Annotated in this window: 59 protein-coding genes (1 of these 59 running past the window's edge); 30 read left to right on the top strand and 29 right to left on the bottom strand. The window is 68.2% G+C overall.

Features of this window, described 5'->3' with window-relative positions; translation table 11 throughout:
* Positions 1–637, bottom strand: the 5' portion of a protein-coding gene (locus tag ACIBCN_RS43110) for an AraC family transcriptional regulator (RefSeq protein WP_396998496.1). 131 nt of this gene lie to the left of the window's left edge; 637 of the gene's 768 nt are visible here — the first part of the coding sequence; it begins with the start codon at positions 635–637; its stop codon lies beyond the left edge, outside the window.
* 55 nt (positions 638–692) lie between these two features.
* On the opposite strand from ACIBCN_RS43110, the gene ACIBCN_RS43105 reads away from it, so the two are divergent.
* Positions 693–1,262, top strand: a complete 570-nt coding sequence (locus ACIBCN_RS43105; RefSeq protein ID WP_396998494.1) for a class I SAM-dependent methyltransferase — start codon at positions 693–695, stop codon at positions 1,260–1,262.
* An 89-nt stretch (positions 1,263–1,351) separates the two neighbouring features.
* Here ACIBCN_RS43105 and ACIBCN_RS43100 read toward each other — a convergent pair whose 3' ends face one another.
* Positions 1,352–1,909 (bottom strand): hypothetical protein, encoded by a 558-nt coding sequence (locus ACIBCN_RS43100; RefSeq protein ID WP_396998493.1) that lies wholly within the window; start codon positions 1,907–1,909, stop codon positions 1,352–1,354.
* Positions 1,909–3,717 (bottom strand): DEAD/DEAH box helicase, encoded by a 1,809-nt coding sequence (locus ACIBCN_RS43095; protein WP_396998528.1) that lies wholly within the window; start codon positions 3,715–3,717, stop codon positions 1,909–1,911. The genes ACIBCN_RS43100 and ACIBCN_RS43095 overlap by 1 nt, the downstream gene beginning before the upstream one ends.
* 118 nt (positions 3,718–3,835) lie before the next feature.
* Between ACIBCN_RS43095 and ACIBCN_RS43090 the strand changes: the two genes are divergently transcribed.
* A complete protein-coding gene (locus ACIBCN_RS43090) occupies positions 3,836–4,630 on the top strand; it encodes a TetR/AcrR family transcriptional regulator (protein ID WP_396998492.1) in 795 nt (264 codons plus the stop codon).
* A 48-nt stretch (positions 4,631–4,678) separates the two neighbouring features.
* Here the strand turns inward: ACIBCN_RS43090 and ACIBCN_RS43085 are convergent, their stop codons facing one another.
* Entirely contained in the window at positions 4,679–4,873 is a 195-nt protein-coding gene (locus tag ACIBCN_RS43085) for a hypothetical protein (RefSeq protein WP_150405918.1), read from the bottom strand.
* Between the two features lie 312 nt (positions 4,874–5,185).
* Here ACIBCN_RS43085 and ACIBCN_RS43080 point away from each other — a divergent pair, with 312 nt between their 5' ends.
* Entirely contained in the window at positions 5,186–5,506 is a 321-nt protein-coding gene (locus tag ACIBCN_RS43080) for a DUF952 domain-containing protein (RefSeq protein ID WP_396998490.1), read from the top strand.
* A 1-nt stretch (position 5,507) separates the two neighbouring features.
* Here the strand turns inward: ACIBCN_RS43080 and ACIBCN_RS43075 are convergent, their stop codons facing one another.
* Positions 5,508–6,155, bottom strand: coding sequence for a response regulator (locus ACIBCN_RS43075; RefSeq protein WP_396998489.1), 648 nt, complete (start codon positions 6,153–6,155; stop codon positions 5,508–5,510).
* The gene (locus ACIBCN_RS43070) at positions 6,152–7,345 is read right to left on the bottom strand and encodes a sensor histidine kinase (protein ID WP_396998488.1); all 1,194 of its coding nucleotides are present in this window, start codon (positions 7,343–7,345) and stop codon (positions 6,152–6,154) included. Before ACIBCN_RS43070 ends, ACIBCN_RS43075 begins: the two co-directional genes overlap by 4 nt.
* 92 nt (positions 7,346–7,437) lie before the next feature.
* Between ACIBCN_RS43070 and ACIBCN_RS43065 the strand changes: the two genes are divergently transcribed.
* Positions 7,438–7,920: a cation:proton antiporter regulatory subunit gene (locus ACIBCN_RS43065; protein WP_396998486.1), complete on the top strand. Its 483-nt coding sequence runs from the start codon at positions 7,438–7,440 to the stop codon at positions 7,918–7,920.
* Between the two features lie 5 nt (positions 7,921–7,925).
* Positions 7,926–9,110 carry a cation:proton antiporter gene (locus ACIBCN_RS43060; RefSeq protein ID WP_396998484.1) on the top strand — a complete coding sequence of 395 codons (1,185 nt, stop codon included), beginning with the start codon at positions 7,926–7,928 and terminating at the stop codon, positions 9,108–9,110.
* Between the two features lie 13 nt (positions 9,111–9,123).
* On the opposite strand, the gene ACIBCN_RS43055 is transcribed toward ACIBCN_RS43060, so the two are convergent.
* Positions 9,124–9,960, bottom strand: a complete 837-nt coding sequence (locus ACIBCN_RS43055) for a rhomboid-like protein (RefSeq protein ID WP_396998483.1) — start codon at positions 9,958–9,960, stop codon at positions 9,124–9,126.
* Positions 9,961–10,245: 285 nt separating this feature from the next.
* Between ACIBCN_RS43055 and eat the strand changes: the two genes are divergently transcribed.
* The 3 genes from eat to eutC all read left to right on the top strand — a co-directional run bounded on the left by eat (position 10,246) and on the right by eutC (position 14,043).
* On the top strand, positions 10,246–11,667 hold the full coding sequence (gene eat / locus ACIBCN_RS43050) for an ethanolamine permease (protein ID WP_396998481.1): 1,422 nt from the start codon (positions 10,246–10,248) through the stop codon (positions 11,665–11,667).
* Between the two features lie 73 nt (positions 11,668–11,740).
* Entirely contained in the window at positions 11,741–13,150 is a 1,410-nt protein-coding gene (locus ACIBCN_RS43045) for an ethanolamine ammonia-lyase subunit EutB (RefSeq protein ID WP_396998480.1), read from the top strand.
* Positions 13,150–14,043 carry an ethanolamine ammonia-lyase subunit EutC gene (gene eutC / locus ACIBCN_RS43040; RefSeq protein ID WP_396998479.1) on the top strand — a complete coding sequence of 298 codons (894 nt, stop codon included), beginning with the start codon at positions 13,150–13,152 and terminating at the stop codon, positions 14,041–14,043. The genes ACIBCN_RS43045 and eutC overlap by 1 nt, the downstream gene beginning before the upstream one ends.
* 15 nt (positions 14,044–14,058) lie before the next feature.
* On the opposite strand, the gene ACIBCN_RS43035 is transcribed toward eutC, so the two are convergent.
* From ACIBCN_RS43035 to ppgK, 3 genes are all read right to left on the bottom strand, one after another.
* Positions 14,059–14,286, bottom strand: a complete 228-nt coding sequence (locus ACIBCN_RS43035; protein ID WP_396998478.1) for a hypothetical protein — start codon at positions 14,284–14,286, stop codon at positions 14,059–14,061.
* Between the two features lie 192 nt (positions 14,287–14,478).
* The gene (locus ACIBCN_RS43030; RefSeq protein ID WP_396998476.1) at positions 14,479–15,843 is read right to left on the bottom strand and encodes an RNA polymerase sigma factor; all 1,365 of its coding nucleotides are present in this window, start codon (positions 15,841–15,843) and stop codon (positions 14,479–14,481) included.
* A 286-nt stretch (positions 15,844–16,129) separates the two neighbouring features.
* Positions 16,130–16,888, bottom strand: coding sequence for a polyphosphate--glucose phosphotransferase (ppgK, locus tag ACIBCN_RS43025; RefSeq protein WP_396998474.1), 759 nt, complete (start codon positions 16,886–16,888; stop codon positions 16,130–16,132).
* Between the two features lie 170 nt (positions 16,889–17,058).
* On the opposite strand from ppgK, the gene ACIBCN_RS43020 reads away from it, so the two are divergent.
* On the top strand, positions 17,059–17,982 hold the full coding sequence (locus ACIBCN_RS43020) for an inositol monophosphatase family protein (RefSeq protein WP_396998473.1): 924 nt from the start codon (positions 17,059–17,061) through the stop codon (positions 17,980–17,982).
* A 49-nt stretch (positions 17,983–18,031) separates the two neighbouring features.
* Here ACIBCN_RS43020 and cei read toward each other — a convergent pair whose 3' ends face one another.
* Positions 18,032–18,709, bottom strand: coding sequence for an envelope integrity protein Cei (gene cei, locus ACIBCN_RS43015; protein ID WP_150405932.1), 678 nt, complete (start codon positions 18,707–18,709; stop codon positions 18,032–18,034).
* A 417-nt stretch (positions 18,710–19,126) separates the two neighbouring features.
* Here cei and ACIBCN_RS43010 point away from each other — a divergent pair, with 417 nt between their 5' ends.
* Positions 19,127–19,429 carry a DUF4193 domain-containing protein gene (locus ACIBCN_RS43010; protein ID WP_396998471.1) on the top strand — a complete coding sequence of 101 codons (303 nt, stop codon included), beginning with the start codon at positions 19,127–19,129 and terminating at the stop codon, positions 19,427–19,429.
* A 14-nt stretch (positions 19,430–19,443) separates the two neighbouring features.
* Here the strand turns inward: ACIBCN_RS43010 and ACIBCN_RS43005 are convergent, their stop codons facing one another.
* On the bottom strand, positions 19,444–19,929 hold the full coding sequence (locus ACIBCN_RS43005; RefSeq protein ID WP_396998526.1) for a DUF3093 domain-containing protein: 486 nt from the start codon (positions 19,927–19,929) through the stop codon (positions 19,444–19,446).
* 79 nt (positions 19,930–20,008) lie between these two features.
* Between ACIBCN_RS43005 and dut the strand changes: the two genes are divergently transcribed.
* The gene (dut, locus tag ACIBCN_RS43000) at positions 20,009–20,497 is read left to right on the top strand and encodes a dUTP diphosphatase (RefSeq protein ID WP_396998469.1); all 489 of its coding nucleotides are present in this window, start codon (positions 20,009–20,011) and stop codon (positions 20,495–20,497) included.
* Positions 20,498–20,502: 5 nt separating this feature from the next.
* Positions 20,503–21,345: a DUF3710 domain-containing protein gene (locus ACIBCN_RS42995; RefSeq protein ID WP_396998525.1), complete on the top strand. Its 843-nt coding sequence runs from the start codon at positions 20,503–20,505 to the stop codon at positions 21,343–21,345.
* 23 nt (positions 21,346–21,368) lie between these two features.
* On the opposite strand, the gene ACIBCN_RS42990 is transcribed toward ACIBCN_RS42995, so the two are convergent.
* Positions 21,369–22,082 carry an alpha/beta fold hydrolase gene (locus ACIBCN_RS42990; protein ID WP_396998468.1) on the bottom strand — a complete coding sequence of 238 codons (714 nt, stop codon included), beginning with the start codon at positions 22,080–22,082 and terminating at the stop codon, positions 21,369–21,371.
* Positions 22,083–22,210: 128 nt separating this feature from the next.
* Here ACIBCN_RS42990 and ACIBCN_RS42985 point away from each other — a divergent pair, with 128 nt between their 5' ends.
* The 3 genes from ACIBCN_RS42985 (at position 22,211) to ACIBCN_RS42975 (ending at position 24,097) form a co-directional block, all read left to right on the top strand.
* Complete coding sequence (locus ACIBCN_RS42985; protein WP_040736821.1) at positions 22,211–22,588, top strand: OB-fold nucleic acid binding domain-containing protein; 378 nt, start codon at positions 22,211–22,213, stop codon at positions 22,586–22,588.
* Positions 22,589–22,591: 3 nt separating this feature from the next.
* The gene (locus ACIBCN_RS42980) at positions 22,592–23,308 is read left to right on the top strand and encodes a DUF3159 domain-containing protein (RefSeq protein WP_396998465.1); all 717 of its coding nucleotides are present in this window, start codon (positions 22,592–22,594) and stop codon (positions 23,306–23,308) included.
* Between the two features lie 165 nt (positions 23,309–23,473).
* A complete protein-coding gene (locus ACIBCN_RS42975; protein WP_396998463.1) occupies positions 23,474–24,097 on the top strand; it encodes a sigma-70 family RNA polymerase sigma factor in 624 nt (207 codons plus the stop codon).
* 40 nt (positions 24,098–24,137) lie between these two features.
* Here ACIBCN_RS42975 and ACIBCN_RS42970 read toward each other — a convergent pair whose 3' ends face one another.
* Both ACIBCN_RS42970 and ACIBCN_RS42965 read right to left on the bottom strand, forming a co-directional pair.
* Positions 24,138–24,809 carry a potassium channel family protein gene (locus tag ACIBCN_RS42970; protein ID WP_396998462.1) on the bottom strand — a complete coding sequence of 224 codons (672 nt, stop codon included), beginning with the start codon at positions 24,807–24,809 and terminating at the stop codon, positions 24,138–24,140.
* A 2-nt stretch (positions 24,810–24,811) separates the two neighbouring features.
* Complete coding sequence (locus ACIBCN_RS42965) at positions 24,812–25,477, bottom strand: potassium channel family protein (protein ID WP_396998461.1); 666 nt, start codon at positions 25,475–25,477, stop codon at positions 24,812–24,814.
* 236 nt (positions 25,478–25,713) lie between these two features.
* On the opposite strand from ACIBCN_RS42965, the gene ACIBCN_RS42960 reads away from it, so the two are divergent.
* Together ACIBCN_RS42960 and ACIBCN_RS42955 are read left to right on the top strand one after the other, a co-directional pair.
* Positions 25,714–27,702, top strand: coding sequence for an APC family permease (locus tag ACIBCN_RS42960; protein ID WP_396998460.1), 1,989 nt, complete (start codon positions 25,714–25,716; stop codon positions 27,700–27,702).
* Complete coding sequence (locus ACIBCN_RS42955; protein WP_396998458.1) at positions 27,699–29,579, top strand: TRAM domain-containing protein; 1,881 nt, start codon at positions 27,699–27,701, stop codon at positions 29,577–29,579. The genes ACIBCN_RS42960 and ACIBCN_RS42955 overlap by 4 nt, the downstream gene beginning before the upstream one ends.
* A gap of 238 nt (positions 29,580–29,817) precedes the next feature.
* Here ACIBCN_RS42955 and ACIBCN_RS42950 read toward each other — a convergent pair whose 3' ends face one another.
* Both ACIBCN_RS42950 and ACIBCN_RS42945 read right to left on the bottom strand, forming a co-directional pair.
* Positions 29,818–30,621 (bottom strand): enoyl-CoA hydratase, encoded by an 804-nt coding sequence (locus ACIBCN_RS42950; protein ID WP_396998457.1) that lies wholly within the window; start codon positions 30,619–30,621, stop codon positions 29,818–29,820.
* Positions 30,622–30,720: 99 nt separating this feature from the next.
* Positions 30,721–31,605, bottom strand: coding sequence for a lysostaphin resistance A-like protein (locus ACIBCN_RS42945; protein WP_396998456.1), 885 nt, complete (start codon positions 31,603–31,605; stop codon positions 30,721–30,723).
* A gap of 237 nt (positions 31,606–31,842) precedes the next feature.
* Between ACIBCN_RS42945 and ACIBCN_RS42940 the strand changes: the two genes are divergently transcribed.
* Together ACIBCN_RS42940 and ACIBCN_RS42935 are read left to right on the top strand one after the other, a co-directional pair.
* Positions 31,843–32,415, top strand: coding sequence for a TetR/AcrR family transcriptional regulator (locus tag ACIBCN_RS42940; RefSeq protein WP_396998455.1), 573 nt, complete (start codon positions 31,843–31,845; stop codon positions 32,413–32,415).
* The gene (locus ACIBCN_RS42935) at positions 32,412–33,806 is read left to right on the top strand and encodes an MFS transporter (protein ID WP_396998453.1); all 1,395 of its coding nucleotides are present in this window, start codon (positions 32,412–32,414) and stop codon (positions 33,804–33,806) included. The genes ACIBCN_RS42940 and ACIBCN_RS42935 overlap by 4 nt, the downstream gene beginning before the upstream one ends.
* On the opposite strand, the gene ACIBCN_RS42930 is transcribed toward ACIBCN_RS42935, so the two are convergent.
* Positions 33,787–34,467: an SIMPL domain-containing protein gene (locus tag ACIBCN_RS42930; protein ID WP_396998452.1), complete on the bottom strand. Its 681-nt coding sequence runs from the start codon at positions 34,465–34,467 to the stop codon at positions 33,787–33,789. The genes ACIBCN_RS42935 and ACIBCN_RS42930 overlap by 20 nt on opposite strands.
* 100 nt (positions 34,468–34,567) lie before the next feature.
* The gene (glsA, locus tag ACIBCN_RS42925; RefSeq protein WP_396998451.1) at positions 34,568–36,433 is read right to left on the bottom strand and encodes a glutaminase A; all 1,866 of its coding nucleotides are present in this window, start codon (positions 36,431–36,433) and stop codon (positions 34,568–34,570) included.
* Positions 36,434–36,601: 168 nt separating this feature from the next.
* Here glsA and dxs point away from each other — a divergent pair, with 168 nt between their 5' ends.
* Positions 36,602–38,518 (top strand): 1-deoxy-D-xylulose-5-phosphate synthase, encoded by a 1,917-nt coding sequence (gene dxs, locus ACIBCN_RS42920; RefSeq protein WP_396998449.1) that lies wholly within the window; start codon positions 36,602–36,604, stop codon positions 38,516–38,518.
* Between the two features lie 156 nt (positions 38,519–38,674).
* Here dxs and ACIBCN_RS42915 read toward each other — a convergent pair whose 3' ends face one another.
* Both ACIBCN_RS42915 and ACIBCN_RS42910 read right to left on the bottom strand, forming a co-directional pair.
* Positions 38,675–39,331, bottom strand: coding sequence for a PhzF family phenazine biosynthesis protein (locus ACIBCN_RS42915; RefSeq protein WP_396998448.1), 657 nt, complete (start codon positions 39,329–39,331; stop codon positions 38,675–38,677).
* A gap of 102 nt (positions 39,332–39,433) precedes the next feature.
* Positions 39,434–40,486, bottom strand: coding sequence for a methyltransferase domain-containing protein (locus ACIBCN_RS42910; protein ID WP_396998446.1), 1,053 nt, complete (start codon positions 40,484–40,486; stop codon positions 39,434–39,436).
* 28 nt (positions 40,487–40,514) lie between these two features.
* Between ACIBCN_RS42910 and ACIBCN_RS42905 the strand changes: the two genes are divergently transcribed.
* On the top strand, positions 40,515–40,910 hold the full coding sequence (locus tag ACIBCN_RS42905; protein ID WP_396998444.1) for a MerR family transcriptional regulator: 396 nt from the start codon (positions 40,515–40,517) through the stop codon (positions 40,908–40,910).
* An 8-nt stretch (positions 40,911–40,918) separates the two neighbouring features.
* Complete coding sequence (locus ACIBCN_RS42900; protein WP_396998442.1) at positions 40,919–41,299, top strand: DUF5655 domain-containing protein; 381 nt, start codon at positions 40,919–40,921, stop codon at positions 41,297–41,299.
* 193 nt (positions 41,300–41,492) lie between these two features.
* Here ACIBCN_RS42900 and ACIBCN_RS42895 read toward each other — a convergent pair whose 3' ends face one another.
* Positions 41,493–42,065 carry a CGNR zinc finger domain-containing protein gene (locus ACIBCN_RS42895; protein WP_396998440.1) on the bottom strand — a complete coding sequence of 191 codons (573 nt, stop codon included), beginning with the start codon at positions 42,063–42,065 and terminating at the stop codon, positions 41,493–41,495.
* Between the two features lie 95 nt (positions 42,066–42,160).
* On the opposite strand from ACIBCN_RS42895, the gene ACIBCN_RS42890 reads away from it, so the two are divergent.
* Positions 42,161–42,580, top strand: coding sequence for an SRPBCC family protein (locus ACIBCN_RS42890; RefSeq protein WP_396998439.1), 420 nt, complete (start codon positions 42,161–42,163; stop codon positions 42,578–42,580).
* 1 nt (position 42,581) lies between these two features.
* On the opposite strand, the gene ACIBCN_RS42885 is transcribed toward ACIBCN_RS42890, so the two are convergent.
* Together ACIBCN_RS42885 and ACIBCN_RS42880 are read right to left on the bottom strand one after the other, a co-directional pair.
* Complete coding sequence (locus tag ACIBCN_RS42885) at positions 42,582–43,844, bottom strand: HRDC domain-containing protein (protein ID WP_396998437.1); 1,263 nt, start codon at positions 43,842–43,844, stop codon at positions 42,582–42,584.
* Positions 43,845–43,979: 135 nt separating this feature from the next.
* On the bottom strand, positions 43,980–44,618 hold the full coding sequence (locus ACIBCN_RS42880) for a DUF3000 domain-containing protein (protein WP_396998435.1): 639 nt from the start codon (positions 44,616–44,618) through the stop codon (positions 43,980–43,982).
* 288 nt (positions 44,619–44,906) lie between these two features.
* On the opposite strand from ACIBCN_RS42880, the gene hemE reads away from it, so the two are divergent.
* The 5 genes from hemE to ACIBCN_RS42855 all read left to right on the top strand — a co-directional run bounded on the left by hemE (position 44,907) and on the right by ACIBCN_RS42855 (position 50,105).
* Entirely contained in the window at positions 44,907–45,962 is a 1,056-nt protein-coding gene (hemE, locus tag ACIBCN_RS42875; RefSeq protein ID WP_396998433.1) for a uroporphyrinogen decarboxylase, read from the top strand.
* The gene (locus tag ACIBCN_RS42870; RefSeq protein WP_396998431.1) at positions 45,962–46,510 is read left to right on the top strand and encodes a uridine kinase; all 549 of its coding nucleotides are present in this window, start codon (positions 45,962–45,964) and stop codon (positions 46,508–46,510) included. Before hemE ends, ACIBCN_RS42870 begins: the two co-directional genes overlap by 1 nt.
* 271 nt (positions 46,511–46,781) lie before the next feature.
* The gene (locus tag ACIBCN_RS42865; protein ID WP_396998430.1) at positions 46,782–48,128 is read left to right on the top strand and encodes a protoporphyrinogen oxidase; all 1,347 of its coding nucleotides are present in this window, start codon (positions 46,782–46,784) and stop codon (positions 48,126–48,128) included.
* 978 nt (positions 48,129–49,106) lie between these two features.
* Positions 49,107–49,802: a hydrogen peroxide-dependent heme synthase gene (hemQ, locus tag ACIBCN_RS42860; protein WP_396998428.1), complete on the top strand. Its 696-nt coding sequence runs from the start codon at positions 49,107–49,109 to the stop codon at positions 49,800–49,802.
* A gap of 9 nt (positions 49,803–49,811) precedes the next feature.
* A complete protein-coding gene (locus ACIBCN_RS42855; RefSeq protein ID WP_396998426.1) occupies positions 49,812–50,105 on the top strand; it encodes a putative quinol monooxygenase in 294 nt (97 codons plus the stop codon).
* Positions 50,106–50,303: 198 nt separating this feature from the next.
* Here the strand turns inward: ACIBCN_RS42855 and ACIBCN_RS42850 are convergent, their stop codons facing one another.
* The 4 genes from ACIBCN_RS42850 to ACIBCN_RS42835 all read right to left on the bottom strand — a co-directional run bounded on the left by ACIBCN_RS42850 (position 50,304) and on the right by ACIBCN_RS42835 (position 53,393).
* A complete protein-coding gene (locus tag ACIBCN_RS42850) occupies positions 50,304–51,539 on the bottom strand; it encodes an RNA polymerase sigma factor (protein WP_396998424.1) in 1,236 nt (411 codons plus the stop codon).
* A complete protein-coding gene (locus ACIBCN_RS42845) occupies positions 51,536–51,859 on the bottom strand; it encodes a YciI family protein (RefSeq protein ID WP_396998423.1) in 324 nt (107 codons plus the stop codon). The genes ACIBCN_RS42850 and ACIBCN_RS42845 overlap by 4 nt, the downstream gene beginning before the upstream one ends.
* 56 nt (positions 51,860–51,915) lie before the next feature.
* A complete protein-coding gene (locus ACIBCN_RS42840; protein ID WP_396998421.1) occupies positions 51,916–52,515 on the bottom strand; it encodes a dihydrofolate reductase family protein in 600 nt (199 codons plus the stop codon).
* Between the two features lie 137 nt (positions 52,516–52,652).
* Positions 52,653–53,393 (bottom strand): SDR family oxidoreductase, encoded by a 741-nt coding sequence (locus ACIBCN_RS42835; protein WP_396998419.1) that lies wholly within the window; start codon positions 53,391–53,393, stop codon positions 52,653–52,655.
* A 59-nt stretch (positions 53,394–53,452) separates the two neighbouring features.
* Between ACIBCN_RS42835 and ACIBCN_RS42830 the strand changes: the two genes are divergently transcribed.
* Positions 53,453–54,022 (top strand): TetR/AcrR family transcriptional regulator, encoded by a 570-nt coding sequence (locus ACIBCN_RS42830; RefSeq protein ID WP_396998418.1) that lies wholly within the window; start codon positions 53,453–53,455, stop codon positions 54,020–54,022.
* A gap of 34 nt (positions 54,023–54,056) precedes the next feature.
* On the opposite strand, the gene ACIBCN_RS42825 is transcribed toward ACIBCN_RS42830, so the two are convergent.
* Positions 54,057–54,977: a helix-turn-helix domain-containing protein gene (locus ACIBCN_RS42825; protein ID WP_396998416.1), complete on the bottom strand. Its 921-nt coding sequence runs from the start codon at positions 54,975–54,977 to the stop codon at positions 54,057–54,059.
* 77 nt (positions 54,978–55,054) lie between these two features.
* Here ACIBCN_RS42825 and ACIBCN_RS42820 point away from each other — a divergent pair.
* Positions 55,055–55,427 (top strand): alpha/beta fold hydrolase (locus ACIBCN_RS42820; protein ID WP_396998414.1); only part of this gene is annotated, 373 nt, incomplete at its 3' end.

Here is a 55,427-nt window from a genome sequence, read left to right as displayed (position 1 = left end):
GGGAGGCGGTGAGGCGGATCTGGGTTCGCCACTGGCCGAAGCTGATTCCGGTTTCCGCCAGGAAGAGGCGGGCCAGCGTGCGGGGGCTGGTGGCTACGGCGGTGGCGAACTCGGAGAGGGTGCGGGGGTCGGCGGGGTCGGCGGTGAGGTCGTCGGCGACCTGCTTGGCGCGGGGGTCGGTGGGGGAGTGGGCGCCGATGGGTATCACGTCGACCGGTTCGACCAGGTCGAAGACGACGGACTCGGCGCGTTCCCGGCGCTCGACGGTGGTGCCGGGGGCGCCGAGGTGGTGGAAGAGTTCGTGCAGCAATCGGGTGACGCGCATCATCGTCGGCGCGGTGAACGTGACCGGGCACCGCTCGGGTTCGACGTAGATGCCGCGCATGTCGGCGCCGTCGGCGGTACCGGTCCGGTGCGGGGTGCCGCCGGGAATCCACAGGGCACGGGTCGGCGGCAGCACCCAGCGGTTGTCGCCGACCTCGACGGCGATGACTCCCCGTGCGGCCCAAGCGATCTGGTGGTGCGGGTGCTCGTGGGTGTCGAACCAGTATCCAGCGGGCAGCACCCCGGCACCGAGCACCATCGCGGTGGAACCGGGCGGGTCGGGCTGGATGGACGGATGGCCGTTTCGCGACACAATGTGTCACCGTAGCTCGTCGCGGTCACCGCTGTCCGCTCCTAGCGTTGTCGGCATGGCGATGAACCTCTTCCACCGATTCTGCTGCCGCTCCGCGATGTGGGAACGGACCAGCGCGACGAAGATCGTGCCGTGGGCGCTGTCCGGCCTCGACCTCGGCGGCTCCGCCCTCGAGATCGGCCCCGGCTACGGCGCGAATGTCCGCGCGTTGCTCGACCGCACCGGCACCCTCACCGGCGTCGAGATCGATCCCGACCTGACCGCGCGATTGCGCGCCCGGCACGGATCGGTGATGACGGTGATACAGGGCGACGGCACCGACATGCCTTTCCCGGTAAAGGAATTCGACTCGGTCGTGTGCTTCACGATGCTGCACCACGTACCGACCCCCGCCCAGCAGGACGCACTGTTCGCCGAAGCGCTGCGCGTCCTGCGCCCCCGCGGCGTCTTCGCGGGCAGCGACGGCCTCGACACCCGCCTCTTCCGCCTCATGCACATCGGCGACACCTGCGTCCCCGTCCCACCACAAACCGCCGCCGCCCGCCTGTCCCGCCTCGGCTTCACCGACATCGAAATCGAAACCGCCGCAACCAGCTTCCGCTTCCGCGCCCGCCGCCCCGACTGACGCCAGATCCACAGAGTGTCCGCACGTCCCATAGGGCGTGTTCGCTCCTGTGGAAGGTGTACGGGCTCTGTGGATCTGGGTAGGTGAGATCAGGCGGGCGCCAGGTCTCCGAAGTAGGTGGCGGGGGCGAAGGTGTTGATGGGTACCCACCGTGGCGCTTCGACGGGGGTGGGTGAATCATCTTCTGCCGCTTGGAAGTACCCCTGCACCTCTAGGGCGAGGCGCGGGTTTTCGTCCACTCGCCGGGCCATGTCGTAGAAGGTGGCCAGGATATGTAGGCAGCGGGCCGTGCGTGCCTTGCATGAGCAGTCGGTGCCAGCCAGCACCGGCGCGACGGTGAGGCCGGCGGCGAGCACCGCTCGGTGCATGTCGTCGGTGAGCACGGTGGTGTCGGGGATGATCGCACCGATCGCGGTGATCGTGGCGCGGGGCAGTGGCGTCACCTCCAGGTGGATTACCGATGCCTCGCTGCCGCGGTGGATGGTGGCGCGCACGATGCGGCCGTCGGTGGTGGCCTGGACGCCGTAGTTGCGCGCGATGGAGCGCGCGCGGGGGAGTAGTGGTTCGGGGCGGGTCTGGCGGATCGGTTCGGCAAGGCGAACCCAGTCCATGCCCCATGTGGTGTAGCCGAATTCGTTGTCCGCCATCAGTTCGCCCTCCCGTCGCCCGACCGCCACCCCTCACCGAATCGCTGCGCGATGCAGCTTCTTCGGCGGCGCAGGACCTCGACGAGTTGGTCGTCATCGAGGCGGGCGAGTGCGGCGATGCCCGCCGAGTCGCCGAGGTCGGAGAGCGCGGACTTGCGGTCGTGCATGCGCGCGATGTGCTCTTCGACGGAGGTGGTCGAGGTGAGGGTGGTGACGGTGACCGTGCGGGTTTGGCCGATGCGGTGGGCCCGATCCGAGGCCTGCGCCTCTACCGCGGGGTTCCACCAGCGGTCGAAATGGATGACGTCCGCGGCGCGGGTCAGGGTGAGGCCGGTGCCCGCGGCGCGCAGGCTCAGAATGAGCACGGGCGGTCCGTCCTCGGCTTGGAATCCGGTCACGATCGTGGCGCGTTCGGCCTGGTTCAACCCGCCGTGGAAGAACGGCGTGGTGATCCCGAACTGCTCGGCGAGATGCCGGACCAGCAGCGCACCGGTCTGCCGATATTGGGTGAAAATCAAAGTGGGCGAGTGTGTTTCGAGGTTGTTGGCCAGGATGTCGGTGCACAGGTCCAGCTTGCCGGAGCGGCCCGCGAGCTCGGTGAGGTCGCCGGTGACCAGTCCCGGATGGTTGCAGACCTGTTTGAGTGCGGTCAGCGCCGCGAGCACCCGGCTCTGGCGATCGAAGCCGGTGCCGAATCCGTCGTCGATGGCGCGATCGAGCAGCTTGTCGTACAGCTCTTCCTGTTCGTCGGTGAGGTCGCACAGCAGGTCGGTGTGGATCTTCGCGGGCAGCGACGCGGCGACCTGCGCCTTCTTCCGGGCGAGCACGACGGGTTCGATGGCGTCCTGCAGCCGTGCCGCCGCGGCCGAAGACCCCTCCTGGATCGGCCGGACGAACCGCCGCCGGAACTGCGTCTTGTGCCCGAACAGCTTGGGTGTCACCAGGTTCAGCAGCGCCCACAGTTCTTCGAGGTGGTTCTCCACCGGCGTACCGGTCAGCGCGACGCGCACCTCGGCGTCGAGCGCCCGCGCGGCCTTGGCCAGCTGCGTGCTCGGATTCTTCAATGCCTGCGCCTCGTCGAAAACCGCCGTCGCCCAACGGCGCTCGTCCAGGGACTGCCTGTGCAGTCGCACCGTCGGATATCCGGCGACGACGACAGTTCCCGCGCCCGCGTCGATCGCACCACCGCGCCACACGACCACCCGCAGTCCCGGCGCGAACCGATCGATCTCATGCGCCCAGTTGCCCACTAGCGACGTCGGGCACACGACGAGCTGCGGACCACCAGCGGCCCGCCCGAGCAGAAAACCTATGGTCTGCACCGTCTTTCCGAGCCCCATCTCGTCGGCAAGCACGGCCCCGCCGTGCGCCGCGGTCGTCTCCCGCAGCCAACTGACCCCACGCACCTGATACGGCCGCAGATCGGCCTTCAGCGCCGACCGCAATTCCGTGGTCACGGCCTGGGTTTCGCGCAGCACCCGGACCGCGCGTTCGGCGGACACGATCGAGGTGCCCGCCGCGTTGGGCACCGCGTGCGCCGCGATCGGCAGCGGCACGCCCGCGGGATCGCCCTGCGCGGTGCGGGATTCGTCATGGAGCGTGGTCTGCCAGACGCGCACGGACGCCCCCGCGTCCGCGAGCTCGAGCGCGGCGAACGCCGCGGGGTCGATCAACGCGCAGTCGACCTCGCCGACCTCGATCGCCCCGTCGAAACCGGTCGGCACGGCGAGGACGAGGGTCTCCCGATCACCGAGCTCGGCGGGCGCCGACCCGGTGTGCTGCCCGGTCCATGTCCACAGCGCGAACATGTGACGGTCGGGCAGATAAGTGGCCTGTGTGCTGGGCAGAGCGAACCCCTTCATCGGCGTATGGTGTACGAAGTATCTGAATAACGTACAGAGTACCGAGTTTGTTCCGAGGAGTCCTGTGGCCGACGAATCCGCCGCCGAGCAGGCCAAACAGCTGGTGAACCTGCTGTGGCGGCACGAACTGCCGCCGCGCTCGGGTGGGCGCGGTCCGAAGCCGACGGTCAGTGTGGACGCCGTGATCGACGCCGCAGTGGCGCTCGCCGATCGGGACGGCTACGCGAAGGTGTCCATTCGCGCGGTGGCCGCCGAACTGGGCCTGCGCCCGATGAGCCTCTACACCTACGTGCCGAGCAAGGACGCGTTGACCGTGCTGATGGCCGACGCCGTTGCCGACGAGGACGCGCCGATCCCCGCGACGCTGCCGGTGCGCGCGCGGATGGCCGCCATTGCCCGCCAGACGCGCGCTGAGCTGATCGCCCATCCGTGGCTGCTGGAAGTATCGCCGTGGCGGCTGGTGATCGGCCCCGGTCGAATGCGCCGCTACGAACGGCAGCTGGCCGCGATCGACGGCATCGGCCTTTCGGATGTCGAGCTGGATCGGGTGATCGCCGTTTTGTCGGAATTCGCCACCGGCAACGCGCGTGTCGCGGTGGGGGCGCAGCGCGACGCGCGGGAAATGACCGACGTCGAGTGGTGGGAGACGCACGGCCCCTTGCTCGCTCAGGCCATGCCGTCCAGTCTGTTTCCGCTGTCGGCGCGTGTCGGCGCGACGGTCGGGGAGCTGTATCAGGCCCCCGCGGACCCGGACGGCGCCTTCGACTACGGCCTGAATCGACTCCTGGACGGGATCCTCGACCGGAAACCCCCCGAACACACCGACAGCGGGCGATCCGAGGATCGCCCGCTGCGGTAAACGGTTTTCTGTTGTCGGATGCTGTTATCTCAGGACGCGAGGAGTTGGTCAGATAGCGGGAGCGGATTCCGTGTCGATCACGGCTTCCAGCTCACGCAGTCGATCCATGTGTTCGTTCGCGTGGTGCTGGCAGAAGAGCAACTCTCCACCTGCGGGCAGAACGGCACGCACTCGTGCTGCCGCCCCGCAGCGGTCGCAACGATCGACCGCGGTCAGTGGGGTGCTAGTCAGGGTTCCTGGCATGACTCCTCCGTCCTGGCTCCCGGTTTCACAGACCGTTCGCCTGGTGTGGGGCCCGTGGTCACTCCGCGGGCTCGCAACCGCTACTTCCCAGCAGTGGTATGACTACTCTGTCAGACGTTCGGGACGGGGGGTTTGTTCCCGTGAGTGATTCTGTGTGTTTTCGATAACACGACCAGGGATTTCGCTACTGGCGAACATCCCAGGTCACGCTACGAACTCCGTTTGGTCACCACCTCGAACAGGCCGATCCAGTTGTCTACCGGGAGATTACCCGTGACCCATGACACTCACACGCTTGTTCACATATGCACCTTGGGCGAGTGGCTTTCCGCCCGGCAAACGGGTGAATATCGCGCGCCGTCGCTCGACGAGGTGGGGTTCATCCATCTGTCCGCGCCGCAGCAGGCCCACCTGCCCGCCAACCGGCTCTTCGCCGGTCGCCGCGACCTGGTGCTGCTCCGCCTCGATCCGGCCCGGCTCGGCTCGCCGGTGAAGTGGGAGCCCGGCGTGCCGACCGACCCGGCGTCGATGCTGTTCCCGCATCTGTACGGGCCGCTGCCGACGGGTGCGGTGATCGCCGTCGAGGAGTTCGAGCCCGGTCCGGACGGCGTGTTCGCGCCACTGGCCAAATGAGCTAGCGGTCGCGGACCTCGCGCGCCACGATGGCGGCCTGAACCCGCGACCGCACACCGAGTTTCGTCAGCACCCGGGAGACGTGGGTCTTCACCGTGGTCTCGCCGATGAACAGGCGACCGGCGATCTGGGCGTTGGACAGCCCGTCGCCGAGACAGTCGAGCACCTCGCGTTCGCGCTCGGTGAGGTCGCCGAACCCGCTCGGCTCCGGTTCGGCCGCATCGGTATTCGTCGCGGCGAAGGCGGTGATCACGGCCCTGGTCACCTCCGGAGCGAGCACGCCGTCGCCCGCCGCCACCGCGCGGACCGCATCGATCAGCGACTGGCCGGACGCCGACTTCAGCACGAAACCGGCCGCGCCGGCGCGCAACGTCCGGAAGACGTACTCGTCCAGATCGAACGTCGTCAGGATCAGCACCTTGGCCAGCCCGCCGGCGGTGACCCGCTCGGTCGCGGTGATCCCGTCCACGCCGGGCATCCGCACGTCCATCAGCACCACATGCGGGCGCAACGCCTTGGCCTGGGCGACCGCGACATCGCCGTCGGCCGCCTCGCCTACCACCTCGATGTCGTCCTCGGCGTCCAGGATCATCCGCAATCCCGCGCGGATCGCGGCATGGTCGTCGGCGATCAGTACCCGGATCGTCATGACGCGCTCGCCGTGGACAGCGGCAGGTGGGCGAGCACTTCCCAGCGTCCGGAATCCGGTCCTGCGGTGAAGTTTCCGCCGAGCGCGGCGGTCCGCTCGCGCATGTTGATCAGACCGCGGTGCGGGTCGCCGTTCTCGCTGTGCCGCAGGGCGATCGCCGCCATCGGGTTGCGTACCAGCACCCGTAGCTCTCCGTCCCGCGCGCCGACCTCGATCTCGACCTCTTGTCCCGGTGCGTGTTTCATGGCGTTGGTCAATGCCTCCTGAATGATGCGGTACGCGGCCTGATCGACCGCGCTGGGAAGGTCGCTCCCGTCGAGGGTTTCGCGCACCCGCACGGTGATTCCGGCCGCGCGGGCGGCATCGACCAGCATGGGCAGCTGCGCCAGCCTGCGTGGCGCGGCCACCTCGTCGGTGTCGCCGTCGCTGCGCAACAGCCCGATCATGGTGCGCATCTCCTGCAGCGCGCTGACGCTGTTGGTCCGGATCGACCGCATGATCCCGGTGACCGCTGGGTCGATCTCCTTACGGCCGAGCACTCCGAGCGCGGCCTCGGACTGGATCGCGATGGCCGAGAGGTGCCCGGCGATCACGTCGTGCAGATCGCGCGCCATGGTGGTGCGCTCGTCGGCGATGGCGGCGCGCCGGTCGAGCTCGGCGACCAGGGTGAGCGCCTGCGCCCTGGCGCGTTCGGCACCGGCGATCTCCTTGTGGGTGCGCACCGAATTCGCCCACCACAGCGGCGTCGCGATGAACGCGAACACGACGACCAGGGCGATCGAGACGGCGCGCAGGTCGCCGGTGCGGACCAGCGTCAGGATCACCACCAGCCCCGAGAACACCGACCAGGCCATCATGGTGATCCGCGACGCCCGCCGCTTCGAATACAGCACCGACGCGTAGATCAGGTCGCCGTACAGGATCCACACCGGCACCGACGGGCCGAGGTGCATGTCCACCAGCAGCGGCACCAGCCCGACGATCATGGCCAGCACCGGCATTCGACGACGGCACATCGTCAACAGGCACAGCGGTGCGAACACCGCGAGCCGCGTCGTCAGCGGCACGTCGATCCCGCGTTCGATCAGGGCGTACAGATTCGCGGCATAGAGCCCGGCCCCGCCGGCGAACGAGAGCACCGCGCCCAGCGCGTCGCGCGCCGTACCGGGGACGTCCGACCACTGCCTCACCCCACCATCTCAGCACAAGCCTGACCAGGCGCCATCGGCCGAAGTGAGGACCGCACCGAGGAGTGAATCGGACATCCGTCTAATCTGGACACGTGAATGTCGACGTGACTGCCCTCCCCGGGATTGGAGTCCGCAAAGACTTCGAGGTGCGCTCCGGCCGCCGGATCGGCGTGGTCGCGCATCGCGACGGCGATATCGACCTCATCATTTCCAAGACGGACGATCCCGACGCCTGCGCCGCGCAGATCCCGCTGAGCACCGACGAAGCCGCCGTGCTCGCGAACCTGCTCGGCGCGCCGCAGCTGGTCGCGAAGCTGAACGACGAACACAGCGACCTGCCCGGCATCACCACCCGGCAGCTGCCGATCGCCGACGGATCGCCCTACGAGGGACGGACCCTCGGTGAGACCGCGATGCGCACCCGCACCAAGGTGTCGATCGTCGCGGTGATGCGGGCCGGTCAGTTGCATCCCTCACCCGGTCCTGACTTCACCTTCACCTCAGGCGATGTGCTCGTCGTCGTCGGTACCCCGGACGGTCTAGACGCCGCCGCCAAGATCCTCACGCACGGCTGAAATCAGTGACTGGAACCGCGCTCGCCCTGGTCGAGCTCGGAGCGATTTTGTTTGCCCTCGGCACGTTCGGGCGGTTGGCTGGTCGCTTCGGGATGTCTCCCATTCCGCTCTACCTGATCGGCGGCCTCGCCTTCGGTCAGGGCGGCTTCATCTCCCTCAGCGCCGCCAACGAATTCGGCCATATAGCAGGCGAAATCGGTGTGGTGCTGCTGTTGTTGCTGCTCGGTCTGGAGTACACGGCGCCGGAATTGATGACCGGCCTGCGCCGGTCCTGGGCGGCCGGTCTGGTCGATATCGTGGCGAACGCGACGCCCGGTGTGATCGTGGCGCTGGTCCTGGGCTGGGGTGCGGTCGGCGCGGTCACCATGGGCGGCGTCACCTACATCTCGTCCTCGGGCATCGTCGCGAAGGTGCTCAACGACCTCGGGCGGCTCGGTAACCGCGAGACGCCGGTGATCCTGTCGATCCTGGTGTTCGAGGATCTGGCGATGGCGGTGTATCTGCCGATCCTCACCACCATTTTGGCGGGGCTGAGTTTCGCCAGCGGCGCGAAATCCCTTGCTATCGCGCTCACCGCGATCACGGTGGTGCTGGTGGTCGCGCTGCGCTACGGCCGCTACGTCTCGGCCATCGTGGACAGCTCGGACAACGAAGTCTTCCTGCTGAAGCTGCTCGGCGCGGCGCTGCTGGTGGCCGGAGTGGCCTCGGCGTTGAACGTGTCCGCGGCGGTCGGGGCGTTCCTGCTCGGCATCGCCATCTCCGGCTCGACCGCGCACGAGGCGGCGAAACTCCTGGAACCGCTGCGCGATCTGTTCGCGGCGATCTTCTTCGTGGCCTTCGGGCTCACCACCGACCCGCAGGCCATTCCGCCGGTGCTCGGCTGGGCGATCGCCTTGGCGGTGGTGACCACGCTGACCAAGATCGCCACCGGCTGGTGGGCGGCGAGCAGGCAGGGCATCCGGCCGATGGGTCGCGCGCGGGCGGGCGCGGCACTGGTCGCGCGCGGCGAATTCTCCATCGTCATCGCGGGATTGGCGGTGACCATGGGCGGCGTCGACGGTCAACTGGCCGCGCTCGCCTCGGCCTACGTGCTGCTGATGGCGATCGTGGGCCCGATCGCGGCGCGCGTCGTCGAGCCGGTCGTCGGGCTGGTGCAACGGCGCATGAAGCCGGCCGCCGTTACCCCGTAACCGTTGGCGGCACTCACCCGCTCGCGGTGGGAGCCGCTGCGCCCGCGGGTGCCTCCGCGATTATCGCGGTGCCCGCCGTGGTGGGTGTGGGGTCTTCCGATTCGTGAGCCCGGCGTCGCGCCGTGGTGCGATCAATCCAGCGCCACAGGGTGGTCGCCATGATGGCAACCACGAAGCCGATCAGAATCGCACACAGGTGTCCGTAGTCGGTGAACGTCGGCCCGGTACATGCCGCGGCGACCATCACCGCGATCAGCGTTCCCGCCCAGACCAGCCGCGTCAGCCCGCGGAATCGGAAGGCCATCGCGGCGAGCACCGCGGAGAAGCCGTAACTGGTACCGACGTCGGTGGCGTGGGCGACCCGGTACGGGATGAGGCCGTGGTCGATGGCGTGCGAGATGCCGGTGACCGTGAGCAACGTGGCGCCGATGTGCCCGGCGGCGAACAGCAGGATCCAGCGGCTGGTGCCGAGCCAGCGTTCGGCGGCGGCCATGACGATCAGGAAGCAGCCGATGGTGGTCCACGGGAAGCCGCCGTCGGTCCAGAAGGCGGAGGCGACCAGCACCTGAACGGGGTTGTGTCGCATGTTGATCAGATTGGTGGACGCGGACAGGATCAGCCGATGTTCGGTCGAGTCGCCGAGCCCGCGCAGCGTCCACCAGGTGACGAACAGGGTGAAGGCATAGGCGGTGCTGGCCGGTGCGGCCGACAGATGCGCGCGAATCGCCGGCAGCACCCGACGCCACAGCCGCGGGCGGCGTAACCAAGCCCAGGCCGCTCGCAGCTCCGTGACTAGATCGACGGTCTGCGTCCAGGGTGTCTCGAGCCTGCTCGAGGGAGAGGCAACCACTCACTTAGTCTGCCGTGTCCGGATCGGGAAGCGCCGACCGGCTGGCGGATGACTCCTGGCTGTTACCCGACGTCGGTTATCGTGCGGCCCGGACCATAGGGGCGGTCGCCGCGCTGGTGCGAGCGTCGTTTACGGCTTGCTCCGGAAACCCGGCCCGGCCCGCTGTGTTCCGGGTCACCCGACCTGGCACCGCGTCCGTAACGTCGTTTCACACCCGGGCAACAAACACTCCCAAGAATTGGTCCACCGACCAAACGGCATGTGGACGAGGAGTGCGTAGCGCCTATGACGATCGAGGACGTGCAGGTGACCGATACCGCAGCCGCGGACTATCTGGCCAAGCGGACGTTGCGCTCCGGCTCCGCGGGGTGGGTGCTGCTCGCTGGGCTGGGTGTCAGCTATGTGATCTCCGGCGACTACGCGGGCTGGAACAGCGGCATCGCCCAGGGCGGCTTCGGTGGTCTGCTCATCGCGACGGTGCTGATCGCGGGCATGTACCTGGCGATGGTCCTCGGTATGGCCGAGTTGTCGGCGGCACTGCCCGCGGCAGGCGGCGGCTACACCTTCGCCAGGCGGGCACTCGGACCGTGGGGTGGATTCGCCACCGGCACAGCGATATTGCTCGAATACGCGATCGCACCCGCGGCCATCGCCACGTTCATCGGCGGGTATGTCGAATCGTTGAACCTGTTCGGGATCACCGACGGCTGGTGGGTGTATCTCGCGGTCTACGCGCTGTTCATCGGGGTGCATCTGACCGGGGCAGGGGAGGCGCTCAAGGCGATGTTCGTGATCACCGCGATCGCGCTCGTCGGCCTCGCGGTGTTCGCGGTGTCGGGTTGGGGACTGTTCGAGGCGGGCAACCTCACCGATATCCCCGCCGACCCGAATGCTGTTGGTAGCTCATCGTTCCTGCCGTTCGGCGTGTTCGGGATCTGGGCGGCGGTGCCGTTCGCGATCTGGTTCTTCCTGGCCGTCGAGGGGGTGCCGCTGGCCGCCGAGGAGGCGCGGGAGCCGGCGAAGAACGTGCCGAAGGGCATCATCAGCGCGATGCTCGTGCTGATCGTCACCGGTGCCGCCGTGCTGTTCCTGGCCACCGGAGCGCTTGGCGCGCAAGCCATTTCGACGTCGGGCAATCCGCTGGTCGAGGCGCTCGGTACCGGCGGGGCCGCGAAACTGGTGAACTACATCGGCCTGGCCGGCCTGGTCGCCAGCTTCTTCTCCATCGTCTACGCCTACTCCCGGCAGACGTTCGCGCTGTCGCGGGCGGGTTATCTGCCGACGAGCCTGTCGGTGACCAACGCGCGCAAGGCGCCGGTACTCGCGCTGATCGTGCCCGGCGTGGTCGGTTTCGCGCTGTCGCTCACCGGCAAGGGCGCGATGCTGCTGAACATGGCGGTATTCGGCGCGGCGCTCAGCTATGTGCTGATGATGGTCAGCCACATCGTGCTCCGGGTGCGTGAACCGAATATGCCGCGCCCGTACCGCACGCCTGGCGGCATCGCGACCACCGCGTTCGCGCTCGTGATCGCCTGTGCCGCAGTGCTTGCCACGTTCCTGGTCGATCCGCTGGCGGCGACCTGGACGCTCGTCGCGTTCTGCGCCTTCATGGCCTACTTCGGTCTGTACAGCAGGCATCGGCTGGTGGCCAACTCGCCGGACGAGGAATTCGCCATGCTGGCCGAGGCCGAGGGGGAGGCCGCATGAGGCGGGTCAGGCCCGGAGCAGGCAGCCTGCGTAACCACGCAGGGCCCCCGCCGCATGCGGAATCGAGCAGAGCATGACCTGCTACACACAGCAGCTCGGCGGCGCCACCTACCAATTCGACGGCCTCGTCGAGCTGCTCGCCAAGGCCACTCCGCTGCGCAGCGGTGACGAATTGGCGGGCTGCGCCGCGCATTCGGACGCCGAGCGAGCCGCCGCCCAGTGGGCGCTGGCCGAGGTGCCGCTGACCCGGTTCCTCGACGAGCCGGTGGTGCCGTACGAGACCGACGAGGTCACCCGGCTGATCATCGATACCCACGATCGCAGTGCGTTCCAACCGATTTCGCACCTCACCGTCGGCGGTCTGCGGGACTGGCTGCTGGCTGTCGCGGCCGGCGCCGACGCCGCGGTGATCCTGGGCGCGGTGGCGGGTGGTCTCACGCCGGAGATGGTGGCCGCGGTCAGCAAGATCATGCGCAACCAAGACCTCATCGCGGTCGCCCGTGCCGCCGTGGTCACCGCCGGATTTCGGACCACCGTCGGCCTCCCCGGCACGCTGGCCACCCGGTTGCAGCCGAACCATCCCACCGATGACCCGCGCGGCATCGCCGCCGCCACGCTCGACGGGCTGCTGCTCGGCTGCGGCGACGCGGTGATCGGGATCAATCCGGCGACCGATTCGCCGCGGGCGACCGCCGACCTGCTGAGCCTCCTCGATGAGGTGCGGGTCCGCTTCGACATCCCGACGCAGTCCTGCGTGCTCTCGCACGTCACCACGACCATCGGCCTGATCGAGGCGGGTGCGCCGGTCGATCTGGTGTTCCAGTCGGTCGCGGGCACCGAGGGCGCCAATGCCGGGTTCGGCGTTGATATTTCGCTGCTGCGGGAGGGCAACGAGGCGGGCAGGTCGCTGCGCCGGGGCACCGTCGGCGACAACGTGATGTACCTGGAAACCGGTCAGGGCTCGGCGCTGTCGGCGGGCGCGCACCTCGGCACCGGCGGCAAGCCCGTCGATCAGCAGACCCTGGAGGCCAGGGCCTACGCGGTGGCCCGCGACCTGGACCCGCTGCTGGTCAACACCGTCGTCGGCTTCATCGGCCCGGAATACCTCTACGACGGCAAGCAGATCATCCGTGCCGGACTGGAAGACCACTTCTGCGGCAAGCTGCTCGGCCTCCCGATGGGCGTGGACGTCTGCTACACCAACCACGCCGAAGCCGACCAGGACGACATGGACACGTTGCTGACCCTGTTGGGTGCGGCGGGCTGCGCCTTCGTCATCGCCGTCCCCGGCGCCGACGACGTCATGCTCGGCTATCAGAGCCTCAGCTTCCACGACGCCCTGTATGCCCGCCGCGTGCTGAACCTGCGTCCCGCACCGGAATTCGAGGCGTGGCTGTCCGGACTCGGCATGATCGATGGCGCGGGCCGGGTGCTCCCGGTGGAGCCCCTCGCCTCGCCACTGCGTGCGTTGGCGGGTGCCTGATGAAACGCCGGAACCCCAGACTGGAAGTCGTTGCGCCACTGGATGACGGGGCCCGGTTCGACGCCGAGCGCCCACCCACGTCGCGATCGGAAAGCGCTGCGGCCCAACTCTTCTGGCAGGACCTTCGGCGCAGCACCCAATCCAGGATCGGCCTGGGTCGCACCGGTGACGCACTGCCCACCGCACGGGTGCTGGAATTCCGCGCGGCGCATTCGGCGGCGCGCGACGCGGTGCACATGCCATTGGACGTGGCCGCCCTGGGGGAGCGGGTCGCCGCGCTCGGCATCGGCGAACCCGTGCACGTGCGCAGCCGCGCGGGCGACCGCGCGGAGTACCTGCGCAGACCGGACCTCGGTCGACTACCCGCCGAATCTGCCGATCCCGCAATCGGGTCCGATTTGTCCGGTGTGCCGCGCGGCAATGCCGACATCGGATTCGTCCTGGCCGATGGACTGTCGCCGCGCGCGCTGACCGACCACGGCCCCGCGACAGTTGCCGCGCTGATCGAAGAACTGGCACCGCACTACTCGATCGCCGCCCCCGTGCTCGCCACCCAGGCCCGCGTCGCCCTCGGCGACCATATCGCCGAGGCGATGGGCGTTGCGACGGTCGTGGTGCTGATCGGGGAGCGCCCCGGCCTTTCGGTAGCCGACAGCCTCGGCATCTACCTGACCCATTTGCCCCACCCAGGTCGCACGGACGCCGACCGTAACTGCATTTCCAACATTCACCCGCCGGAGGGCCTCGGCTACCGGCAGGCGGCAAAGGTGGTCGCGGGCTTGGTCTCCGGCGCGCGCGTCCTCGGCCGCTCCGGTGTCGACCTCAAGGACACCTCACGCGCCGACGCGCTCGGCTCCGGCGAGATCAACTCGATCGCGAGCGATCGCGACTGACCCGTTCGGCACGGGTCACAGCCCGTGGCTGCGCGAGGCTTTCATGGCGGCGTCGGCCCGTGCGGCAGCGCTTTTCGCGCGCGCGGCGGCCTGCTTGACGAGCTTCTGCTCGGTATCGGTGATCTCGGCCTGGGTGACGCCGGGTGGCGGCGCGGGCGCGGCCTGGGCACGAACGACAAAACCGACCACGGCCAGCACGGCAGTGATCGCGACGGCGACGAACAGGGAACGCAGAACACGCACTAGTCCTCCAAGAATGATCAGGGTGGAGCCGGACCAAGCGAGAGACGAGACGATGTGGCACAGCCACCATAGCGGCCGTCGTGCTGCTCGTTTGCTCAGGCCCGCCGGAGATCATTACGGGAACGACAAAGCCCGCATCCGCCGGACCGCTGAAAAGAAAAGCGGCACAACGAATGCGGGCGTCGAAACGGACTAATCCAGGTAGTCGCGCAGGACCTGCGAGCGGCTGGGGTGGCGCAGCTTACTCATGGTCTTGGACTCGATCTGCCGGATGCGCTCACGGGTGACCCCGTACACCTGGCCGATCTCGTCGAGGGTGCGCGGCTGTCCGTCGGTGAGGCCGAAACGCAGCCGGACCACGCCCGCCTCGCGCTCGGACAGCGTCTCCAACACCGACTGCAGCTGATCCTGCAGCAGCGTGAAGCTCACCGCGTCCACGGCGACAACGGCTTCGGAGTCCTCGATGAAGTCACCGAGCTGGCTGTCGCCCTCGTCGCCGATGGTCTGGTCCAGCGAGATGGGCTCACGCGCGTACTGCTGGATTTCCAGCACCTTTTCCGGCGTGATGTCCATTTCCTTGGCGAGCTCCTCCGGGGTGGGCTCGCGGCCCAGGTCCTGGAGCAGTTCGCGCTGGATGCGACCGAGCTTGTTGATGACCTCGACCATGTGCACCGGGATACGGATGGTGCGGGCCTGGTCGGCCATGGCGCGGGTGATGGCCTGCCGGATCCACCAGGTGGCGTACGTGGAGAACTTGTAGCCCTTGGTGTAGTCGAACTTCTCGACGGCGCGGATCAGACCCAGGTTGCCCTCCTGGATCAGATCGAGGAACGCCATGCCGCGGCCGGTGTAGCGCTTGGCCAGCGAGACGACCAGTCGCAGGTTGGCTTCCAGCAGATGGTTCTTGGCGCGGTTGCCGTCGCGGACGATCCAGGTGTAATCGCGACGCATCGCGACCGGCAGCTTCTCGCCCTGCTCGGTGAACTCGCGCACCTTCTCCGCCGCGTAGAGGCCTGCCTCGATCCGCTTGGCGAGTTCGACCTCCTCTTCGGCGTTGAGGAGCGCGACCTTGCCGATCTGCTTGAGGTAGGCGCGCACCGAGTCGGCCGACGCGGTGAGCTCCGCGTCCTTGCGGGCCTGCCGTAGCGCCTCGGATTCCTCTTCGTCCCAGACGAAGTCGCCCGATGCCTTGTCGGCGGCGGTCGGCTCGACCTCCTCCTCGGCGGCCTCGGCGACCTCCTCGACGACCAGGTCCTCGGCCTCTTCGGTCAGGTCGTCCTCGGAGACCTCGAGATCGCCGAGATCGGCGACGTCGAGCGACTCGTCGTCGCCTGCGTCCTCGGGGACTGGCTCGCCGTCGGCTCCCACCTTCTTGGTGGCAGCCTTCTTGGCGGGCGCCTTGGCACCGGCCTTCTTCGCAGGCGCCTTCTTGGCAGCGGCCTTCTTCGCCGGAGCCTTCTTCGCGGCAGCCGCCTTACGGACCGGCCGTGCTTCGGTTACATCTGCGGAATCGGCCTCGGCCGAATCGGCGGTCTGACGGGTATTCGTGGCTACCACGTACGCCCTTTCGTGACGGTCTCGTGCGGCGTCACGCCAGAGTGGTCTTCCGGCGGAGCGGTCTGTCGGGTTTCACCGGCGGAAGGCCGGTCGGGTTTCACCGGCTCAACACCGGGCACGTTCCATTGTAACGATCTAACCAGGGTACCTATGGCCACCATGCATAAGGCGGCGCTTCGCAAGCTCAGCTTCACTCGATGTCAGCAACGGTAAAGCCTTCGTTCACTGCGCTACACCCACGGTATACCGTCCGAAGACGCCACGTCGCAGGGTTGCCACAGCCGGTTTACGGCGCGATGCCCGCGTCGATCGCCATCGCGGCGCCGACGATGCCGGCGGTGTTCCGTAGATGCGCGGGAATCACCTGAGTTCGGTTGGTGAGCAACGGAATCCATTGATCGGCGTCGCGGCTGATGCCGCCGCCCGCGACGAACACCTTCGGCCAGAAAAGGTTCTCCAGACCGCTCAGTACGGTGCTCACCTCGGCGGCCCACTGCTCGAAGCTCAACCCGTCGCGATCCTTGATCGAGGCGGCGGCGCGATGCTCGGTCTCCATGCCGCCGATCTCGAGATGGCCGAGTTCGCTGTTGGCCACCAGGGTGCCGTGGTACAGCAGGGCCGAGCCGATGCCGGTGCCGAAGGTCAGCAGCAGCACCAGCCCGGCGAAATCCTTTGCCGCGCCGTAGCGGTCCTCGGCCAGGCCCGCCGCGTCCGCGTCGTTGAGCACGGTCACCTCGCGCCCGTCCAGGGTGTCCGAGAACAGCGTCCGTGCGTCGGTGCCGACCCAGGCCTTGTCGATGTTGGCCGCGGTGCGCGCGACGCCGTCGAGGATGACCGAGGGCAGGGTGATGCCGACCGGTCCGTCCCAATCGGCTTGCGCGACCAGCTTTGCCACCGCGTCGGCGACGGCCTGCGGGGTGGACGGATGCGGTGTCGCGATCTTGATGCGTTCGTGGACCAGCTCACCGGTCGCCAGATCCACCGCGCCACCCTTGACGCCGCTGCCGCCGATATCGATGCCGAATGCGTGCCCCCGAGCGGACATGACTGAGCCCTCGTTCCTGTGCTGGCCGGTGTGGAGCACAACACCGATGCACAAGGCTGCACCCCGGCCGCGAGCGGCGCTACGGTGGTGTGCCCGACGACGGCGTTGTGTCGTGCACGACAAGAGTAATGCGCGATCGATGCTGCGCGTGCCCGAGGATCTGTGATGCGATGGGGAGCGTGCCGGAAACCTCATCGCCCGTGTCCGACTACACCTCCGAGATCATCGTCGCCCGCGGCGACGAGGCTGAACTGCGCAGAGTCGCGGTCGACCTCGCCGAAACCGCCGCGGCACACGTCCGCGCCCGCCGCCCCGAGGTCTTCGGTCAGGCGGGTGGACCCGCCGAAGACGCGGTGCAGTCCAAAAGCCATCCGACCGATCCGGTGACCATCGTGGACACCGAAACCGAAGAACTCATCCGCGGCCTGCTCGCCGAACAGCGCCCCGGCGACCCCATCCTCGGCGAGGAGGGCGGCGGCAGCCTCGCCGACTCCGCCGCCGACGTCGTGCACTGGGTAGTAGACCCAATCGACGGCACGGTGAATTTCCTGTATGGCATCCCCGGCTACGCGGTCTCGGTGGCCGCGATGCGCGGCGGCCGGCCGGTCGCCGGCGCGGTGGTTGACGTCGCCAGGCGGGCCACCTACAGCGCCGGTCTCGGGCTCGGCGCGATCCGGGTGGGCGCCGAGGGCGCGGTGGAACATCTGCGCTGCACGCCGGTCGAGACGGTGTCGATGTCGTTGGTGGCCACCGGTTTCGCCTACGGCAAGCACCGGCGGACCAGGCAGGCTCAGCTGATCGCCGAGATCCTGCCGCAGGTGCGTGACATTCGTCGCTTCGGCGCGGCCGCGCTCGACCTGTGCCACGTCGCGGCGGGCCGGGTGGACGCCTACTTCGAGCACGGCCTCAACGCCTGGGACTGGGGCGCGGGCGCGCTGATCGCGGCCGAGGCGGGCGCCCGCCTCACCCTGCCGCCCGCCACCGCGCCGGGCGAGGCGGGCGACCTGGTGATCGCCGCCGCCCCCGGCATCGCCGACGAGCTGTTCGAGCTGCTCGACCGCGTGGGTGCCACCGAGGCGATCCTGGACCGCTGAACGCGAAAAAGCCCGATCGGCGGTTGCCGATCGGGCCTTTGCCTGTCACTTAGCAGCGGGCCTGTCTGGCCGCTTCCAAGAGCTTGATGTCGATCGAGGTGCTGTTGCCCGGCGCCGGGTTCTTCAGCGACCGCAGCACCTCCTCGGCGTCGTTGCTGGGCCGGATGTCGCGGAACAGCGAGCCGAGCACCATGTCGACCGTCTCGTCGGCCCGCTGGTCCTCGATCAGCTCGGCGCACGGCACTACCAGCTGGACCGACGCGGCGGCCGGTCGGCCGTTCACGCCGAACCGGATCTGGCCGGTGCATTCCAGGTCGCCGTTGACGTATACCGAATCGTTGCCATATTGCGTTCCCGGCGCGCTGGCGAACCCGAGGTCGCCGAACTGCGCCGCGACGTGCGCGGCCTGGCCACGCTGGTTGTTCGCGTTGAGCACGCGCACCCGGCTTGCCGCCAGCGGCGCCGGTTCCACGTCCTGCAGCCGGCTCGCGCCGACCCGCTGACCGAGCGTCGCCGCCGGTTGAGCGCCCGGCTCGGTGGCCGGGCTCGGCGAGTTGCACGCCATCGCGCTGGTGTCGTGCTCGGTCGTCGTCAACGCCTTGACCCACACAATTGTGCAGATCAGCGTGACGATGCCGAGCATGATGAGCCAGGGCTGCGGGCGCCGTCGGAGGAAGGGCCTGCCCTGGGAATCCACGGGGCGGCCTTCGGTGATCAGTGAAACCACCAGCACACTCTACGAAAGTGTCACGCCTTCCGGGCACGGCAGGCCGACGGAGGCGGCCGGGGCGCGCAAATATCCCCGCAAGGTCTCGGGAAGTTCGACGGACGGTGTCGATTACCCGTCGGTTTCGAATCGTCTGTGTTTTGATTGCGACTTTTGTGCTGGGGTCCGCTATTGTCTGGCGGCCCAGATCGAATCGCCGGTGGCGAAATTGGTGGTCGGTCGCGGGAACAAGTAGGGCATGTCCTGCGTTTACCGAGCGCTATCCGGAGTGGATCAGCCCGATCCGACCTGATGGGTGACCGGTGTACGTGTGACGTGCACCACCGGCGGGGCGGTGCGAGTCGCGGCGGTTCCAGCAGGAATCGGTGTGAGCAATCCGGTCCGGGATATATGAAGTAAGGACGAGGGGAAGACGACATGGCAACCGACTATGACGCACCGAGGCGTACCGAAACCGACGATGTGTCGGAAGATTCGCTGGAGGAGCTGAAGGCTCGTCGTAACGAGGCACAGTCCGCCGTCGTGGATATCGACGAATCCGATACCGCGGAGTCGTTCGAGCTTCCCGGCGCGGACCTGTCCGACGAAGTGCTGAGCGTTCGGGTGGTCCCGAAGCAAGCCGACGAGTTCACCTGTTCCAGCTGCTTCCTCGTGCACCACCGGAGCAGGCTGGCCAGCGAGAAGGGCGGTCAGCTGATCTGCATGGACTGCGCGGCTTGAGCTAGCTCAGGTGATCAGCCCGCGCTGGGCAGCCCCAGCGCGGCTAGGACCCGCTCGGGATGACGCGTGCTGACCAGCCAGTACGGCGTCGGATCGTCCGGGTCGTCGAGAACGAGCAGCACCATCGGGCCGATCCATGGCCGATGCTGCACATAGGCGGCGGGGTCGAGCTGGCGACCCAGCGCCGCACTCTTCGCCGTGCGGGCGACGATGGCCGCGCGGGCGACGAAATTCACCGGCAGGTGGGCGCGGTCGGCGCGAAGTTCCGACGTGCCCGACGCGTCCGGCGAGACCTCGACGCGGTGCCTGCTCAGCCACACCAGCACCCACACCGGAATCGGGAACAGCAGCACGTAGGGCAGCCACGCCCGCAATCCCGGTGCGCCCATGTGGATTTCGGCCGCCAGCAGCCCGGCGATGGCGAACGCCACCGGCCACCACCACAGCGGCACCCAGAGGCGCTCGCGGTATGGCTTGGGGGTTTGCTGGTTCTCGTCCATCTTCACGGGGTTGGGCTGGTCCGACACGACTCAACACTAATTCACGACACTGACTGGTCAACGCGTAGGCTCGACCAACGTGAGCGCACTTTCACCCATACCCTTGCTGCGGCTGGATCCCGGCATCCCCATGCCCGCGCGCGCCCATCAGGGCGACGCCGGCGTGGACCTGTGCACCACGGAAGACGTCATCCTGGAACCGGGGGAGCGGGTGCTGGTCGGCACCGGCGTCGCGGTCGCGCTACCCGTCGGCACGGTCGGCCTGATCCATCCGCGATCGGGGCTGGCCGCCAAGACCGGTCTGTCGGTGGTGAACACCCCCGGCACGGTCGATGCCGGATACCGGGGCGAGATCAAGGTGTGCCTGATCAACCACGATCTGCGCACGCCCATCGAATTGCGCCGGGGTGACCGGATCGCGCAGCTGCTGGTGCAGCGGGTGGAACTGGTCGACTTCGTGGAGGTCGACACGCTCGACGAAACCGCGCGCGGTGCGGGCGGTTACGGGTCGAGCGGCGGTCACGCGAGTCTGACCGGTGCGGGCCAGGCCACCGTCAAGGAGGCGTGATGGGCATGTTCGGCAAGAAGAAGAGATCCTCGGACGACGACCGGTACCCGGCCGACGACTATGACGAGCTCGACGAGTACGACGACGAAGATCAGTACGACACCGACGAACATCCGGTGGTCGCCGGGAATTACCGCGACGCCGGGGTCGCGGGTTCGGGTCCGTACGACTTCACCGAGGTTTCCGACCTGTTGGAGAAGGTCACCGATCAGCGGCTCGACCTCGGCTCGGTGATCCTGCCGGTGCCGCAGGGCGGCCAGCTGCAGGTCGAGATGACCCCCGACGGCACACCGCAGGCCGTGCACCTGGCCACCGAGCACGGCAGGCTCACCGTCGCCGCGTACGCCGCGCCGAAGTCGGCGGGCCAATGGCGCACGGTGGCCGCCGATCTCGCCGATTCGCTGCGCAACGACGGCGCGCGGGTCGCGGTGGAGACCGGTCCGTGGGGTCGCGAGCTGCTCGCCATCACCGAGGGCGCGGATCTGCGATTCATCGGTGTCGACGGGCCACGCTGGATGGTTCGGCTGGTCGCGGCGGGACCGTCGGGCGCGTCGAACGACGGCAGTCCGCTGGTCGCGGCGGCCCGGGCGATCTTGCGCGAGACCGTGATTCGGCGCGGCGACGATCCGCTGCCGGTGCGTGAGCCACTACCCGTGGTGCTGCCGCAGGAACTGGCCGAACAACTGGCCGCGGCGCACCAGGCACAGGCCGACGCCCAGCAACAGCAGGCGGCGGCGCAGGCCGCGGCCGCGCAGGCGGGCCCGCAGGGCGTGGTGCCGCCACGGATGCCGGAGGGGCCGCGCCGTGGTGCGGACGGTTCGGCGATGCAGCAGCTGGGCCTGAATTAACGAGTCGCTCGATCTGAGCTGATTCAGCCGAGTGCCAGCGCGGCAAATCCCATGTGCCCCAGGATCGCCGGATCCGCGCCGAGTTCGGCGAGGGTGATCCGGTGGATCGCGGAGCGCGGGATGAGCGCCGCCCACTCCTCGGCGATCGCGAACGGATGCACCGGATCGTCCACGGCCGTCACCACCGCGACCGGCACCTCGATGGTGCCGAGCAGTTCGGTCCCCGGCCACTTGTAGTCGGCCGCTTCCTCCAGTGCCGCAGGCAGATTCGGCCACTGCGACCGCCACGACCGGGTCAGCGTTTCGGCGAGCCAAGGCGGGCTGCTCGCCCGCATCCGCTCGATCACCGCGTCCAATCCGTCGGCGCGCAACTGTGCCGCCGTCGCCGACGCGCTCAACGCGGCGGGGCAGGCGGTGGTGTCCGGTCCGGTCCAGCCCGGCAGCGCCGCGATCACCCCGGCCGTCCGTTCCGGATGCTCGGCCGCCCACTCGATCGCCACCGCGGCACCCAACGAGATTCCCGCCACAACAATCGGTCCCGCCGCGGCCGCCGCGTCGAGCGCGGCCCGGTAACTCGCGACCACCGCCCTCGGGTCCGGCTCCACCGCGACCACGTCGAGACGGCGCGCTGTGCAGGCGGGTTCGAACGCGCGACGCGCGAAATCCGCGTCGGATCCGGTTCCGGGCAGCGCCACGACGACGTGGGCGGCCGACGCGGAGTGTGGGGAGTCGAACACCGGTCCGAGCGTAGCGGGGGTGTGCTGGTGCATCTACAGTGGCGGGTGTACGTCCACCGCCGGTCGTGCTGAGAATCCACGATGGTGTGCGATCCACACTGTCTGCTCTATGCAGGAGAGCGTGCGAAATGTCATCCGCTGCCTCAGGGTATTTTCGACGTCTGGGCCGCAGACTGACCGAGGATCTGGACCAGTTGGACGCCGAGGAGCTTGCCGAGAAATCGGAGGCTTCTGGAGCGTGCCGTGCGTCGGAGTGTCGCCGCGGCGACGAGGCCACGATGCTCGGTAAGCTGCGCAGTGTCGAAGCGTGTTCGAAGTCCGCGGGCGCTACTGTGCAGGCGGAATTCTTCGACGGAACCGATGCCATCACCCTGGTCTGGATCGGCCGTCGGCGCATTCCCGGTATCGAGCCGGGGCGGCGTATCTTGGTTCGCGGCCGCGTCGGTGATCGAGACGGCCGCAAGGTGATCTACAACCCCTACTACGAACTGCGCGGGAACAGCTGACGTATGCCATCGAGCAACGACAACGCCCCCTCGGGCGAACAAACCCCCTCGACCGAACAGCTCGAGCCGGATCCGGCTCTCGCCCTCGACGAGGATGAGGAAGCGGCCGAACAGACGTTGCTCGAGCAGTTGGGCGGCTTCAGCGGCCTGATCTATTCGACCGTCCCCGTCGTCGTGTTCGTTCCGGTGAACAGTTTCGCCGGGCTGACCGCGGCGATCTGGGCCGCCCTCGGGGTGGCCGCGCTCATCCTGGTCTGGCGCCTGATCCGGCGTAGCCCCATCCAGCCCGCCATCTCCGGCTTCCTCGGCGTCGGCATCTGCGCGTTCATCGCCTACCGGATGGGTGAGGCCAAGGGCTTCTTCCTGTTCGGCATCTATACGAGCCTGGTGTACGCGGGCGTCTTCCTGATCTCGATGCTGGTGCGCTGGCCACTGGTCGGCGTGATCTGGGGCGTGCTGAACGGCCACGGCACCGACTGGCGCAGCGATCAGCGGGTGCAGCGCCTCTACTACGTCGCGACCACCACCTGGGTGCTGGTCTTCGGCGCCCGCTACCTGGTGCAGTCACAGCTCTACGACACCGACCGCACCGGCTGGCTCGCGTTCACCCGCATCGCCATGGGCTGGCCGCTCACCGCAGTCGCGCTGGCGGTCACGGTCTGGGCGGTGCGCCGCGCGGGGCATATGCCCACCAAGACCGCGGTGGCCGAGCCCGCGTAGGGCGTTAACCCCGCGGGCCTTCGCCGCGAAAACCCTCCGGGGTGGTGTAGTCCCACCGCAGAGGTGGAGGGTTACCCACCCTGGGGTGCCTGGAGGGAAGCCCGAGTTCATCAGACGATCGTTGCGTACAGAAAACAACGCACGATCGTAGGAAAGGACTCGGACGTGGCTACCGAGCACAACACCGCAGCATTGTCGAAGAACCACAATCCGGCCCTGTCGGAGAGCCGCCGGGTGGCGGCCGAACTGGACAAGTTGATCGGCCCCGCGGCAGCGGGCGACCGCAACGCCGTCACCGAGATCGTCCGCATCGTGCATCCGCTGGTCCGCCGGTATTGCGGTGCGCGCCTTGGTAATACGGCGCACCTGCAGGTCACCGCCGACGACGTGGTGCAGGAGATCCTGATCGCCACCGTCAAGGCGATCCCGCGCTACCGCGATCAGGGCAAGTCCTTCCTCGCCTTCGTCTATGGCATCGCCTCGAACAAGGTCGCCGACGCGTTCCGCCGGTCCCAGCAGCACCCGACCTACCCGATGGCCGAGATGCCGGACACCGCGTCCACCGAGGCCGGGCCCGAGGAGTGGGCGCTCGCGCTCGAACGGCGCGCGGCCACCAAGGAACTCATGAAGATCCTGGCCCCCGCGCACCGCGAGGTGCTGGTGATGCGCATCGTGCTCGGCTGGTCGGCGGCGCAGACCGCCGAGGCCATCGGCACCAGCCCCGGCGTGGTCCGGGTGATGCAGCACCGCGCGCTGAACAAGCTGCGCGCGGAACTGAAGGTCGCCTGAGGCGAAGTCGCGACCGCCGCGCATCAGCCCTGTCGGGGAGTCAAGGCTTGATGCCGTGGTTGGCGAGTTCGACCCTGAGGTCTTCTTCGGCCTCCACCGAGGTCACGAACAGCAGCTCGTCGTCGCCCTCGAACGGATCATCGGGTTGCGGCACGATTACCCGGCCGCCGCGCAGAATCGTCACCAGGGCGGCGTCGCGCGGCAGGGTGAGCGTGCGCACCGGCTTGCCCGCCAGCCCGGTGTCGCCGGGCAAGGTGATCTCGACCAGGTTGGCCTGACCCTGCCGCAGCGTCATCAGGCGCACCAGATCGCCGACCGTGACTGCCTCTTCGACGAGCGAGGCGAGCAGGCGCGGTGTGGACACCGCGACGTCCACACCCCATGACGAATCGAACAGCCACTCGTTGCGCGGATCGTTCACCCGCGCCACCACCCGGCGCACGCCGAACTCGGTCTTGGCGAGCAGGCTGTGCACCAGATTGGCTTTGTCGTCGCCGGTGGCCGCGATGACCACCTCATAGGTTTCCAGTCCCGCGTCCTCGAGCAGGGCGAGCTCGCAGGCGTCGGCGTGCACCCAGACCGCGTCCGGGATCGCCTCCGGCTCGATGTGGTCGAGTTGCCGCTCGAGCAGCATGACGTCGTGTCCGCCGCGCAGCAATTCCCTGGCGATGGATCGGCCGACGGCGCCTGCCCCGGCGATGGCCACTTTCATGTTCAGTCCTCGCTCGCGGGGGGTTTGCCTGCCAATGCGACGGCCTCACCCACAGAACCGGAGGTGGCGGCGACATAGACGACGTCGTCAGCCTGCACGATGGTCTTGCTGTCGGGCAGCAGGCCCTGACCGAATCGGATGATGAAGGCGACGCGCACGTTCACATCGCGTTCCAGGTCGCGCACCGTCCGGCCATACCAGTCCTCGTGCAACGTCAGCTGCGTCACAGCTACCGTTCCGGTCGGGTCGCGCCAGGTGGTGGTGCTGTTGTCGCCGATGAGGGCGCGCAGGAACCGGTCGGTGGTCCACGGCACGGTGGCGATGGTGGGGATGCCGAGCCGCTCGTAGACCGCGGCGCGCTTGGCGTCATAGATGCGCGCGACCACGCGCTCGACGCCGAACATCTCGCGGGCCACCCGCGCGGAGATGATGTTGGAATTGTCGCCCGAGGAGACCGCGGCGAACGCGTCGGCCCGCTCGATTCCGGCCCGTACCAGCACATCTCGATCGAAACCGACGCCGGTCACCCGCTCACCGGTGAAGTCCTGGCCCAGGCGGAGGAAGGCGGCCGGGTCCCGATCGATCACGGTGACCTCGTGGCCGACCCGGACCAGGGCACGGGCCAGCGCCGAGCCGACGCGCCCACAACCCATGATCACTACGTACACCCGTGCACCCTCGTTCCTGGAACCAAGCGTTCGGTCTGCTAATTATGTGGTCGAACGGTACCTGTCGAATCATTCCATCGGCCACGTTCCCCCTCCGCCGGGTGGCCAAACCTGCGAGCCGCGCGCGCGACCGCCTTCGCGTGCGCTGTGTCGGACCTGCGGCATTCGCGGGCCCTGCGTGGTTAAGCGGCGCTGCCGCCTCCAGGCCTGACGCTCGTGCCGCTATGCTCCCTCCAGTGTCCAAGTTGACGACGGCAGCGAAACGAATGCTGCTGGGCAGGCCTTTCCGTAGTGATTCGCTTGGCCATACCCTGCTGCCGAAGCGCATCGCCCTCCCGGTGTTCGCCTCCGATGCCATGTCCTCGGTCGCCTACGCGCCGGAAGAAATTTTTCTGGTGTTATCCGCCGCCGGGATCTCGGCCTATGTCTATGCCCCCTGGGTCGGTCTCGCCGTCGCCTTGGTGATGGCGGTGGTCGTAGCAAGCTATCGGCAAAACGTGCACGCCTACCCGTCCGGCGGCGGTGACTACGAGGTCGCGACGACCAACCTCGGGCCCAATGCCGGTCTGACCGTCGGCAGCGCGTTGCTCGTCGACTACGTGCTCACGGTGGCCGTCTCGATTTCCTCGGCCGCGTCCAACATCGGCTCGGCGATTCCGTTCGTCGCCACGCACAAGGTGTTGTTCGCGGTGGTCGCGATCGCCATCCTGACCGCGATCAACCTGCGCGGCATCCGCGAGTCGGGCACCACCTTCGCCGTCCCCACCTACGCGTTCATCGTCGGCATGTTCATCATGCTCGGCTGGGGACTGTTCCGGATCTTCATTCTCGGCGACAACCTGCAGGCGGAGTCGGCCGGTTTCGGATTGAAGGCGGAGGACGAGCACCTGTACGGGGTCGCCTTCGCCTTTTTGATCGCCCGCTCGTTCTCCTCCGGTTGCGCCGCGCTGACCGGTGTCGAGGCGATCAGCAACGGGGTGCCCGCGTTCCGAAAGCCGAAGTCGCGCAATGCCGCCACCACCCTGCTGATGCTCGGCACCATCGCGATCGTGCTGCTGCTCGGCATCATCATTCTGGCCCAGAAGATCGGGATCGTGTACGCGCACAACGACGCCGATCTGATCGGCGCGCCGCCGGGGTACCACCAGAAGACGCTGATCGCGCAGCTCGCCGAGACGGTGTTCCACGGATTCCCGGTCGGGTTCTTCTTCATCACCACGGTGACCGCGCTGATCCTGGTGCTCGCCGCGAACACCGCGTTCAACGGATTCCCGGTGCTCGGTTCGATTCTGGCGCAGGACCGTTACCTGCCCCGGCAGCTGCACACCCGCGGCGATCGGCTGGCGTTCAGCAATGGCATCCTGTTCCTGTCCGGTGCGGCGATGGCGTTCGTGGTGCTGTTCGGTGCCGAGGTCACCAAGCTGATCCAGCTTTACATCGTCGGCGTGTTCGTCTCCTTCGTGCTCAGCCAGACCGGCATGCTGCGGCACTGGACCCGATTGCTGCGCACCGAAACCGATCCGGCGCAGCGGTCGCGGATGATGCGGTCCAGGGTGATCAACGCCGTCGGCCTCACCGCGACCGGCGCGGTGCTGATCATCGTGCTCATCACCAAGTTCTTCGCAGGCGCCTACATCGCCATCTGCACCATGGTGGCGATCTTCATCGTGATGAAAATGATTCGCAGGCACTATGATTCGGTGTCGCGTGAGCTGGAAGAACAGGAGTGGGACGGCGTGCTGCCCAGCCGCTCGCACTCGATCGTGCTGGTGTCCAAGCTGCATCTGCCTACCCGGCGCGCCCTGGCCTATGCCCGCGCCACCCGGCCGGACACCCTGGAAGCGATCACCGTGAACGTCGACGAGGCCGACACCAGGGCGCTGGTGCGCGAGTGGGAGCAGAGCGATGTCACCGTGCCGCTCAAGGTGATCGAATCGCCGTACCGCGAAATCACCAAGCCCGTCCTCGATTACGTCAAGCGGGTGCGCAAGGATTCGCCGCGCGATGTGGTGACCGTGTTCATCCCCGAGTACGTGGTCGGTCACTGGTGGGAACAGGTGCTGCACAACCAGAGTGCGTTGCGGCTCAAGGGGCGACTGCTCTTCGAGCCGGGTGTGATGGTGACCAGCGTGCCGTGGCAGTTGAGTTCGTCCACCCGGGCACGTACGCCCGGCATGGTGAACGCGCCGGGAGCGGTCCGCCGCGGTTACGACGATCGCTCATGACCGATTGGCGCGACACGACTTTCGAGGTGCGCCTCGGCCCGCCAGGACACGGTGGGTTCTGCGTCGGCAGGCACGAGGGCCGCGTGGTGTTCGTACGGCACGGGCTGCCGGGTGAACTGGTGCGGGTGCGGGTCACCGAGGACCGCGGCGGGTCCTTTTGCCGCGCGGACGCGGTGGAGATCCTCGAGGCATCCCCGGACCGCGTCCCCGCCACCTGTCCGGTCTCCGGCCCCGGCGGCGCGGGATGCTGCGATTTCTCCTACGCCACCCCGAAAGCCCAACGGGCGCTGAAGGCTTCGGTGGTCGCCGAACAGTTGCGCAGACTCGCCGGCATCGATCGGGAGATCGTCGTCGAACCGATCACCGGCTCCGGCGACAGCACCGGCGGCTGGCGCACCCGCATCCGGCTGGCCGTCGACGCCGAAGGACGAGCGGGCGTACACGGCTACCGCAGCACCGAGGTGATCACGGATCTGCGCTGCCCCCAACCGGTTTCGGGTGCGCTGGACGGGATCGCGGATCGATTGTGGACGCCGGGAGCGGATTTGGTGATCGCCGTCGACGGTGACGGTGTGCGTCACATCATCGAGCTCGCCCCGGCCGCTGACGGGGATCGAGGGAAATCACGCGGCGGTGAGTGGCAGCGAGCCGAGTCCGGCGGTACGCGTCGCGGGGATCAGCGCGGTCGGGACCGACGTGGGCGCGCCGAGCGCCGACGTCCCGGCGACGACGAGCGCGGACGGCAGGCCCGAGCCGACGACCAAGGCGTACGCGGGCGCGACGCCGGTGCTGGGCGTAGCGGAGCCGAGCGCGACAACCGCCGCCGTCCGACCGGCAAGCCGGGCAGCGACCTGCGCGGCGGCGACGCGCCGGGTAGCACCGAGCGCGGGCATCGCCGCCGCCCCGGTGAAATCGGTGGCGTCTGGAGCGGCGGCACCGCGCGGCGCGATACGAACGATGATCGCCGCCCTGATGAGACCGAGCTTCGAGACGATACGCAAGACGGCGGTCGTCGCGGCTCTGCTCCGCACAACCGCAACCGACACGGTGGCCTCGGCCGGCCTGATAGCGATGACCGAGCCGTCGATGGCCGTGACGAGTCGCGCGGGGCCGATGAACGCAGCGGTCGGCAACACGCTGGTCGGCGTGGTGACGATGACCGCGGCGTAGGGCGCGCGGAGGTGCGGTACGACGCCGACGGTCGGCTGGAGGCACCGCAGGCCGGTGAGCGGCGCAACGCGTCTGCTCGGCGCGCGGCCACGCACGCGGCGCGCGACGAGTGGGTGATCTCCGGAACCGGACGTGCGGTCGAGTATGTCGCCGGTCGCCGCTGGGAGGTCTCCGCGACCGGCTTCTGGCAGGCGCATCACGGTGCCGCGCAATGCTATTCGGACCTGATCGCAGAGTGGTCCGGATTGCATCCGGGCGCCCTGGCCTGGGATTTATACAGTGGCGCAGGCGTTTTCGCCGCCCGCCTGGCCGATCAGGTCGGCCAGACGGGCGCGGTACTCGCGATAGAGTCCGCCCGCCCGGCGGTCGCCGACGGCACCGCGGCCCTGCGTGACCTGCCGTGGCTCGACCTGCACGCCCAGCGAGTAGAGCGCTGGGTCACCGAACGCGTCGGCGGCGCGGCCCCCGACGTCATCGTCCTCGACCCACCCCGCGCGGGCGCGGGCAAGGAGGTGATCGCCGCGATCACCACCACCGGCCCCCTCCGCATCATCCACATCGGCTGCGACCCAGCCGCTTTCGCCCGCGACCTAGGCCTCTACCAAGCCGCAGGCTACCGCCTGGCCGCCCTGCGCGCCTTCGACGCCTTCCCCGGCACCCACCACGTCGAATGCGTCGCACTCCTCGAACCCGCATTGCCGGAGTGACTTAGCGACGCACACCAAGTGCTGTGCCGGTGGCAAGGCACTAGCCACTGTGGAAGGACCGCACACCCACCGTGTAAGCCGCACACCGCGTGTACTGGGGGTGCGGCTTCTACGGGGAGTGTGCGGCTAGGTTTTGGCCCGATGGTCGGGCTTGGGTGGCTTCGGTGTTTTTCGACGCATGCGGGCCCGGGGCGCAAGGTGTGTGCGGGTATTGATGGGCCGACGTCGGGGGTTGTGGTCAGTCGTCGTAGACCGGGGGGCGGCGGTCGCGACGGGCGCGGATGGCTTCGTCGAAGTTGTCGGTGGTGAGGCGGACGTAGAGTTGGGCCATGCCCTCGTGTTGCATGTGGGATTCGAAGCCGCCCGCTTCCATGCCGCTCCACAGCATGCGTTTGGTGAGTTCGGTGCCCACCCGGCTGAAGCTGATGATGCGGTCGGCCAGGTCGTAGCAGGTTTCGAGGAGCTTGGCGGCGGGCACGGTGCGCGAGACGAGGCCGATGCGTTCGGCCTCGGTGGCGTCGACGTCGCGCCCGGACAGCATGATCTCGAAGGCGCGGGAGGCGCCGATGGCGCGGGGCAGCAGGTAGCTGATGCCGAGTTCGGTGGAGGTGAGGCCGTTGTTGATGCCCGCGGCGCGAAAGTAGGCTTCCTCGGCCGCGATTCGGATGTCGGTGGCGACGCTGAGGCAGAATCCACCGCCGATGGCGGCACCGTTGATCGCGCCGATCACCGGCTGGTTCATCCGCCGCAGCGTGATCATCACATCGTTGAGCAGGTCCATCGAACGGCGCGCGACGCTGGTGACGGTGAGTCCCTCGACATTGGGCACCTTGCCCGCGCTCTGCAGGTCGGCGCCGGAGCAGAAGCCTTGCCCCGCGCCGGTGAGCACCACGACACGAATGTCGTTGTCGGCGCTGACTTCTTCCAGCGCCTCGCGCAACGGAATCATCACGTCGAACGCCATGGCGTTCATCCGATCGGGACGATTGAGCGTGACCAGGGCGACGTGTGGTCGCGGTGTGTCGATGAGCACGAACGACATACGAACCCCTAACCAGCGACGGCCTGTCACCGACTTCTCAATATAAGTGGTCCGCGGACCACGCTCGTCCGATCGTGATCAAGACGCCCGCACCGGGTGTCAGCCGAATGACGGCCAGGAGTTTGCCGGAGCCGCAAAGGTTTCCGATCTAACGGCGACCCGGTGCACCGGGAACCAGGTGAACAGCACCGCCGCGATGACGGTGAGCACGCCCCAGCCGACGAATCCGCACCCGGCGAACAGCGGATTCGCCTCGTGCGCGGGAGAGTTGAACAGGCCGAACAGCATTGCGCTGCCGTTGATCGCGGCGTGCGCGACGACGCACGGCCAGATGCTGCCGGTGTACATCCGGAGCCAGCCGAGGATGGCGCCGAGCGGCACGCAGAATCCGATGAACGCGACAGCGGCCCAGGCGCCGAGGTTCGGATAGTTGTAGCCGAGCAGCGTGAGCGGCGCGTGCCACAGCGCCCATATCACCCCGGTGGCAATGATTCCGCCGGTGATACCGAGGCGGCCGGTGAGCTGCGGCATCAGCCAGCCGCGCCAGCCGAGTTCCTCGCCGAGCGCGAACGGCACGGTGCCGAGGGTCGACACGGTGACCGCGTCGACGACGACGGCCGCCACGATCGCGGGGCTCGGGAAATCGAAGACGTACACGCCGAACAGCACGCTCAGTCCGAACGCCGCCCAGAGGAACAGCGGCGCGCCGAGCCAGGCGAGCACCGTGAGCCACGCCGTCCGCCGTGGTCGCGCGCCGAGCCGTAACCCGTTCTGCGAGAACAGCGCAGACCAGGGCAGCCGCCGATAGCGCCACACCGCGAGCACGCCGAGCGCGGGTGCGAACATCATCATCGCGGCACCCGTATGCAGCCACAATCCGGATTGCAGACCCTGACCGTCGAGCCATGGTCCGCAGGCGAGCACCCAGGCCGCGCCGAACGCGACGAGCAGGAACAGAGCGAAATCGTTGCGACGAGCGATCATCCGACATCCTTAGGACGGCGTGCTGCCTTACCTACTCAGACGCAGCGCGAACCCATCCGGTTCCATCGATGTCGAAAGTTCCTCTTCGAGACGTGAAGTCGCTGCTATGACCGCATCGAGTCGCTGCTCCTGCCGACTAGTTCGTTTGTAGCGCTCCACTTTCCGTCGCTGTTGGGCGTACGCGGCTTGTTCTATGTCACATTTATTTAGTAGTTAGTAACTAGTAACTTAGCCAGCATGGCGGAACGGATGAGCGGAACCGATCGACGCGCCCAGGTGCTGGCCATCGCGGCGAAGGAGTTCGCGGAGCACGGATTACACGGCGCGTCGACGGAGGCGATCGCACGAGCGGCGGGGATCACGCAGGCGTACATCTTCCGAATGTTCGGGACGAAGAAGGCCCTGTTCCTGGCGCTTGTCCAGGCGGCGTTCGAGCGGCTCAGCGAGGGGATGCGCGAGGCGGGCGCGGGGCAGACGGGCCTGGACGCGCTCTCGATGATGGGTGGCCAGTACTTCGACCTGCTCGCCGATCGGACCGGGTTGTTGTTGCAGCTGCAGGGCTTTGCCGCATGTGGCGATCCGGAGGTGCGGGACGCGGTGCGGTCGTGTTTCGCCCGGATGTGGGATACCGCCGCGGACGGCACCGGACTCGAGCCGGTGACCGTGAAGACCTTTCTCGCGTTCGGCATGCTGCTGAACGCCGGCGCCGCGATGGACGTCGAGCAGGTCGACGCGGCATGGGCCGAGGGTGTCCGCACCCGGATCCAGTCGGATCTGTTCGCGCACATCACCTCCGAGACGAACCGATGAACACCCGGACGAACGACCACACCGTCGTCGCCGCCCGGCTGAGCGGCGCACTGGTCTGCACGGCGTTGGCGGGCGCGGTGGTCGGCAGCGTCGGCGCGCCCCTCATCACGCCGGTCGCCACGGGAATGCACGTATCCCTGGCCGCCGCGCAGTGGACTTTGACGGTAACCCTGTTCAGCGGCGCGATCGCGGGCCCCGTGCTCGGCAGGCTCGGCAGCGGCCCGTACCGCCGCGGCACGATCCTGGCCACCCTCGCCCTGGTCACCGTGGGTGGGTTGCTGACGGTGCTGCCACTTCCGTTCGCGGCGTTGCTGATCGGACGCGGATTTCAGGGACTCGCGGTCGCGGTCGGGGCGCTGTTGATGAGCGTCGCCCGCGCCCACCTGCCACCGGAGCGTTCGGCGTCGACGATCGCCGCGTTGTCGGTCGCCTCGACGGTAGGTATCGGGGTCGGCTATCCGGCGATCAGCCTGCTCGACCAACTCGCGGGCCTGCGCGCCGCGTACGGACTCGGGCTCGTCCTCTCCGTAGCGGCGCTGGTCATCGCCTGGCGGACACTGCCGGTCGAGGCGCCGGGGGAGTTGCCCCGGATCGACGTCACCGGCGCGCTGCTGCTCGCGTTCGGCACGCTCGGGCTGCTGCTCGTCGTCGCCGAACCCGCGATGTGGGCGACCGCGTGGCTGGCCGGTGGCATCCTCGTCGGTGCCGTCGCGGTCCTGGCCGGGTGGGCGTTCCTCGAACTGCGCACCGAGGCACCGTTGGTGGACCTGCGGCTACTCGGTCACCGGCCCGTCCTGCGCGCGAACCTGGCGATACTCGTCGCCGGGACAGGTTTGTACCTGCTGTTCAGCCTGTTCACCCGCTATGTGCAGACTCCCGTCGGCGCCCACTACGGATTCGCGCTGCCCGGCGTCGCCGCGGGCGCGGCACTGATCCCGTTCTCGCTGCTCGGGTTCGTCGCCGGAAAGGTGGTGCCGCGTCTCATCGCGCGCATCACCGAACGATGGACGTACGCGCTCTCGGTCGCGATCGCCGTCGCCAGCGCACTGCTGTTCGCCGCTACCATCCAGTCACTGCTCGCGGTCCTCGCCGCGATCGCGCTGCTCGGCTTCGCCGTCGGCGGCGTCTTCGCGGTAATGCCCAAGCTGGTGCTTGTCGGTGTGCCCCAAGCGGAGACGGCCAGTGTGCTCTCGATCAACCAGATCGCCCGCAGCATCGGTATGAGCATCGGCAGCGCGCTCGCGGGGTTCCTGCTCGCCACCACTACACCGAACGGCACGCTGCTGCCCACTCAGAACGGGTACCTCACCGCGGCGCTGTGGGCGCTACCTCCGCTGGTCGTCAGCGCACTGGTCGTCGCCACACACCGACCTAGTCCAGCTGCCAGGTGACCCGGATCCCCGCCGAGATCTCGCTCTCGCCGAGCTCGACCGGAACCGGCGCGGCACCGTAAGCATCCATCGCGATCGACATCGCCTTCACCCGCGGAATGGAAGGCGGTGCGGAGGAAGTGTTCTCGGTGATCTCGAGCACCGCGCCGAGCGCCCGGCCCGCCCGCGCCGCGAACTGCTCGGCCTTGGCGACCGCGTTCTCCCACGCCGCGTCCCGCGCTTGGACGAGCAGCGCCTCCTGGTCGGCGAAGGTGAGGGTCAGCCCACCGAGCCGAACATCGTCGCCGCCCGCGTCGACGGCGTTGGCGATGATCGTCGCGGGACCCGGATCGGCGTCGTCGCCGAGGTTGCGCAACGCGATGGTCAGCGATGTGCTCGCGAGATAGCCGGTGATCCGATTGCCCTGGCCCTCGGTCCACACCGTCTCGGTGTGCACCGACAAGCCACTGGTCGCGATGTCCTTGCCCTCGACACCATCGGAACGCAGCGATCGGGTGACCCCGGCAACCCGCTCGCCGGCCCTGCTGTAGGCGAGCGCCACCTTGCCCGCCCGGCATTCGACGGAAATCGTGACGCGCATCAAATCCGGTGTGGCACGCGCGGTGCCGCTACCGAAAATCGTGACGGTGCCCGCACCCGCGGACTCGGACTTCTCGCTCACGGCATACTCCTCGTTCGGTCGGCGGATGAGTCTCACTTCATGTGGTCAACGGCGGAGACAACACAATCGTTCGCGGGATCGAGGTGAGTCACATGGTCGATCAATAATCGCCCCCGCGCACCGCGATCGCGCGCACCGCCGCGTCCATTTGCGCATACGCCCCCGCCGCCAATCGCTCGAGCAATGCCAGCTTCAACTGCGGCGCGCGCGACGCGAGTTGATCGAATCGCGCAGGACTCAACACCGCCACCCGCACTGCGGTCTCCGCCCGCGCCTCGTTCACGAACGGCGTCCCCACCAGCATCGGAATCTCGCCGAACGACATCCCGGACGACAAACTCACCAGCCGGTGTGTCCGGTTATCACTGCCTTCGAAGGTGATGCGCACCCGACCCTCGAGGATCAGATACAACCCGGACCGCGCACTGCCGCGCCGCGCGATCACCTCGCCGCGCGCGAAAGTGTGCACCTCGAACTCCTTGGCCAGCTGCACCCGATCATCGGACTCGAGCGCCGCGAGCGCCTGGTGATCCTCGATCGAGATCGACGTGCACACCGGCTCGTCGCCGGGCCGATGCTGGTCGAGCACGATGTCCTCACACCATTCGGTCGCCGTGTCGCGATCGATGAACACCCGACCGCGCGGATCGTCCGGATCCAGGCTGGACACCAGGTGCCCGAGCTTGGCATCGGGATCGACCAGCGCCACCCGCACGCCGACCGCCGCGAGTTCGGTTTGCAGATCATCGATCATCCGCATCGCGATCTCGCTCACCTCACCGACTCGGCGCAGATCGACCACCAGCGCTTCGAGCTCACCCGCCTGCGCCTCGATGGTCCGCACCGCACTCTCCGCGCCCGCGAACAACAGATCGCCGTGCAACTCGTAGACGCGCGCCCGATGCCCGTGTTCGGCGAGCACGGCGATCTCCTCGGTCGTCCTGCGCAGCCGCGACGGCACCTCGGCCACCGAGTATCCGGCCCGGATCGCCGTCCGCGCCGCCCGCGTGACGTGCAGAAAGTGCAGCTCCAACCGCTCCGACAGCTCCCGGCAGGCCGCGACACCGCGCACGCTGTTGCCGTGCTTGTCCAGCCGAGGGGAGTAGACCGCGATGCCGATCTGCCCCGGCAGCACCGCGACGATGCCACCGCCGACCCCGCTCTTCGCGGGCAGCCCGACGCTGGTCACCCAGTCGCCCGCCGCGTTGTACATGCCGCAGGTGGTCATCACGCTGAGCACCCGCTCGGTCAGCACCGTAGACAGTGCGCGTTCGCCGGTCACCGGGTTGCGCCCGTTGTTGGCCAGCGTCGCCGCCATCTGCGCGAGGTCGCGGCAGGTCACGTCGAGCGAGCACTGCCGGAAGTAGCGATCCACCGCCTCGTCCGGATCGGAGTCGATGATGCCGAACGAGCGCAGCATGTAGCCGATCGCGCGATTGCGGAAACCGGTGCGCGCTTCGGACGCGTACACCGCCTCGTTCATGCTCAGTTCGCGCCCGGCGAAGCGCGAATAGCAGCGCCGGATGCGCTCGAATCGCTCGACCGGATCCGAACCGGTGATCAGCGACGCGGCGGTGATCGCGCCCGCGTTGATCATCGGATTGCGCGGCCGCTCGGTCACCGGATCCAAGCTGATCTCGTTGAACGCCTCCCCGGAGGGCTCGACGTCGATGCGCTCGTCCACGAACTCGGTGCCGCGATCGGCCAGCGCGAGCGCGTAGGTGAACGGTTTGGAGATGGACTGGATGGTGAACGAGGTGTCCAGGTCGCCGGTGCCGTAGACCCGCCCGTCGGCGGTGGCCAGGCACAGGGCGAACGAATCCGGCTGTGCCGCAGCGAGTTCCGGAATGTAGTCGGCAAGTGTACCGGAATCGTCGGGACGGCACAGGTGAAAGACGTCGGTGACGATCCTGGACACTACGCCCGGTTCGATTGTCCGCTGGATCGCCTCTTCGGGCTGGGCCACACGAACACTCTAGGCCGAGTACGGTATGCCGAGGCTCACATTTCACCCGTGATGTCGGCAGGTGGGGGTCGTTGCCAGGTGTGGCAGTTGGGTTCTCGTTCGAAAGCACTGCCCGCCGCTCCGTAGACTGATCGGATCAGAAGCGCTATCCGGAGGGAGCGAGTTCAGGTGGGAGTGCTTTCCCGGGTCGACACGCCCGAAGATCTTCGTCCGCTCACCGCACCGCAATTGCGTGAGCTGGCGGACGAGATCCGCGATTTCCTCGTGCAGAAGGTTGCCGCGACCGGTGGGCACCTCGGCCCGAACCTAGGCGTGGTCGAGCTGACCATCGCGCTACACCGGATCTTCGACTCGCCGGCCGACCCGTTGATCTTCGACACCGGCCACCAGGCCTACGTGCACAAGATCCTGACCGGCCGCAAGGGCGATTTCGACACGCTGCGCAAGCAGGGCGGCCTGTCCGGCTATCCGAGCCGCGCCGAGAGCGCGCACGACTGGGTGGAGTCCTCGCACGCCTCCGCGTCGCTGTCCTACGCCGACGGCCTGGCCAAGGCGTTCGCGCTGACCGGGCAGGACCGGCACGTGGTCGCCGTGGTCGGCGACGGCGCGCTCACCGGCGGCATGTGCTGGGAGGCACTCAATAACATCGCGGGCGCGCCGGACCGGCCGGTGGTGATCGTGGTCAACGACAACGGCCGCTCGTACGCGCCGACCATCGGCGGCCTGGCCGACCGGCTCACCGCATTGCGCACCCAGCCCGCCTACGAGCACGCGCTCGACGCCGGGAAGCGGATCCTGAAGAGCATCCCGCGGGTCGGCGAGTCCGCGTACTCGATGATGCACGCGGTGAAGGCCGGGATAAAAGACGCGGTGAGCCCGCAGGAGCTGTTCAGCGACCTCGGGATGAAGTACGTCGGCCCGGTCGACGGACACGACATCGTCGCGCTGGAATCGGCGCTGCGCCGGGCCAAGGACTTCGGTGGCCCGGTCGTGGTGCACGCGGTGACGCAGAAGGGGCACGGGTACGCACCCGCCGAGAACCACATCGCCGACCAGATGCACGCCTGCGATCCGATCGATCCGCTCACCGGCGTGCCGGTCGGCGGGCCGAAGGCGCTCGGCTGGACGTCGGTGTTCTCCGAGGAGCTCGTCGCGCACGCCGAGCGGCGCGACGACATCGTCGCGATCACCGCGGCCATGCCCGGCCCGACCGGGCTCGCGGCGTTCGGTGAGCGGTTTCCGGAGCGGATGTTCGATGTCGGCATCGCCGAACAGCACGCGATGACGTCGGCGGCCGGGCTCGCGCTCGGCGGCATGCATCCGGTGGTGGCGATCTATTCGACGTTCCTCAACCGCGCGTTCGATCAGTTGCTGATGGACGTCGCGCTGTTGAAGCAGCCAGTCACCGTCGTGCTGGATCGCTCCGGCATCACCGGGCCCGACGGTGCCAGCCACAACGGCATGTGGGATCTGTCCGTGCTCGGCATTGTCCCAGGGATCCGGGTGGCGGCGCCGCGCGATGCGGCGACCCTGCGCGAGGAATTGGCGGAGGCGCTCGCCGTCAACGACGGACCCACCGCGATCCGATTCCCCAAAGGCAGTGTCGCCGACGATATTTCGGCGGTCGAGCGGCTCGACGGGGTCGATGTGCTCCGGCTTGCCAGCGGCGACCGCACCGCGCTGGACGGCGCCGGATCGGTCCAGGCGGTCCGTGGTGATGTGCTGCTGGTGGCCGTCGGCTCCTTCGCCGAGACCGCCCTGCAAGCCGCGGATCTGCTGGAGACCGAAGGTGTTTCGGTCACCGTGATCGATCCGCGCTGGGTACTTCCCGTCTCCGACACCCTGGTCAAACTTGCCGAGAACTACCGGCTCGTAGTGACTGTGGAAGACGGCGGCTTACACGGCGGCATCGGCTCAACCCTGTCGGCGCGGTTGCGGAACTCCGGACTGGACATCCCAACCCGCGATCTCGGTGTGCCACAGCAGTTCCTGGATCACGCGTCGCGCGGTGCGGTGCATGCGGAGCTCGGGTTGACCGCGCCGGACATCGCCCGACGGATCGGTGGGTGGCTCGCCGCACGGTGAGCCAGGCTCGGTCGCCGCGAACGACTGACTCGCCCATCGCGCACGATTGCGGCTGCACAGTTCATGCGCGGCAGGCCCGGCTATCGTCCGATCGTCGTGAGCCGTCGCGGGTGTCGCCGAGCGGATGCGCCGCGCCATCGCGTTCGTTGGTGCGAGTCAGTACTCGGCCTTCTTCTTTTGCCTTACGCGTCCGCCTACTTCGATCAGGCCGTCCGACCGCAGGGAAGTCACGATTTGTGAGCCGCGGCCCTGCGAAATGTGCAGGGGGCGGCCGAGGCTGGCGGTGAGCAGCAGCGCTGCGGCGCCCGTTGCCTCGTCCTCATCGATGCCGTCGCCGCGGCCGGGGAAGGCGCGGGCTCTGATCTGACCGGCCTGCTCGTCCTGCCAGGCCCAGGCGTAGATCCACTCGCCAGGTTCCGGCACCACCAGTGCGTCCACCGCTGCCGCGGAGTCGTATTGGCGCAGTGTGCGCGGCGGCACCCATTCGGCTTGCGCCGCAATCCAAGTGAACTCTCCATCGGCCCGGGTGCGCACCACGCCTGCTGGTGTGACCAGGGCGGGGACGTCGAGCAGCCAGGCCGTGCCGACGCACGGGTGCCCGGCGAAAGGCAGCCGAAGTGTCGGCGTGTAGATGTCGATGACGCCAAGCTCGGGATCATCGACGAACACGGTCTCGCTGAACCCCAGCTTCCTGGCGAAGGCTTGGCGCTCGCCTTCCGCAGGGACGGCAGCGCCATCACGCACGACTCCGAGCTCATTGCCGTACCGGCCGTCAGGCCCACAGAAGACACACAACACGTCGTACTCAGTCACCCTCGTAGTCAACCATTTCGATCACACACCAAGATCGGGCATCCGGTGGCGAGGAGTGCGTTGGCGGTTGCGGGGGTGAGGATTTGTCGGTGGCGGCTGACATCAGCGGCGCATCGCCGCTGCGATGAACAGCGGTATCGCCACGAAGAGGTGGCCCGATCGGGCGCGCGAGGTCTGGTCCGCCACCCAGATATCGGCGCGGTCCTTGTCCAGGTTATCGCTGGCGACCGCGGTCGCGGCAAGACCGGTCAGCAGCGGGAGCATGAGCTCGTCGGTGAAGATCGGCGTACGTGCCTCTACGGTGACGTCGTGGAAACCGTTGGCAAGCAGCAGGTTCCGGTAGGCGCGGGCGGAGCGCGGGCTGGTGATCGTGTCGGCGCGGGCATGCACGACGGTGCGGGTGGTCGACGGGTCGCCGGAGTCGATGATGATGGCGTCCCAATCCTGGCCTAGGAGGACGATACGGCCGCCTGGGGCAAGTACTCGCCGAGCCTCGGTCAATGCCACTGCGGGGTCCGCGATTTCGTGGAATACCTTGTCAGCGCGGTAGGCGGACACCGATTCATCGGGCAGCGGAAGGGCTTCCGCGGTGCCGAGGCGGAAATCCAATGCGGGCCAGCGAGTTCGCGCGACATCGATCATCTGCTCGCTCGGATCGATCCCGATCGGAACGGCACCTCGCCCGGCCAGTTCCGCGACGGCGCGCCCGGACCCGCAGCCGACATCCACCACAATGGCGGCCCGGCCCAGCGGCAGCCGATCGGGGGCGCGACCGGGGTCGGGGTCGGCGTCGATCACGGTGCCGATCGGGTCGGGACGTGGTCGAGCGGGGTCGCGACTGCGGTCGGAGTAGACGTCGACCACCGTGCTGACCGGGTCGGAACGCTGCCGATCGACGGCGCTACCTCGGCCGGTTACCCGCAGTTGGGTAGCGGCGCGGGGGGAATTGGACTCGACCTTGGTGGCGGCCCCTCCTAAACGCGGCCCTTCGGAAGAGTTGCCTCGCCCGGCCACTTCGGTGGCAGCGCGGCTGGAGTCGGCGCCCACCGGCGGGACGGTGGGTTCTAGGCGCAGCAGGTCGTAGGAATGGGCGCGGAGTTCGGCGGCGCCGGGTGCGGCATCAACGGCGTCGAGACGCTCGATCAGGGTAGACATGGCGGCCATCGTGCGACTTAATGTCGACATGAAGTCAAGCCATCCGGCGAGCGGTATCGGGGCCGTGGCCGCCCGATTCGGCTTGGCGACGCATGTGCTGCGGCATTGGGAGTCCGTGGGTCTGGTGACGCCGCAACGGGATTCGGCCGGTCGGCGACGCTATGACGAGGACGATGTCTTCCGCGTGGCGGTGATCCTGCGCGCCAAGGAAGCCGGTTTCACCCTCGACGACATCCGCACGATGCTCACCACGCCCAACCGCTCGACAGTGCTCAGCAGGCAGCGGGGCGAACTGCGGGCACGCATCGCCACCGCACAAGCGTCGCTGGACATGATCGAGCATGCCATGGCCTGTGAACATGTCGACTTCACCACCTGCCCACACTTCCAAGCGGCGGTGTCCGAGCGCCTGCTTCGGCAATAATGCGAAGGATGGACGAGCATACGGTCGAGAATCTGTTCGCCGAACGCCCCGACGCGCTACGCCTGTTCCGCAGTCTGGCACCGCGGATCGAAGCGCTCGATGGGGTCAGCACGGCGGTCACCAAAAGTCAGGTCTCCTTCGGCGCGGACCGAAAGTTCGCGTGGCTGTGGCCGACTCCGCGCGCCGAGAAGGTGCCCGAGGATGTCCTCATGCTCACCCTCGACCTGCGTAAGCCGGTATCGGATCCACTGATCCTCGGTGTGCAGGAGACGTATCCGGGCAAGTGGACCCATCAGATTCGGGTGCTCGACGATTCGGTCGTCGAGCACATCGTGAACGAGGGCTGGCTCGAGGCCGCCTACGACTTCGGCGTCAAAGATGCGAGGTAGGCGGAAGTCGCTGCCGCCGTTCGTGTTCGAGCGCGCGAAGTGCGGCTGCCTGGCGCCTCGGCATCGGCGATCCTAGGTGGGTCGGGAGTCGCTGCCGCCGGACGTAGTTGGCGAGCGGCAGTGCGAACCCGCTGACGGATTCGGCATCAACACCTGAGCCGGGGCGTAACGCCGTTCCACCGAACATCTTCGGCTAGCGCGCCGTCCGTCGCCGTTGCGAGGCTCGGACTTTGACACGATTCCCACACACGTTCATCGAGCACCAGGTGCGACCGTGATTGCGGGAGTGATCGTAGAAAGCCCAGCGGCAGCTCGGTTCTCGGCAGGCTTTGAGGCGCGGCCAGGAGCCCGCGGCGACGGCCGTCGCGACGTCGGCGAGCATGGTGGCCAGTGCGTAATCGACCGGCTCGCGGGACTGGGGGACCAGCCGCGGGGGCACGCTGGTCACGTCGAGGTGCAGCGGTAGCTCGGCGGTCAGCGTCGCGAGTTGTGTTCGCGCCGTAGGGTCGAGACCGTCCGGGCGTGGGCTGGTGACGGGTTCGGCGTTGTTCTCAGCGAGGAGCGCCCGCAGACCTTCACGCAGCCAGACGGCGCGCTCGCGGTCGGCGGTGCCGGCCTGCGCGCAGACGGGGAGCAGGTCGTGCGTGTGCAGCCAGCTCGTCACCTGTTCGGGCGTGCCGAGGCCGTCGCCGTCCGCGCCCCGCGTGTTGACGTAGTCCACGATGCGCTGCAATGCCACGGGCCCGGCGGCGGTTCCGATGTCCACCACACCACCTTAACTGGCTATTGACGATGGCTAGTTAGCTAACTAGCGTTCTGCTCACGGTAGTTATCCGGATATGACACGCAAGGAGTCCCCTGATGGCATCGGTCAAGAAAGAGCTCATCGTCGAGGTCCCCGTCGAAAACATCTGGGCGGTCATCCGCGATTTCGCGGCAGGCCCGGTCCGCATGGCACCCGGCTATGCGGTCGACAGCAAGCTCGTCGAGCCGGATGTCCGCGTGGTGGATTTCGCCAATGGGACCAACCTGCGCGAACGGCTCGTCACGATCGACGACGACGAGCGCCGCTTCGTCTACTCGATCATCGGCGGCAGCGTGACGCCGGAGCACAACAACGCCACCATGCAGGTCTTCCCGCACGGCGACGGGCACAGCCGCTTCGTCTGGATCCACGACGTGCTGCCCGCGGAACTCGCGGACGCGTTCGGCGGCGGCATGGACGAGGGGCTGCGCATCTTCAAGCGGGTACAGGAAGACGCGGTGGCGAGCCCGGCCTGAGCTACTCGGCGGGTTTCGGGGTCAGCGCCACCGTCAGGTGCGGCACGGCCAGCTCGCGCTGCCAAGGCCTCGCGCCGCCGGACTTCAGGAAGCCGTCGATGGCGGCGGCCAGGTCGTCGGGGGAGTCGGGGACGCGGTCGTAATCGGGCAGTCCGTCCCAGCACAGGCGGCGGACCAGGTCGGGCGAGAGCAGGTTCTCGACGGGGATCGAATGCTCGGTGGACAGCTCACCCATCGCCGTGCGCGCGCGGGTCAACCGGGCCGCGGCGGCCGGGTCGCGACGCTCCCAGCGGTTCACCGGGGGCGGGCCGTCGAACGGTTGGGTGAGCGGGGGTAGGTCGCTGTCGGCCAGGGTCCGGCCGCGATCGACGGCGGCCAGCCACTCCCGGGAGTACCGGCGCTGGCGGGGTCCGCCGAACACCGGCAGCGCGCGCAGTTGCGCGATGGTCTTCGGGTCGGCGGTCACCGCCGCGACGATCGCGGCGTCCGGCAGGATGCGCGCGGGCGCGACGTCGCGGGCGCGGGCCAGGCTGTCGCGGGTGGTCCACAGTTCGCGGACAACGGCCAGTTGCCTGGTCCGGCGCAGGTTGTGGATGCCTGAGGTGCGCCGCCACCGGTCGGCCTTCGGCGGGGCAGGCTCCGCGGTCCTGACGTGCTCGAATTCCTGTGCCGCCCAATCGGTTTTGCCTTGCGCCTCGAGGTCTGCGGCGACCGCGTCGCGCAACTCGAGGAGCAGTTCGACGTCCAGCGCCGCGTAATTGAGCCATTCGTCGGGCAGCGGTCTGGTCGACCAGTCGGCCGCGCCGTGCCCCTTGCGTAGCGCGTGGCCGAGCAGGTTCTCGACCATCGCGGCCAGGCCGACGCGTTCGAAACCGGCCAGCCGCCCGCCCAATTCGGTATCGAAGAGGCGCTGGGGACGCAGGCCGAGCTCGGCGAGACCCGGCAGATCCTGGTCCGCCGAATGCAATACCCATTCGAGATCGTTGATCGCGTCGGCCAGCGGCGCGAGCGCGTCGGCGACCGGGATCGGATCGATCAGGAAGGTGCCCGCGCCGTTGCGGCGGAGCTGAATCAGGTAGGCGCGCGCCGAATATCGGAAACCAGAGGCACGTTCGGCGTCGACGGCGAGCGGGCCGGTGCCCGCGGCGAGACGAGCGGCGGCCGCGGTGATCGCAGCGGCGGTGTCCAGTACCGGAGGCACGCCATCCACCGGCGCGAGCAGGGGTGGCGCGCCGGTGGGTTCGGATTCGTCGGGTACGGACATGTTGTTGAACTTTACGTGCAGTGCCGCAGCGGTCGTCGTCCTATCGGGCTTCCGTGTGTCGGGAGGGAGAACAACAGCGGAATCGATGGATGCTTTCGTTTACCTCAACGCCGCGTCGGCCGCTGGTCTTCCCGGCTACCGGTGATCGTTTGAGAGGTCCGGACGCATCTGCAACTCGGTGATACCGGCCGGCGGTAGACCGGCCGCGTAGGCGAGTACCTCGCAGAAACCTTCCACGTGCGGGCGCATGTCGTTGGTGATCGCGGTCCAGGAGGCACGCAACTCGAGCTGGTGGGCCCGCGGCGGACCAGCGATGTCGCCGTAGCGCACTGAACTGGTCGAGGTCACAGTCCCGCCCAGCGCCGTGAACGGTTCCGAGCGCGACTCCAGCGCGTCGACCAGCCAACTCCACGCCACCTCCGGTAGCAGTGGATCGTTGGCCAGCGCGGCATCGATGTCGGCCTGGATATAGGCGACCAGCCGCAGCGTGCCATGCCAGGCGTCGTCACCGTCCGGATCGTGCAGCAGGATCAACCTGCCGAACGCGTCGCCTTCCGAATCGACCGGCACGACACCGGTTTCGGGGTGTTTTACCTCAGCACCGAGTGCGTAAGAATAGGGCGCCAGACGTTGCGGCGGGCGGATCGGCGCCAGCTCGATCCGAGGGTGCACGGTAGCGGTGCCCATCGCATCGACCGCGGCGCGAAATTGAGCTGGCTCGCCATGGGGTCCCTCGGTCGCTGCGGCGCCGTCGCGGAAGTCGAGCGGTGTCACGAAGGGGACGGTAGACCTTGTGCACCCGGCACAGTCGGAGGCGCGCCGCTGTATCGACGCCGCGTCCGCGGGCCATTCCGTGCTTCCGCGCGTTGCGCCCTTCGGCGTGTCGCGTTCGGTCGGCTCGAGCGGACGCGGGCGGTGGAGGTTCACCCGCGGGCTTTCGCTCGATGGATGGGGTGCGGCGATTGTGCGTCGGGCGCTACGGAAAGTGGTCTTCCGGCGAGGTGGCTCGGCGGAGTCGGGTGCGGGTCGATGAGGAGGTGCGGCCCTTTACGATGGGCATTGATGAGCACTCATACTCGCCGCCGCCTGACCGACGCCCCGTTCCTTGCCGCCGCTACCGGGGCGACGCCGAGCAGGCGTCCGGTGTGGTTCATGCGGCAAGCCGGACGGTCGTTGCCCGAGTATCGCGAGCTGCGCAAGGGCGTCGGCATGCTCGAGTCCTGCTTCGATCCGGAGCTGGTGTGCGAGATCACGCTGCAGCCGGTCCGCAGGCACGGCGTGGACGCGGCGATCCTGTTCTCCGACATCGTCGTTCCGCTGAAGGCCGCCGGGATCGACCTCGATATCGTGCCCGGCGTCGGGCCGGTCATCGCGTCGCCGGTGCGCACCGTCGATGATGTGCGCGCGCTGCCGCGGCTGCGGCCGGAGGAGGTGGGCGCGGTCGCCGACGGCGTGCGGCTGCTGGTCGACGCGCTCGGCGAGACGCCGCTGATCGGGTTCGCGGGCGCGCCGTTCACGCTCGCGTCGTACCTGGTCGAGGGCGGTCCGAGCAAGAACCACGAGCGCACCAAGGCGATGATGTACGCCGACCCGCAGACCTGGCACGCGCTGCTCGGTGCGCTCACCGACATCACCATCGCCTTCCTGCAGGCCCAACTCGACGCCGGCGTCGACGCGGTCCAATTGTTCGACTCCTGGGCCGGTGCGCTCTCCCTCGCCGACTACCGGCGCTTCGTGCTGCCGCACTCCGAACGCGTCTTCGCCGAGGTCGCCGACGCGGGTGTGCCGCGCATCCACTTCGGTGTCGGTACCGGCGAACTGCTCGGCGCGATGGGCGAGGCGGGCGCCGATGTGGTCGGCGTCGACTGGCGGGTGCCGCTCACCGATGCCGTGCGCCGCGTCGGACCCGGAAAAGCGTTGCAGGGCAACCTCGATCCCGCCGTGCTCTTCGCGGGCTCGGCCGCGGTCGACACCGAAGCGCGGCGCATCGCCGCCGAGGCAGACGAGGCGATCACGTTGGGCGCCAAGGGCCACATCTTCAACCTCGGCCACGGCGTGCTGCCCGATACCGACCCCGGTGTGCTCACGGCGTTGGTCGAATTGGTGCACGCACTGTAGTGCTCGCGGAGATCGTCGCGCGCGTGGTCGCGAGCGAGCCGCGGCTCGGTTCGACCAGGTTGGTTGCGGTCGACGGGCCCGGCGGCGCCGGAAAGTCAACGCTCGCCGCACAACTCGCGCGCGAACTCGACGCGCCGGTAGTGCCGACCGACAGTTTCGCCGCGTGGGACAACACCCTGAACTGGTGGCCGCGACTGGAAACCCAGGTACTCGAACCGCTCGGCCGCAACATGCTCGCCCGATACCAGCGCTACGACTGGGATCGGCGAGCGCTGGCCGAATGGCACGAGGTCACCCCCGGCGGTGTGGTCGTACTGGAGGGCGTGTCCTCCGCCCGCGCTGCCGTCCGCACCCGCCTATCTCTATCCATCTGGATCGACACCCCAAGACCCCTGCGATTGGCCCGCGGTATCGACCGCGACGGCCCCTCCGCCCAACCTCTCTGGGAACAGTGGATGGCCGACGAAGACACCCACTTTGCCGCGGACAACACCCGAGCCCACGCCGACATCACCATCAGCGGCACCAGACCAGCCGACCCCGCATGATCAAGGGGACCGGGTGAACTCGCACGTTGCCGCCACCGCGCCGCCATCCGCGACCGCCAGCTCTAGCGTTACACCGGCCCATCGGATCCAGATCCGCACTGTCTCTCGGGATACGCACCGGCAATAGAGTCCTAAAGTTGAGTGCGGCTTCCGAGAGTGGGTGCGGATTTGTGTCGGCAGAGCGCTGGTTCGAACGGGGCCACAGCCGGTGCACACGTCGGAGGTGGACCGGTCGCGGGTGTGGGGAGGGCGGAGGGTTACCGTCGACGGCATGAGGATCGCGGTCGTCGGTGGTGGGATCAGCGGGTTGGTTGCTGCTTATCGGTTGCGGGTGTTGCTCGGGGGCGCGGCCGAGATTCTGGTGCTGGATCGGGCCGAACGGGTGGGCGGGATTCTTTACACCGGTGAAGTGGCCGGGGGGCCTTTGGACCTCGGGGCGGAAGCGTTCGTCGGGCGGCGGCCCGAGGTGCCGGGGTTGCTGCGGGAGGTGGGGCTCGAAACGCAGTTGGTGACGCCCGCCGGGCTGCGGCCGCTGGTGTGGTCGGGTGGCGTGGCGCACGCAATGCCGGAGCGGACACTGATGGGGATTCCGACGGATGCCGAGTCGATGCGCGGATTGGTCGATGCGGAGACGATGGAGCGGATCGCGGGGGAGTCACGGCGGCCGCTGGCCTGGGAGCCCGGCGCGGATATCGACGTGTACTCGTTGGTCGCCGACCGGTTCGGTACGCAGGTGGCTGAGCGGAGTGTGGATCCGTTGCTCGGCGGGGTGTATGCGGGAAGTTCCCGCTCGATCGGGGTGCGCGCGTCGCTGCCGACCCTGGCCGCCGCGTTGGACGACGGTGCGCCCAGCCTCACCCATGCGGTGTCCGTCGCGCTGCCGCCACCGTCGAACGCTCCGGTGTTCGGTGGGCTCCGGGACGGATATCGGGTGCTGTTGGAAGCGTTGGCGGCGCGCTCCGGTGCGAAGTTGGTCACCGCGACACCGGCCACCCGGCTTGCCCGTGGGTTGCGCGGCTGGGTCGTCGACCCGATCGGCGCTGTCGACGCGGTCGTGCTCGCCACGCCTGCCCCGGTGACCGCCCGCCTGCTCGGCACGGTCGCGCCCGACGCCGCCGCACCGCTGGCCGGTATCGAGCTGTCCTCGTCCGTCGTTGTCGCCCTTGCCCTTCCACGCGATACCGCACTTCCCCAGAACTCCGGCATCCTGGTAGCCACCGGCGAACCGTTGCGCGCCAAGGCATTCACCTTGTCCAGCCGCAAATGGACCCACCTCGCCCAACGCGAAACAGCTTTGGTTCGAGCCTCATTCGGCAAGTTCGGTGACGACTCCACCCTGTCCTGGTCCGACGCCGACCTGATCACCGCCGCCACCGAGGACTTGGCCACCGTCACCGGCGTCCCCATCAACCCCCTCTCCGCCGTGGTCCAACGCTGGCGCGGCGGCCTCGCGCAATACGCCCCCGGCCACACCGACCGCATCGCCGCCATCGAATCAGCAGTCGCCCCCCTAACCGGCCTCGCCCTCGCAGGCGCCTACCTCCACGGCGTCGGCGTCCCCGCCTGCGTCGCCTCTGGAAACACCGCCGCCCACCGCATCGCCACTGCCACAAACTGATTCGTCCTCGCAGGCACTCGCGCGCTGGCGGCTCCCTGCCCGTTCCGCATCAGGTCCTGCGCTGCCTGTCGCATCGCCTCTGCCGCAAGCTGATTCGGTCTGTCGGGCGCCCATCTGGCCGTTGATGTGTTGCCTCGGTTGGCGTCGGCACATCGTTTCGTCCCTGCTGCAAGCTGATTCGATCGCGTCCAACGCTGGCGCGATGGCCTCCCCAGTACACGCCCGGCCATACTGACCGCATCGCCGTTGGCGATTCGGCAGTCGCCCTCTCGACGGCCTCGCCCTCGCGGGCTTCCCTGCCTCCGCGACGTCGGCGTCCCCGCCCGTGTCGCCTCCGCTCACCGCATCGCTGCTACCGCAAACTGATTCGGCCTCGAAGACGCCCGCGCGCTATCGGCGCCCGCTTGTTCCGAATCAGGTGAGGCGTTGCCTGCCGCATCGCCTCTGCCGCAGGCTGGTTCGGCCTGCCTGGCGTCTATCTGGCTGTCGATGTGTTGCCGGGGGGCGCATCGTTTCGCCGCTGGCTGCAGGCTGATTCGGACTACCCCGGCCATCTCTGGTCGTCACGGTGCTGCGGCGGGCGGCGTCGCCATACCGTTTCGTCTCTGCTGCAAGCTGATTCGGACTGTCCAGCGGCTACCTGGCTGTTACGGTGTTGCCTCGGTCGGCATCATCGCTGCTGCCGCAAGCTGTTTCGGCCCGCTCCGCGCCCATCTGGCCGTCAGGGCGCTGCGCTGGAAGGTTCGTCGTCGTGTCGCGTCGGAAGGCGGCGCCATGCCGTTGCTTCCCCACCGTGACCGAGCCGGCGCAAGCACGTTCGTGGTGAGTCGAACGGCAGCTGGGCGCTGTTGATAGGCAGGTGGCTCTGTGTCGGATCAGTCGCTGTCGCATTGCCGGTGGGCCGATGATCCGCGAGTACTCAGTTCAGGACCCGGACCGAGAAACGTCCGTCACCCAGCGAGTGGCACGATAGGTGGTATGGCGCGACTCGATTATCAGGAACTCAACTCGACTATTCGCTACCTGATGTTCTCCGTGTTCCAGGTGCAGCCGGGGGTGCTCGGCGAGGATCGGGCGGCGGCGATCAAGGAGGCGCGGGCGTTCTTCGAGGGGCTCGCCGATCGTGACGTGGTGGTGCGCGGTGTGTACGACGTGGCGGGGATGCGCGCGGACGCCGATTTCATGATCTGGACGCACGCCGACCGCATCGAGGACCTGCAGGCCGCCTACGCGGATTTCCGGCGGACCACCGAGCTCGGCCGGGCCAGCGCGCCGGTCTGGAGCAACGCGGCGCTGCACCGCCCCGCCGAGTTCAACAAGAGTCACCTGCCGGCTTTCTTGACGGGTGAAGAGCCGGGCAACTACATCTGTGTGTACCCGTTCGTTCGCTCCTACGAGTGGTACCTGCTGCCCGACGAGGAGCGCCGCAAGATGCTCGCCGACCACGGCAAGGCCGCCCGCGGCTACCCGGACGTGCGCGCCAACACGGTCAGCTCGTTCGCCCTCGGCGACTACGAATGGATCCTCGCCTTCGAGGCCCCGGAACTGCACCGCATCGTCGACCTGATGCGCGACCTGCGCGCCACCGACGCCCGCCTGCACGTCCGCGAAGAGGTCCCCTTCTTCACCGGCCCCCGTGTCGAGCTCGACAAGCTCATCAACGCCCTGCCCTGAGCGGACCCGATGACCGAGATAGTCGTTGTCGCGCGCGTATCGGCGACCGCCGAGGATGCCGATGAACTGGAACGCCGCTTGCGCCTGCTGTCCGACGCCAGCAAAACCGAACCGGGCTGCCTCGAATACGAGGTATTCCGTTCGCTGGAGCATCCGGAGCGGTTCGTCAGCCTCGAAAAATATGCTGACAGTGACGCTTTCGCTGCCCACCGCGAGACCGAACACTTTCACAGTATCGGCATCGCCACGGTGATTCCGATGCTGGTAACCCGCGACATTCAGGTGTACCCCGCCGCCAGCTGAGCTCCGCAGCGAAACACGAATCCATCAATCGATCGGCAAGCTTCAGGTTTCGGGGCGTGCGGGTCGTTGCGGAGAAAACGCACCCTTCGGTCCAGTGCTGACCGCGGATCACTCCGCTGGACTCTCCGACGGGGTGCAGTCTCAGGTGGGACAGCCCAGCGTCGTTCAGCGCTACGAACAATCGGGATTCCGTTGGCGTCACCCCAGTTGACCGCGGCGGCGGGTCAAATAGGCGGTCTCGGCGGTGTTGCCCGCCAGCTCGATGGCTTTGTCGTACGCCGCACGCGACTGCTGACTGCGGCCCAGCCTGCGCAGCAGGTCGGCGCGGGTGGCGTGGTAGGCGTGATAGTCGGCCAGCTTGTTTTCGAGGCGGTCGACGGTGGCGAGTGCCACCTCAGGGCCGTCGAGTTCGGCGACGGCGATTGCCCGGTTGAGGGCGATGATCGGCGACGGGTCGAGCCGGACGAGCTGGTCGTAGAGGGCTAGGACCTGGGACCAGTCGGTGTCGCGAATGTCGCGTGCGGAGGTGTGTACGGCGTTGATCGCGGCGAGGATCTGGTAGCGACCCGGAGCAACTCCGGTGGCGGCAGCGGCCAGGCGCTCGCGCACCAGCCGGTGGCCTTCCGCGATCAGCGCCTGGTCCCAGGCCCCGCGGTCCTGCTCGTCGAGGGCGACCAGTTCGCCGCTGGCCGAGACCCGGGCGGGGCGGCGGGCCTCGATCAGGAGCATCAGCGCAAGCAGCCCGGCCACCTCGCCGTCCTCCGGCAGGAGGGCACGGATCAGGCGGGTGAGCCGGATCGCCTCGGCGGTCAGGTCGTGACGGACGGGATCGGTGTCGGAGCCGGTCGCCAGATAGCCCTCGTTGAAGACGAGATAGAGGACGACGAGCACGCCGGCGACACGTGCCGGGAGGTCCGCGGCGGACGGCATCCGATAGGGGATGCCTGCCGCTTTGATCTTGGCTTTCGCACGCGTGATCCGTTGCCCCATGGCACTTTCGGTGGCCAGGAAGGCGCGGGCGATCTCGGGCACGGTCAAACCGCCGACCATGCGCAGCGTCAGCGCCAGGCGGGTTTCCATCGCCAGCGCCGGGTGGCAGCAGGTGAAGATCAGCCGCAGCCGGTCGTCGTCGATGACGCCGAGAGGCTCGGGCGGGTCGCCGTCGTACACCATCTGAGCCTCCTTGTGCTTGTCGTCGCGCTTGTTCTCGCGCCGGATCCGGTCGATGGCCTTGCGGTTGGCGGTGGTGGTCAGCCAGGCGCCGGGGTTGGGCGGCACGCCGTCGGCCGGCCACCGCTCGACGGCGGTCGCGAACGCCTCGGCCGCCGCTTCCTCGGCGATGTCGAGGTCGCCGAAGCGCCTGGTCAGGCCGGCGACTATCCGGGCCCACTCGTCGTGGTGGGTCCGGGTGATCGATTCTTCGACGTCGCTCACTGGAACGGCCGCACCTCGATTTTGCGATCGCACACCTTGGACGCCTCGGCGGCAAGCGTGAGCGCCACGTCCAGATCGGGCGCCTCCCACACCCAGACGCCGGCGAGGTACTCCTTCGACTCGACGAACGGTCCGTCGCTGAACACCGCCTGCTCGCCCCGGTTGTCGATGACCGTGGCCGTGTCGGTGTCGGCGAGTCCGCCCGCGAAAACCCAGTAGCCGTCGGCGATCAGTCGTTCGTTGAACGCGCTGATGGCAGGCTGCCTGTCGGTGCTGCCGGGAGTGCTCTTGTCATCGATTACGGAAACCAGATACTGCATTTGAAGATCATCTCCTGTGGTGTCGAAAGAGTTGTGGTCAATTGAGAGCAATTGCCCTAGTTCGCGTTCCGGCGCCGCGGCCCGGCGCCCTCGGGAATGTCGCCGTGCAGGTGCGGGATGTACACGAGCTTGTGCGTCTGGCCGTCGAGCACGGTCGACTCGACGAGCTCCAGGTCGAACTCCGCCCCGCCGTGCAGAAGAGCCGATTCGCCGGCGCGACCCGAGATGGCGGGGAACATGATGACCTCGAGCCGGTCGACGAGGCCGGCGGCGAGCAGCGCACGGTTCAGCGAGATGCTGCCGTGCGAACGCATCGGCACGTCCGTCGTGCGCTTCAGGCGCTCGATCGCCGTCACCGCGTCTTCGTGGAGAACCGTCGAGTTCTGCCACCCGAGCGGCTCTTCGAGCGTGCTGGAGAACACGAGCTTCGGCAGCTTGTTCAGGCTGTCGTAGTAGGGCTCGTCGAACGCGGTCACGAAGTGCCGGAACTGCCGGAACGTCGTCGCGCCGAACACGAGCACCTGGTCCTGCGCGAAGGTGCGCACCCGGTCCTCGATGATCTCGGGGCCTTCCTTACCCCAGTATCCGGGCCAGCCGTTGGCCATGCCGTAACCGTCGAGGCTGCAGAAGAAGTCGACGGTGAAGGTGGTGCTCATGGTGTTATCCCTTGCTCGCGCCGCCCCCATTGGGCGGCCTCACCACTGCTACGAACACCATCACCCCGATCCGACACCCCCTCCCGGATTTCTTTGAAAACTTTCCATCACCCCGGTCGTCCCGAGGAGTGAGCGGCTCAGCCCTGGCGCGTCGGCCGAATCGTCAGGTCCCCGATTTCCACGTCGTCGGGTTGGTCGATCGCGAAGGCGATCGCCCGAGCCACCGCCGTGGGATCGATACCGAGATCGGCCATGTTCTGCTTGACCTGCTCGCGCACGGCCGGGTCGTCGATGGCGTTGTCGACGAGTTCGGTGCGGACATAGCCCGGAGAGATCGAGGTCGTGCGCAGCACCCCGTCGGTGCTTTCCTGTCGCAGGCCCTCGAGTAGGGTGCGCACCGCGTTTTTCGTACCCGCGTACACCGCTTGGGTGGGGACGATCTTCAGGCCGGCGGTCGAGACGACGGTGACGAGGTGACCGCTGCCCTGGCGCCGGAATACCGGCAGCGCGGCGGCGATCCCGTGCAGGATTCCCTTGACGTTCACGTCGACCATCGCCGACCAGCCCTCGACGTCCAAGTCGGCAACGGCGCTGATTTTGCTGATCCCGGCGTTGCCAACCAGGACGTCCAGACTTCCGAAACGGTCGACTGCGGCGTTGACGAGCGACCGGAGGTCTTCGGGATCGGTGACGTCGACGCGCGTGGCGGCCGCTCGCCCACCGGCGGCTTCGATCTCGGCGACCAGCTGGTCCAGCCGATCGGTGCGGCGGGCGCCGAGTACGACGGCCGCGCCGAGTGCGGCGAGGTGGCGGGCGGTCGCTTCGCCGATTCCGCTGCTGGCGCCGGTGATGGCGACGACCTTGCCGTGAATGGTCACGAGGATCCTCCGTCTATAGTGGACACATGTCCGGTTACCCTGAAGACCTTAGCGGACAGATGTCCGCTTCTGTCAAGAGTCGTGGCACGCGGCGTGCGGACGCGCAACGCAACCGCGAACTGATCCTGCGAGCGGCCCGCGATCTCGTGCGCGAGCCGGGAGAGCTGAAACTCAATGCGGTCGCGAAGGCCTGTGGCATCGGGCAGGGCACGCTCTACCGGCACTTCCCGACCCGCGAGGACCTGCTCGTCGAGGTGTATCGCCATGAGGTGGAAGAGCTGGTTGCCGCCGCTCCACGCCTGCTGGCAACGCACCGGCCGCTGGACGCGCTGGCCGCGTGGTTCGATCGCGTCGCCGCCTACGCCCGGATCAAGCGTGACGTGTTCGCCGCCGTCGAGGCGGCGACCTGGCGTGACCTCACCGCCCACAGCCTCGGCCCGATCGGCGCGGCGGTGGAATCGTTGCTCGCGGCCGGTCGCTCGGACGGCAGCATCCGCGCCGACGCCGAAGCCCGCGACGTCATCGTGCTCATGAGCTGGTTGTCGCGGCTGGATGACGCCGAACTCGACGTACGAGGGCCGCGGTTGCTGTCGATCCTCGTCGACGGCCTCCGCGCGTACCGTTCCTGAGGCGGATGCACGCGCCGAGGTGTGTGCGACCCGATCAGCTGCCAGGCATCGGCGGCGTACCCGAAAGCCCTATTCTCCCAACAACTCTCGGTGATCTATTGGGACGATGCGATGATCTGGGCCAGCCCCAGGCGATGTCGTCGACGGCGAGGAAGGGCTCGTTGACCACGGTTGCCGGAGTCAATCCCGTATACGCCATGACATCACGATGGAGGTGGGACTGGTCGGTGTAGCCGCCCTCGGCGGCGACCGCGGCCGGGAGCCGACCCGCGACCAAACTGTGCACGGCATGGTCGAAGCGGATCAGCTTCGCGGCACGCTTGGGCGGCAGGCCCAGCTGAGACTGGAATCGGGACCACAGGCGTTTGCGGCTCCAGCCGAGCTCGGCCGCCAGTTCCTCGATCCGATCCATTCCGCGACCGGCGACCATTCGGTGCCAGGCCCACGCCACCTCGGGGTACACCGGCGCCGCCGTCGCGTATCGCCGGGCGAGCCACGCGTCGGTCCACGCGAAACGATCGCTCCAGGAAGGGATTTCGTCCAATTGCTCGCAGAGCCGGGTCGCCTCGCGGCCCAACAGGTCGTCGAGGGTCACCACAGATTTGCCCAGTTCGGCCGCCGCTGGGCCCAGAACGGCGTGCGCGACCACCGGCGACAGGCGCACCTGCAGACAGTCGAAGGCCTCCACCCGCAGCGCGTGCAACACCTCGCCGAAACCAGGCGCGATGGCTAGGCTGCCCCGGCGCTGCCGTCCGGCCGGATCCTGCAAGGCGATGCTGCCGCCGAACACGAGCACCAGCGTCACGGCCGGATGCGGGATCAGCCGGAGATCGGGCGGGGTGATGCCACGGTCGCCGAACCCGGCCATGGTGACGCCGGGCAGGCGACTCGACTGCCTCGGGCAGGCGATGTCCCACAGCACCACCCCGCCGCGCCCGGCAACATCGGACCTCATTCCGTCATGCTACGCACGCCGACGGGCCGGAACATTTATCCAATCCACCGGCACCCAGCCGCAGCGATAGTGCGGGTATGACTATTTCCAACAACGAGTTACGCGGTGTCGACAAGTCGATCGGCGGTGAGATCTACGTGAGTCAGGACGGCCCGCGCGACGCCCCGGCACTGCTGCTCATTCACGGCACCGCCGCGTCGGGCCGGTCGTGGGATCCGATGGTCCCGCTGCTGACCGGATCCCATCGCGTTATCCGGGTCGACCTGCTCGGGTGCGGCCAGTCGGCCGGACTGGGGGACGCGAGCTACACGGTTTCCGACCAGGCGCGCCGAGTCGGTGCCGCGCTGGATCCGCGCGGCGTCGAGCGCGTCATCGCGGTCGGCCATTCCAGCGGTGGGGCGGTCGCCACCGCGCTCGCCGAGCAACGCCCGGACCTGGTGGCCGCGGTCG

Source organism: Nocardia sp. NPDC051052, from assembly GCF_044456045.1.
Lineage (GTDB): Bacteria > Actinomycetota > Actinomycetes > Mycobacteriales > Mycobacteriaceae > Nocardia.
The sequence above is the reverse complement of the archived record's forward strand: the minus strand, read 5'-3'. Positions and strand labels throughout refer to the sequence as shown.

Coding starts and splice junctions, on each gene's coding strand:
- ACIBCN_RS43105 (WP_396998494.1), top strand. CDS start 693: ATGGCGATGAACCTCTTCCACCGATTCTGCTGCCGCTCCGCGATGTGG.
- ACIBCN_RS43100 (WP_396998493.1), bottom strand. CDS start 1,909: ATGGCGGACAACGAATTCGGCTACACCACATGGGGCATGGACTGGGTT.
- ACIBCN_RS43095 (WP_396998528.1), bottom strand. CDS start 3,717: ATGTTCGCGCTGTGGACATGGACCGGGCAGCACACCGGGTCGGCGCCC.
- ACIBCN_RS43085 (WP_150405918.1), bottom strand. CDS start 4,873: ATGCCAGGAACCCTGACTAGCACCCCACTGACCGCGGTCGATCGTTGC.
- ACIBCN_RS43075 (WP_396998489.1), bottom strand. CDS start 6,155: ATGACGATCCGGGTACTGATCGCCGACGACCATGCCGCGATCCGCGCG.
- eat (WP_396998481.1), top strand. CDS start 10,246: ATGACGATCGAGGACGTGCAGGTGACCGATACCGCAGCCGCGGACTAT.
- ACIBCN_RS43045 (WP_396998480.1), top strand. CDS start 11,741: ATGACCTGCTACACACAGCAGCTCGGCGGCGCCACCTACCAATTCGAC.
- eutC (WP_396998479.1), top strand. CDS start 13,150: ATGAAACGCCGGAACCCCAGACTGGAAGTCGTTGCGCCACTGGATGAC.
- ppgK (WP_396998474.1), bottom strand. CDS start 16,888: ATGTCCGCTCGGGGGCACGCATTCGGCATCGATATCGGCGGCAGCGGC.
- ACIBCN_RS43020 (WP_396998473.1), top strand. CDS start 17,059: ATGGGGAGCGTGCCGGAAACCTCATCGCCCGTGTCCGACTACACCTCC.
- ACIBCN_RS43010 (WP_396998471.1), top strand. CDS start 19,127: ATGGCAACCGACTATGACGCACCGAGGCGTACCGAAACCGACGATGTG.
- ACIBCN_RS43005 (WP_396998526.1), bottom strand. CDS start 19,929: ATGGACGAGAACCAGCAAACCCCCAAGCCATACCGCGAGCGCCTCTGG.
- ACIBCN_RS42995 (WP_396998525.1), top strand. CDS start 20,503: ATGTTCGGCAAGAAGAAGAGATCCTCGGACGACGACCGGTACCCGGCC.
- ACIBCN_RS42985 (WP_040736821.1), top strand. CDS start 22,211: ATGTCATCCGCTGCCTCAGGGTATTTTCGACGTCTGGGCCGCAGACTG.
- ACIBCN_RS42980 (WP_396998465.1), top strand. CDS start 22,592: ATGCCATCGAGCAACGACAACGCCCCCTCGGGCGAACAAACCCCCTCG.
- ACIBCN_RS42970 (WP_396998462.1), bottom strand. CDS start 24,809: ATGAAAGTGGCCATCGCCGGGGCAGGCGCCGTCGGCCGATCCATCGCC.
- ACIBCN_RS42955 (WP_396998458.1), top strand. CDS start 27,699: ATGACCGATTGGCGCGACACGACTTTCGAGGTGCGCCTCGGCCCGCCA.
- ACIBCN_RS42950 (WP_396998457.1), bottom strand. CDS start 30,621: ATGTCGTTCGTGCTCATCGACACACCGCGACCACACGTCGCCCTGGTC.
- ACIBCN_RS42945 (WP_396998456.1), bottom strand. CDS start 31,605: ATGATCGCTCGTCGCAACGATTTCGCTCTGTTCCTGCTCGTCGCGTTC.
- ACIBCN_RS42940 (WP_396998455.1), top strand. CDS start 31,843: ATGGCGGAACGGATGAGCGGAACCGATCGACGCGCCCAGGTGCTGGCC.
- ACIBCN_RS42935 (WP_396998453.1), top strand. CDS start 32,412: ATGAACACCCGGACGAACGACCACACCGTCGTCGCCGCCCGGCTGAGC.
- ACIBCN_RS42910 (WP_396998446.1), bottom strand. CDS start 40,486: ATGTCTACCCTGATCGAGCGTCTCGACGCCGTTGATGCCGCACCCGGC.
- ACIBCN_RS42905 (WP_396998444.1), top strand. CDS start 40,515: ATGAAGTCAAGCCATCCGGCGAGCGGTATCGGGGCCGTGGCCGCCCGA.
- ACIBCN_RS42900 (WP_396998442.1), top strand. CDS start 40,919: ATGGACGAGCATACGGTCGAGAATCTGTTCGCCGAACGCCCCGACGCG.
- ACIBCN_RS42890 (WP_396998439.1), top strand. CDS start 42,161: ATGGCATCGGTCAAGAAAGAGCTCATCGTCGAGGTCCCCGTCGAAAAC.
- ACIBCN_RS42885 (WP_396998437.1), bottom strand. CDS start 43,844: ATGTCCGTACCCGACGAATCCGAACCCACCGGCGCGCCACCCCTGCTC.
- hemE (WP_396998433.1), top strand. CDS start 44,907: ATGAGCACTCATACTCGCCGCCGCCTGACCGACGCCCCGTTCCTTGCC.
- ACIBCN_RS42865 (WP_396998430.1), top strand. CDS start 46,782: ATGAGGATCGCGGTCGTCGGTGGTGGGATCAGCGGGTTGGTTGCTGCT.
- hemQ (WP_396998428.1), top strand. CDS start 49,107: ATGGCGCGACTCGATTATCAGGAACTCAACTCGACTATTCGCTACCTG.
- ACIBCN_RS42855 (WP_396998426.1), top strand. CDS start 49,812: ATGACCGAGATAGTCGTTGTCGCGCGCGTATCGGCGACCGCCGAGGAT.
- ACIBCN_RS42845 (WP_396998423.1), bottom strand. CDS start 51,859: ATGCAGTATCTGGTTTCCGTAATCGATGACAAGAGCACTCCCGGCAGC.
- ACIBCN_RS42840 (WP_396998421.1), bottom strand. CDS start 52,515: ATGAGCACCACCTTCACCGTCGACTTCTTCTGCAGCCTCGACGGTTAC.
- ACIBCN_RS42830 (WP_396998418.1), top strand. CDS start 53,453: ATGTCCGCTTCTGTCAAGAGTCGTGGCACGCGGCGTGCGGACGCGCAA.
- ACIBCN_RS42825 (WP_396998416.1), bottom strand. CDS start 54,977: ATGAGGTCCGATGTTGCCGGGCGCGGCGGGGTGGTGCTGTGGGACATC.